Here is a 57,671-nt window from a genome sequence, read left to right as displayed (position 1 = left end):
AAGAGTCAAGATAAAAATTTAAAAAAATAGCGCGGCCAATTTTATGTATCTGGCAGCGCTATTTTTTTAAATTTTTTATTTTTTAGATATTAAATCAACTCTAAAATTTCTTCTAAATACTCGCGGGAGTTGCTTAAACGAGGTACTTTATTTTGTCCGCCCAATTTGCCTTTGGTGCGTAACCACTCCAGGAAAGTGCCCGGTGGCGCTATCTTAATGGCCGGGGCAACCAATGCTAAATCGTTTTGCCGTTTGGCATCGTAGTCGGAGTTTACTTCACGCAGGGTAGTATCCAGTACATAGGTAAAAGTGGCCAGATTATCCGGCTCTTGCGCAAATTCAATAATCCATTCGTGCCCACCGCGGCTTTTACCTTCAAAGTATACCGGGGCCGCCGTAAAATTAGAAATGATAGCCCCCGTTTTTTGACAAGCCGTGATAATAGCCGTTTCGGCATTTTCTATGATTAATTCTTCGCCAAAGGCGTTAATAAAGTGCTTGGTGCGGCCCGAAATTTTAATGCGGTACGGATCCAGGCTCGTAAATTTAATGGTGTCGCCAATTTTATAGCGCCACAAACCCGCGTTAGTAGAAATAACCAAGGCATAATTTTTATCCAGCTCCACTTGGTCCAGGGTAAGCGTTTGGGGGTGCTCCGCTTCAAATTCTTCGGCCGGAATAAACTCGTAATACACCCCATAATCCAGCATCAGAAGCATTTCGTCGTGGGTGCCGGCCTGGTCTTGAATGCCAAAAAATCCCTCCGAAGCATTATAAATTTCTAAATAATGCATTTGCTCCGAAGGAATTAGTTTTTTAAATAATTCGCGGTAAGGGCCAAATGCTACCGCGCCGTGCGCAAACAGTTCCAGGTTGGGCCATACTTCCAGAATGTTAGTTTTACCGGTAAGTTCCAGAATACGGTTTAAGAGTACATAAGTCCAGGTGGGTACTCCGCTAATGCTGGTCACATTTTCTTTAGCGGTAATTTCGGCCATGGCCTCAATTTTTTCTTCCCACTTGTCCATTAAAGCTACTTTTAGTGGGGGCGTGCGTATGGCTTCGGCCCATACCGGCAAGTTGCGCATAATTACCGCCGATACATCGCCACAATACGTTTTGGGGTTATGCTCGTTTTCGCGTAAGCTGCCCCCGATAGATAAACTTTTACCGCTAAAAACCCGGGTATCCGGATATAAATTGGCGTAAATAGAAAGCATATCTTTGCCGCCTTTGTAATGACAATCTTCTAAAGACTCCGGCGATACCGGGATGTATTTGCTGCGGGCATTGGTAGTGCCCGACGACTTAGCAAACCACGAAATGGTAGTAGGCCACAAAACATTTTGTTCGCCTTTAATTACACGCTCGATATAAGGGAATAAATTTTCGTAGGTAGATACAGGTACCCGTTGCTTAAACGCGTCAACGGTAGTTATATCGGCATACCCGTAGTTTTTTCCCCAGTCGGTGTTTTTGGCTTTATCGAGTAAATTAGAAAATAACTCATTCTGAACATCGTGCGGGTACTTACGAAAAAGGTCAATTTGGTGAATACGCTTTTTCATGACCCAGGTCATGATCGAATTTATTATTTCCATGTATTGGTTTTAAGTTAAAGGTTAGAGTTAACGGATGAGTAGTGGTACGTTATAGATTATGTAAAGCCACAACAACCAGCTAATAAAAATTTTAAATTTTTCTTTTCAGCTCAAAATGCTTGCCTAAGTAAACCCGGCGCACTTGCTCATCAGCGGCCAATTCTTCGGCGGTACCAGATTTTAAAATTTTACCTTCGAAAAGCAAATAAGCCCGGTCCACGATGGAAAGCGTTTCGTTTACGTTATGGTCGGTGATGAGGATGCCGATATTTTTGGTTTTAAGTTTGGCTACAATCGATTGAATTTCTTCTACGGCAATGGGGTCTACGCCAGCAAAAGGTTCGTCGAGCAACACAAATTTAGGATCTACGGCTAAGGCCCGGGCAATTTCGGTGCGCCGGCGCTCGCCCCCGGATAATACGATGCCTTTATTCTTGCGCACGTGGGTTAGCGAAAACTCATCCAATAAAGCTTCTACTTTATCGCGCTGTTCCTGCTTGGGCTTATTCGTCATTTCCAGCACCGCCATAATGTTTTCTTCCACGGTAAGGTCCCGGAAAACCGAAGCTTCCTGCGCTAAGTAACCAACGCCTTTTTTTGCCCGCCGGTACATGGGCAGCGTCGTAATTTCTTCGTTTTCTAAGTAAATTTTGCCTAAGTTCGGTTTCACCAAACCTACAATCATATAAAACGAAGTAGTTTTTCCGGCGCCATTGGGGCCCAACAAACCCACAATCTCTCCTTGGTTTACTTCCACCGACACGTCGTTTACCACCGTTCGGGATTTATATTTTTTTACCAGGTGCTCAGCTTTCAGTATCATTCCTTCAAAATTACAGAATTAAAGCAGAAGTAGGTAAGAGGCTATTACTTTACTTCCAATATAAATTTAGCCTATACGTATAGCCAGGCTTAACAGGGCATAAAAAATTTTGCCCGGTAAAGACCAGTTGTATAATAATAGTAAACCGCCGAAAATAAAATATATTTTAGATTAGCGTATATTTATTGCCGGCCTATGAAGCTAATTTATTTTGGTTTATTAGAGGTTAAAAATACAGCTATTACAGCGCTGTGGTTTTTTAAAAAATGAAATTTTAACTAATGTCGTGCAGGCAGTTTGCCAGGTACCTGGCGGCTTGGGTTTCGGTGAGGACCTGGTAGCTGGTTTCTAAAGAAATATCTTCCGGTTTAAAAGTGGTTTTTTCGAGCAAATACTTGTTAGACGTAGTATAGTAAACGGCAAAAGTATCCGGAGCTTCCACCTGATTTTTTAAAATATTTTCAGATTGAAAAATGCCAACCGCTAACTGTTCAAATTTATCAATCTGAAAAGTCTGTCCGCAAACCGTGGTAATAAAACTAGAAAACAACATAATTTAGAATAGAACAGCCAAGAAGTAATTTAAAATATGCGATAATTATACCAACTTCCTAAGGTTAATATATAAATATGCTGATAAGCGGATTATTTTTTTAAAATTTTTTAATTTTTACACCTAAGCTATTTTATACCCATTTTTTTTGATGGGTTATACCTATTTCGTAGCCAAAAAATTTAACATTAAACTATAAAATTCCGGTGTTTTTTCAACGTATTCATCATATAGCCCTAATTTGCTCGGATTATGAGCGCTCCAAAAATTTTTACGTGCATATTTTGGGTTTACCCATTATTCAGGAAACTTACCGGGCCGAGCGCAACTCGTATAAATTGGATTTAGCCGTAGGCGATACTTACCAGATCGAGTTATTTTCTTTTCCTAATCCGCCAAAACGCGTGAACAACCCCGAGGCACAAGGTTTGCGCCATTTGGCCTTTGCGGTGCCCGATTTAGAGGCTTGCATCCAGCACTTAACCCAGCACCAAGTAGTTTGCGAACCAATCCGGATAGATAGTTTAACAAACAAACGTTTTACCTTTTTCGCCGACCCGGATGGATTGCCCCTGGAGTTGTATGAAGAATAAAAGCTTGCAGAATTAGCCGTGGTTTAGTGCTTTAAGTGGGTTTATTTAAGTAATAGTTATGTTTATTGATTTGCTGGAATTGTAAAAATTTAAAAAGTCGGCTGCGTACTCGTCGCTTTCAATACTTATAAGCTTACATCTTAATCTATATTATGAAGAAATTAACATATTTATGCTTGTTACTTGTTTTTACTTGGGCTTGTAACCAAAAACAGCAGGAAAGCGGTGCTGGGACTACTACAGGTAATAACAACCTTGATCAAATTTTAAAAAATTACTACGAAGACCGGCTAAAACTCTTCCCCCTGGAAGCTACGGCTATCGCCGATCACCGGTACGACGACCAATTACCCAACGATATTTCGGTAGCGCACCGGACTAAACTTAAAAACTTTTATAATCAATATTTAAATGAGGTGCAAAGTCTGGATAGTGCGACCTTAAACGATCAGGAAAAATTAAGTTACCAGATTTTTAAGCGCGATATGCAGTTAAATCTGGAGCAGCTTACGTTTCCGGAGCACCTCATGCCGATTAATCAATTTTACAGTTTACCCATTACTTTGGGGCAATTAGGTTCCGGCGCGGGTATTCATCCGTTTAAAACCGTAAAAGACTACGAAAATTTTATAAAACGCATTGCTGGATTTGAAGTGTGGGCCGATACGGCCATTGCCAACATGCGCCGTGGAATGCAAACTGGCTGGGTTTTGCCCAAAGCCTTAACGCAAAAAGTGCTGCCGCAATTTGCCGCCATGGTAGTTACCGACCCTAAAAAAAGTTTGTTCTACGGCCCAATCAACAACTTACCAAAAGATTTCAGCGATGCGGATAAAAAGAAAATAACGGCTGCTTACGCCGAAGCTATTGAAACCAAAGTAACCCCTACCTACAAAAAGTTGCACGATTTTTTGCAAACCGAGTATCTGCCTAAATCCAGAAGCAGCAGCGGTATTCAAGCCGTACCTAATGGCGATAAATATTACAACTACCTGGTGCGGTATTATACCACTACCACCCAAACGCCGGAACAAATTTTTGAAATTGGGCAGCAAGAAGTAAAACGAATCCGGGCGGAGATGGAGCAGGTAAAAAATCAGGTGGGTTTTAAAGGCGATTTAAAAGCATTTTTTGAGTATGTAAAATCCGACAAGAGGTTTATGCCTTATAAAACCGATGCCGAGGTGCTGGCTGGTTACAATCAAATTCACGAACGCATGCAACCGCAGCTAAAGAAACTATTCGGCCAAGTACCAAATTCTAAGTTTGAAGTACGCCAAACCGAAGCTTTCCGGGAAGCCTCGGCTAGTGCCGAATACAATTCCCCGGCGCCGGATGGCTCCCGTCCGGGTATTTTCTACGTGCCTATTCTGGAGCCAACGCAGTACAACAGCACCCGCATGGAATCTTTATTTTTGCACGAAGCTATTCCGGGGCATCATTACCAAATATCGCTGCAACAAGAAAACGAGGATTTGCCGCAGTTCCGGCGTTTTGGCGGCTACGGCGCTTACGTAGAAGGTTGGGCTTTATACACCGAAAGCTTAGGCAAAGAGCTTGGCTTATACACCGACCCGTACCAGTATTTTGGTAGATTAGGCGCCGAAATGCACCGGGCCGTGCGCCTGGTGGTAGATGCCGGCATGCACAGCAAAGGCTGGACCCGAGAACAAGCGATTCAGTTTTCTAAAGACAACGAAGCTTTATCGGAAGAAGGTATTATTGCTGAAATTGAACGCTACATGGCCATTCCGGGCCAGGCGCTGTCGTATAAAACCGGAGAATTAAAAATTAAAGAACTCCGCCAGAAATACACCCAAGAACTAGGTAGTAAATTTAACCTGAGCAACTTTCACGATGCGGTTTTGCAGGATGGCAGTATGCCTTTGCAAGTGCTCGAAACCAAGATGAACGCCTGGGCAGCAAAGCAATAATTTGAGCTCTGTTTGCGGCTATAACTAGTAAGATGGAGCGAGCTAAAAATTTAAAGAACCGAAGAACTTAAAGTAGAATTTTTAAATTTTTAGCTCGCTTATCTTTTGTAAATCAGCCATTTTGCATAAAACAAGTTTTAATAATTGAACTAAAAGAATAAAATTTAAAATAGAAGAAATTTTCATTAGGTACTTTCATCTTTATACGCCCCAATTTACGTACCCGGCTTAGGATGCAGCTTCGCCAAAAACTAAAGGTTGTTCAGTTTCTGTTAAAAGATGCCTTTCGCGAGTTCCGGAAAAACGATCCACTCCGCTTAGGGGCATCAACGGCTTTTTTTACCACTTTTGCTTTACCGCCTATTTTGGTGTTACTCATCAATTTTCTGGGCTTATTATACAGCTCCGAAATTATCAGTAACCGTTTAATTGATCAGGTGCAAAGTTTGTTGGGTTACCGCGGCGGCTCCGGCCAGTTAAGCAAAGTTCTCGATAATATTCAGCACATCCCGCCGAACGGGTATTATGCCACTTTAGGCATGCTGTTTTTAATTTTTGTGGCTACTACGCTGTTTATTGTCGTAAAAAGCTCTCTTAACCAACTCTGGAATATACGCCCCCGCAAAAGCAGTACTTTAAGGCATATTTTTAAAACCCGCTTAATTGCTTTAGGATTAATAATTTTTACCGGAGTATTGTTTGTAGTTACCTTAATGGCGGAGTCGGCGTTTAGTTACTTAGGCGGAACTTTGTTTGAGGCTTTACCCGGCCGTGGCTTAGAAGTAATCCGGGTAGGAAATGCGCTGGTATCGTACGCTATTGTAACGGCCTGGTTTGCCATTACTTTTAAATATTTGCCCGATATCCGGATTCCTTGGCGGCCCGTTTGGGTAGGCGCCTTTTTTACCAGTATGTTATTTACGTTTGGTAAATTAGTACTAGGCCGGTTGTTGCTGCACAGTAATTTGGGTCCGATTTACGGCCCATCAGCTTTTGTTTTAATTTTAATGCTTTTTGTTTTTTATTCGGCCATGCTCATGTTCTATGGCGCGAGTTTTACCAAATCCTACGCCCACTATGCCGCTTTTAAAATCCGGCCCAAAGCGTTTGTTTTACGCTACCGCCCGCGCGGACAAAAAGTACCGATAACTCCCAAGTACGCTGCAAAACAAAACCAGGGGACAATTTTTTAAATATTTGCTTTTTAATAATTATTTACCGCTGCATTTTCCAGGGTAATTATTGCTTCGCAAAACGAATATCTTTAATCCGAAGCTGCAAGGAGGTAATACCCCGGTAGTTATTTTCTTCAATAGTATAACAAACATCAAAAGGAATGCCTTTCTGAATAAGATCGTAATGATCGGCCATACCAAAAGCAATTGCATCCAGGGGAGTATTGCCATCCTGGGCTAAGCGCAATTTTAAATGGGTTTCGCCTACAACCCGGCACGAACCGGTATCAAACACGCACTCCGACCAGAAAACCGGGGCATGGTTACCCGTCCCGAACGGTTTCATTTGTTTAATAATATTGTAGAAATTAGGCGTAATCTGGCTCAGGTTTAATTTGGTATCTATTTCTATTTGGGGTGTAAGTAGTTCTTCGGTAATGGTGCGCGATACAATCTCTTCGAAACGCTCCCGGAAAGCCGGTACATTTTCAACTTTCATGGTTAAGCCGGCGGCGTACATGTGCCCGCCGTATTGTTCCAGCAAATCGGCACATTCTACAATAGCGCTATGCACATCAAAACCAGGTACCGAGCGGGCAGATCCCATGGCTTTGCCATTCGATTGTGTTAAAATAATGGTAGGCCGGTAATATTTTTCGATGCACCGCGAAGCCACAATGCCTACCACGCCTTTGTGCCAGGTTTCTTTATACAAAACTGTGGAGCGTGATTTTCGCAGTAGCGCGTCTTGCTCAATCATGAGCAACGCTTCTTTGGTGATGCTAGTATCAAACCCGCGTCGTTGTTTATTCGACTCATTTACAATATCGGCCTTTTCAAAAGCTTCTTCTTTGGTTTCGGCCAGTAACATACGTACCGAACGCTTGGCATCGCCCATGCGGCCGGCCGCGTTAATGCGAGGCGCAAACCCAAAAACAATACTGTTTATGTCGAGTTCTTCTTTTAAACCGGCCAATTCCTTTAAGGCTTCTAAGCCGGGGCGGAGGGGAGCACCCGAATTTAAAATCTGTAAACCATAATAAGCCAGTACCCGGTTCTCGCCGGTAATAGGTACAATATCGGCCGCAATACTTACCACTACCAGGTCGAGTAAGCTAAATAAAGTTGCAGTATCTATATTGTTTTGAACAGTAAAGGCTTGCAGTAATTTAAATCCTACGCCACAACCCGATAATTCTTTGTAAGGGTAAGGGCAATCGGCGCGTTTGGGATCCAATACCGCCACAGCTGCCGGAATAATGGCATCGGGTAAATGGTGATCGCAGATAATAAAATCAATGCCTTTAGCGGTAGCTTCCCTAATTTTATCTACTGATTTAATGCCGCAATCCAGGCTGATGATTAAAGAAAATCCGTGGGTATAAGCCCATTCAATGCCTTGGCTGGAAACGCCGTAGCCTTCAGTTTCGCGGTCAGGGATGTAAAAATCAATATCTTTAACGTATTGCCGCAAATAACTATATACCAAAGCTACCGAGGTGGTGCCATCTACATCGTAATCGCCGTAAATAAGTACTTTTTCGTTTTGGTGAATGGCTTCGTTTAAACGCTCTACCGCTTTATCCATGTCGCGGATCAGGAAAGGATCGTGGAGGTCGTTGAGCGAAGGACGGAAATAAGTTTTTGCCGATTCAAAAGAGCAAAGGTTGCGTTGGCAAAGTATACTGGCCAGCGTTGGGCTTATTTTTAAACTTTCAGAAATTTGTTTTACGGCATCTCCGTCCGGAACCGGTTTATAAACCCATCTTTTCTCCATATCGCTACTGGCGGCTGTACTTAATATATCTGCAAAAGTACGGATATTAATAAAGATTTCAGGAGAGAAGTTCCAAATTTGCTTCGGCCCTCTTCTAATATTTTGTAATTTTAACGTGCGTTTATTTGCCTGTATTTTGAAAAAGCTGAAAGATATTTATAACAAATACAAAGATTACTTCCAAACGGATGGGTTAATGTATCTTTTTTTTATAATTTTTATAATATTCTTATTTGTTTTCTTCCGCGATTAAAATTTCTATCAGAGCTGGCTTCAATTTTTCTTCAGAATACAGATGTATTTTGGGGCGAACTAACCTGGTAAGAGGGGCTTTGTTTATGAAAATTTTAATTGTAGAAGATAACCGCGAGTTGGCGGAAACCTTAGTGCACTATTTTAAGCAAGAAGGTTACCTCTGCGAAACGGCATATAATTACCAGACAGCCGAAGAAAAAGTACACCTTTACGAGTACGATGTAATTGTGCTGGATATTACTTTGCCCGATGGCAGCGGGTTAGAGATATTAAAGCAGCTAAAACAAAAACGGCCCGATGCCGGGGTGCTCATTATTTCGGCCAAAGACGCTTTAGACGATAAGCTAAACGGTTTAAATTTAGGTGCCGATGATTACCTGACCAAGCCGTTTCATTTAGCGGAATTAAATGCCCGCATTCAATCGTTACTTAGGCGTAAGCGGTTTAATGGCAGTCACGAAATAACTGTAGGCGATTTGCGGTTAAATACCGTTACGGCCCAGGTGCTGGTTAAAGGCCAGGAAATTATTTTAACCCGCAAAGAATACGAATTGCTTTTATACTTTTTAAGCAACCGGAACCGAATTTTAAATAAAGAAGCCATTGCGGAGCACCTTTGGGGCGATAACATCGATATGGCCGATTCTTTTGATTTTATTTACACCCACATTAAAAACTTACGCAAAAAAATAGCGAGCCACGGCAGTACCAACAACATTAAGTCGGTGTACGGCATGGGGTATAAATTTGTAGCTGAATGAGACTTATTACCAAAACTACGCTGCTGTATTTACTAATTACGGCGCTGGTAATAGCAAGTAGTGGTATTGTATTATATACCATTACCAATAATTTTATTGAAAAAAGGATTCGCGATTATTTTTTACGGAAAGAAGAGCGTTTAACCGGTTACCTGTCTAATCCTAATGTTGATTTAAACGATATAAATTCTTACAAATCGCAGCGGGTAGATCTGCTCCCAGATTTAAAAACGCCCTTACTTAAAAACTACGATCGCGATACCATTCTTTTTAACGAGATGGAAGGCGAGCGACAACCTTTCCGGGCACGTAGCTTGGATAAGGTAGTTAACGGAAAATTGTACCGGATTTCGATGTATATGGCTTTAAAGGAATCGCGGTTGCTGTTAGGCGGTATTATTACGTCGCTCTTTTACGTGTTTCTGGCGTTGCTGGCTTTAATGTTGCTGCTTAATTATTTATCGTCGCGATATTTGTGGCAACCGTTTAACCATACCTTGGAACAAATCAAGCATTATTCTTTAAATCGGGGTACTACTTTGGCCGAAGTACCCACAACTACCAAAGAATTTAAAGAATTAAATAGTTTGTTTGCGCAGATGACCAGCCGGATTGAGCATGATTTCCGGAACATGAAAGAGTTTACTGAAAACATCTCGCACGAAATTCAAACGCCATTAGCTATTATTAAAGCCAAGGTGGAAATGCTGCAGAAGTCGGAGAAGTTAACCAGCGAACAAGCTAAAACAGCTGGCGCTATATACCGGGCAACATCGCATTTATCTAAGTTAAGCCGCACGTTGGGTTTAATTAGTAAAATAGAAAACCAGGAATTTACTAACCACGAACGCTTAGAGTTGCGTTCTTTTCTGGAACCTCTACTCTTTAATTTTAAAGAACTCGCCGAACTAAAGCAGGTAAAGATTGATTTTAGCGCCCCCGAAGAAGCATACATCACCATCGACCCGTATTTGTTAGAAGTGCTCTTGAGTAACCTGGTGAAAAACGCGCTTAGCCATAATCACGAAAAAGGGGAAATATCGGTGCGTTTGCAACCGCAGCAGTTAACAATTTGCAACACCGGGGCTCCCCTGGATTTTCCGGAATGCGAAATTTTTGATCGTTTCCGGCGTACGGGGCAAAATGCCTCTTCGCTTGGGTTAGGTTTAGCTATCGTAAAAAAAATCTGCTCTCTTAATAATTTAGATATTAGTTACCGCTACCAGGAACCACTGCACTGTTTTATTTTAAAATTTTAAAAATTTAGTTAGTTGGTAGTCGACGGATCACAGTCCACAGCTTATAAATTGAATTTATTGATAAAACGTTTCAGCCACTAGCATCAGCGTATAAGCTGGCGTTAGTGGCTGAAACGTTTTATTATACAAAGACCGCTAAAATCCGTGGACTATAGCCCGTCGACTATCGACTAATTCACCACGTCGCCGCGCAGCTTACGGAAGCGTTTACGGGCATCCACGGTATAAATACTACCCGGGTATTTTACAATTAAATCGTTGTAGAGCAGCTTAGCTTTTTCCGGGTCTTTTACTTGTTCTTCGTAAATAGTAGCCAGCAGGTACAACGCATCATCGCTTAAAATATCATACTGTGGATTGTCGGTAATCTTTGTCAGGTTCTGAATAGCCTCCTGGAAGTTACCGGTTTTTAAAAAAACTTTAGCTTTCAGATAAAAAATATCGTCTGTGAGGCTGTGCTGCGGATATTTTTGCAGGATGGTATTCAGTTGTTCCTGTGCTTCTGGTAATTTATTCTGAAATATAAGCAACTCGGTAGCGGCGTATTCTTTTAAAGCTGCCGTAGAGGAGTCCAAGCCAATATTATCGGTTATTAATAAACTTAAATCCATGGCATCGTTCGCAATTTCGCGGCTGGTCGCTAATTTTAAAATATCCAGATGTTCTTGCGCTAATTGAAAATCGCCTTTGTAGTAATTAAGCTTGGCATTCCGGAGTTTGGCTTCGTGGCCAATTGCTGTTTCTTTGTGCGACTTTTCTACTTGCGAGTAAAGCAAGGTGGCTTCCCAAGGTTCGCCCTGCAATAAATAAATATCGCCCAAACTTATTTTAGCTTCTGCTACCAGGTCCGGGTTTGCCCGAGGGGTATTTATTACTTCCTGCAACAGCGCAATAGCTTTGTCTTTTTCGTCGAGGTAAAAGGCATGGAGGGTAGCCATATTTTTCATTACTTCCACGGTTCGTCCGCTTTTACCAACTTCGTTAAGTAAATTCTGGTAATCGGCAATCAAGGTGCGGATCTTATCTAAGTCCACAGGAAAAGTATTCCGGACTTGTTCTTCGCGGGCTTTTATTAAACGCTCCCGGGCATATCCGTAATAAGGGCTACTTCGGTATTCTTTAATCACGTAATTATAAGCATCAATCGCGCTTTCGTAATCCTTATTTTTTAAACTGATGGCACCGAGTTCCATTACTTTTTCGCCGCCCCCTTTGGTGCGTTTATCCAGGGACTTTGCTTGGATTAACGCGCTAAAAAAATCTTTACGTTGCGTGTAAACCCATATCAGCAACTCGCTATACACATTTTTGTCGGGGCTTTGCTGTACATGGGTTAAGAGTATTTTCTCTAAAGCTTCAAACTCTTTTTCTTCGCGCAAACTGTTTTGGAGCATGTTTTGGGCTAACAACAGTTGCTCCGGATTTTCTTTTACAATATTTAAAATTTCGGTTATAAGTTTCTCCGACTGACGCTGGTACGCGTATAGTTGCATTAATTGGCTGGTAAAATCAGTTTCTTTCTTGTTTATTTTACGCCCTTGCAGGTAGGTTTTTTCGGCGTAATCATATAACCGGTTTTGCTCAAAAGCTTGGGCTACTGGTATTACCGTATTAGAATTAACTTGGGTAATTGCTTTATCAAAAACTTTTTCGCTGCCTTTTTTATCGCCGCCGGCTAATTGTACCACTCCCAGGTCAATCGTAAATGCAGGCACTTCCGGGTTTTTCTTGATAGCTTTTTTTACTAGTTTTTCTGCTTCTTTATAGTTCTTAAGCGCTAATAACGTTTTCAAGTAATCCGGATAAATCGTATTAAATTGCTGATTATTATTAGCGAGTTTACTGTAAATGGAGCTTGCCTTATCGTATTCTTGCTTTTGCAGGTAGGTTTTAGCGAGGGCTTCTTCTTCCGAAACACTCTGAGCCTGTACGAGGCTCCAACTTAGCAATAAGCTAAAAATTAAAAAACAACTAAAAGTCCGGGCCGAAAACATCATAAAGTTTATCAATATGGGAATATAAGATGGTGGTTTAAATCCGGACAAAAAGAGAGAAAGATAAAAATCTGTTTATACTTAATACCAGATAACTACCACCGCCTAATTAACTTATTTTATGCTATTACAATATATTAAAATCAACAGACAACTTAAATAGCTTATTTCTTGGATCTCTGAGAATTGTAACTACTATAACGTATTAGCACTTACTTTAGTAACAGTTAAGGCAATAAAAAAGCCGCTCGTTGAAGCGGCTTTTTTAATTTTTAAAAATTTTTAATTTTTGCTTAGAAGAACTTAACACGTTCGTCTTTAATATTAGCTTGCTCGCGAATATACTGGTAGGTGCCGCCTTCAATGCGGGCGCTGCGGTTAGCTTCCAGTTGTTTACGGGCCGCAGCAATATCCTGATCGCCCGGAGTTTTATTTACGCCGGTTACTTCCAGCAGAACTACCCCACTTTGACCCGCAATCGGAGCAGACCGTTTGCCGGGATTTAATCCAAAGGCGCTACCAACTACTTCGGGTTCTAATCCTAATCCGTTAATATTACCGGCAGCAAAAGTTACATCATTAGCAGTTTGAACCGTTGCTCCGGCACCATATTTAGCGGCAATTTGCTCTAAGCTACCAGACATGCTTTTTAATTTGTCAGTAATTTGCTTGCTTTTTAGCTCGTTACGGACGGCTACGGTTAACTCTTCTTTTATATCTTTAATGGAAGCATAGCCTTTTTCGTTTTTACCGGTTAAAAGAGCTACTACAAATTGATCATCTACTTCAAAAACTGGCGAAACAGTGCCCACGTCGGTTTTGTCGTTAAAAGCCCATCTAACAATTTCCCGGGCGTTAGCCAACGTATTAACTGCCCGGTCGCTAATTTTAATTGACTTGGCTTCGGCTTTAGTTAAGGTTTTATCTTGGGCAATGTTTTTGCGGAAATCCTCGGCATTTTTGCTTTCTCCCTGAATTTGGTCCGCTTTCTTGAAAGCTAAATCGCGGGTAGTTTCACTAGGTGTAACTGCCCGTTGAATCGTAGCAATTTGATAAGAGCGGTTAGTTTTAGGGGAAGTAACTTTAATTATATGGTAGCCAAACTGGGTTTCTACTAAGTTTGGTATAAGGCCAGGAGCTTTTGCATCAAATACCGCTTTTTCAAAAGGAGCAACCATAGCACCTTCCGAAAAATAGCCTAAATCGCCGCCTACCGAAGCCGTACCATCGGTACCATACTGCCGGGCCATGAGGGCAAAATCAGCGCCGCCTTTAATCTGGTTTAATACGTCTTGCGCTTTTGCTTTAGCCGCAGCTTTGGCTGCCGGAGTGTCGTTGTCCCAGCGTAATAAGATGTGGCTGGCGCGAGCCGAAGCCGGTCCATTATCTTTTACAGCCGTAACTTTATAAATGGTGTACATGCCATTTTCTAAATACGGGCCAAAAATAGCTCCTTCTTGCAGATCGGCTCCTTTTAACTTATCCGGAATAGAACCCGGATTAACAAACTGGCCGTTAAACGGAACATCAGAGTTGGCGCTTACAAAAAGCGAATCGTTCTCTACAGTAGCAAACTGCTTCACAATGTCATCAAACTCTTGCTTGGTAGCCGCGCTGTCTTCTTTAGACGGGCTTACCGGAATGGTAACGTATTCGATAGAGCGGCCTTCTTCTACTTTATATTTCTCTTTGTTTTTGTCGAAGTAAGCTTGCAACTGATCATCCGTAACTTTAATAGTAGAATCGCTGATAGATGAAAAAGGCACCAGTAAATACTTTAAACTGGCTTTGGCATTTTGTTCTTCTAAGTATTGCTTAGCTTCGGTAGTAGTTACGTAGTTAGATAACCGGATTAAGTTATTGTACTTCGTAAGTGCACGCTCCGGGCCCAGGTTGCTTTCAAAATTGGTCCAGGCAGCTTGCTGCTCCAAGGGAGCTTTGGGTAATTGATCTCTTAAATAGTTTTTTACCAAAGATCGGTCGAACTGTTGGGTTTGCGGATTAGTAAAAGCCTGCTTAATAGCCGGGTGAATATTATTACCCTGCACCATATCAATTAATTCTTCCTCAGAAACACTAATTCCTAACCGGTCTAATTCTTTCTGATAAGCAACTTTTACGATTAACTGATTCCAGGCTTGTTCCCGCAACGAAACCATTTCGTTTTCGTTTGGTTGTTTACCGGTCTGAGAAGCATAATTATTTTTAATGCCTTCCAATACTTGGTCGAATTCTTCAATGGTTATTTTTTCACCGGCAATCTCTCCAACTACGTTGTTACTGCCAAATAACCGGGAATTAGGTCCTAACAGGTCTCCTAATACCATGAACACTACCATAGCCAGGGCAATTAAACCAACAGCTACCCCTGATTTTTCTCTGATCTTATTAATTAAAGACATATAAAATATAAATGGTAAAAAAGAAGTGCAAAATAACCAGAATATCGGTTAACTTCAAAACTAACAGATTTAAATCTTGCAGTAAATAAAGCCTTTATCTTTTAATTTTATTAAATAGAATTGTGGCAATAACAACAATTGTGCACAATTAATTCGCCCAGTAAAAATATTAAATTATTTTTCTGATTTTAAAATTTTGGATAGTGCCTAGTGAATGAGGACTTTACAATGGAAATTTAAAAATTAAGATTCTGTCTGAGGAGTATCTGGTTGTAAGCTGGGGGCAGCAGGCAAAGTTAACTGAACGGTGTCAATCCGGTTTTCGGCCATTGTTAAAATAGTAATTACATAAGGCAGAACAGTAATAATTTCGTTTGGCTCCGGAATATCTTCGTGCACCGAAAGGATAAATCCGCCCAAAGTTTCGTAGTCTCCTTCGGGTAAGTTTAAGGCGTATTTTTCATTTAAGTAATCTATTTCGTGCCGGGCGCTAAAAAGATAACTGTTTTCAGCGGGTAAGAACTGTTCCAATAAAGCTTCTGCTTCATCATCGTACTCGTCATTTATTTCGCCGAATATTTCTTCTATTAAATCTTCAATGGTTACAATGCCCGAAGTTCCCCCAAACTCGTCTACCACTAAGGCCATGCTCCGGTGGTCGGCCACAAATTTTACAAACAACTCACTGGCCAGCATACTTTCGGGAACTACGGTAATAGGAGTAAGAATAGACATAATGGTTGCCGGTTTTTTAAAAAGCGCTAACTGGTGGCAATAACCAACTATATCGTCGATGGTTTGATTGTAGATAAGTATTTTGGAATGGCCCGTATCTGTAAAAGCCTGGCGCAGTTCGGCAATGCTACCGGTAATTTCAATTGCCTCAATTTCAGTGCGGGGCACCATACATTCTTTTACTTTAACCGTCCGGAATTCTAATGCATTATGAAATATTTTGCTATCAATTTCCGGGGTAATTGCAGGTTGCTCCGGCTGATATAATTGCTTTTTAACGTAGTGCTCTACATCCGTTAACCCGAAAACAGGTTGTTGTTCCGAAAACTCCAGCTTTAATAGTTTAACGGCTATAAACCGGGTAACGCTGATTATTACAAAAACAATGGGGTACAGTAAATAATATAACACCAACATGGGCAAGGCAAATACCTGCAGCATCTGGTTCGCGTTAATTAAAAAAATACTGCGGGGTAGAAACTCCGCCAGAATCAAAGCCAGGATTGCCGCAAATAAGATTTCAGCCAGAAGCAATAGAAAGCCTGGGAAAGGAAACTCGGGCCAGTATGGTTCTAACGCTTGGTGTAAAGTAATGGAAATTGTTAAGCCAAATAGAACCAATGCCAACGATTGACCGATGAGTAAGGTAGCGGTTAGTTTAGATGGCCTTTTTAAAAAATGCGCAATAATGCGGCCCGCCAAGGAGTTCTGTTTTTCTTGCAATTCCAGGTGTAAGCGGCTTGCGGTCAGATAAGCCATTTCGATACCTGAAAATAGACCGGATAACAGTAACGAAGTAATTATGAGGAAAAAAGCCTGTGGTTGGCTCATGCGGTAATTGCAAATTTTGTAATTACAATTTACGAATGAAAATAAGAATAGATTAAGTTAGACTTAAAGAAGTAGAATTTTTAAATATTTGTTTCGGCTCTAGCCCCAATTTACTTTTTAGAGTTATTAGGATTTTTCTGCATCCGGTACAGAAATAAACAAATCAACGCAATCATAAAAATCCAATAGTTGGCGATAAGATTGTTTTCTACAATGGTCCGGTGAATGCCAATTACCATCGCAACTACTGCAATAGAAAGATATATAGTGCCAGAAAGCTTCATTGGGGTTTTTCTACGATAAAAGTGCCCGTTGGATTTAAAATTTTCCAGTGTACAAAACCATCATCCGAAACTAAGCCATTGCCCTGCACTACATCGGTTTTTGTTTGGATGGTAACAAATTTATCGGTATAAATCTGACGTTTTATTTTATCCCAATGCAGCTCTTCGGTTTTCATGGTTTCGCCTTTTTTTATGTTGTTTACGATTACGTTACCCCGTGCAAAATAAGAATCACGTTGTTTATCGTATTTGGCATAATTAGCGCGTAAAGTGCTGCTCACTTGTTGGTTTGGGTCGTAAAAGGTAAGATTTATTCCTTTGGGGTACTCGGCATTGCCATTTTCGTAACGCGATTCGATTTTTGCTTGCAGTTTTATTTTAAGGCGCGCCGAATCGCTGTACAACGTAGTAACGTTCCCGGTCTGCATAATAGGGCCCGTGTATTTAACTTTGGGAACCGGATTATCTACCGAGGAATTACAGGCAAGCAGCATGTTTACCGCCACAATAATTCCGAGTAAATTTTTAAAACAGTTCATGCAGTTGTACGCTGTAAAATAGCAGGCTTATCTATCTGGTATTAATCAATTTTTGGTTTGATAAACCAGTTGCTGTTGATTGAAAAGCCTAACTGAATCCGGAAATAGTTTTCTTTTAAAGCGTTGCTTTCCCCGTTACCGCGTCTGCCTAGCGCAAAGCCTAAATTAAGCAGCGATTGTGTATACTCCGGAGGACGGGGCGAGCCCCCAATTGGTAAAGTAAAGCCCCAATGCAGGGATATATCATTTACTTGTTTTCCGTTAAGTTCCAGAGGCGTCTTTCCTACACCAAATCCGGCTCTATAACCTACCCGTTGAAAATACGAGTTTACCGAAACAGGGTTAGGGATAAATTCTGCGCCAACTGCTACCCGGTAGGTATCAGCTAAATTACTCGGGCTTACCCCACTTCTAAATTCCGACCATTTCTGGGCGCTAAAATCAGCCCCGATTACCAAAGACTGACCATTATCTACGCTTAGGCCAAATTGTATACCTTGCGGCAGGCGGGAAGTAGTTTTAATACTATCTCCTAAATAGTTTTGCCCCAGTACTAAGTCATTGGAAAGCCGACGCTCTTGTACGGTTCTTTGTTTGGTATTAAGGTCGTTGCCTACTGTATATACGGTTCCAAGGTTTAAGTTCCACTTGTTTTTTAATGGTTGCCGGTAAGCCAATGCGCCTTTAAACTGAAAGCCGTTATAATTAGTACGTTGGTTAATTACTAATTGCTCCGCCGACAAGCTGGCATCTGCTTCGTTTATCAGTTGCGAGCCAGCTTCCCTTTCTACTACGCCAAATAAATAAGAAGCAGAAACACCCAAGTTAAGCCGTTTAGCGATACGGAAACCGTGCCCGAAAAATACTTCTGAAAGATTGCCGTTGCCGGTGTAGGTATTTCGTGTTTTTGTGGTTTGGTCGCCAGTTACTGTGCCTTCAGAGATATACTCGTAATTGATAGTAGAGTAGGGGCGCAATCCTACGGCTGTACTCCAGCGTTTTGACAAAGGCACAGCTAAAGCTAAATAATTTAAACTGCCATCAGCATCCCGTTGTTTCCCAACTTCATCAGATAATACCTTTGCCTGTCCGCCTAAGCCTAACTCAAATGTTACCCGGTTATTGTAATATAACAAAGCGGGGTTAGAGCTGTTGATATACGCACTGGCGGGGGTTCCTACTCCTACATTTCCCATTCCAAAACTACGAACAGAACCTGTACTTTCATTAATATCGCCGAGGCCGGAAGCGGAAAAAGGAGAATTGCCTAAATTTTGCGCTTGGGCGCTGGTTACCATCGCCGCTAGAGCAAAGCCACTTAAAAGCCGGTAAATCTTATACATTGTAATTTAAAATATGAATTAACCCCATCAAAACCAGATTAGGCTCAGCAAAGATGCGTGCTTTTAAATTGTTTTCAAAAAATGGCGCATCGCCCCCGCACATTACTGTGGTAAGATCAGGATATTGTTTCTTGTATTCAGCTATTATACCATCTACTTCCGCCAAAGTACCATTAAAAACCCCGCTCTTTAAACATTCAATAGTGTTACGGCCAATTAAAGGGGCTACACTGGCTTCGGCTTGTTCCACTAACGGGAGTTTGCCGGTAAAAGTGTGCATTGCCTTAAACTTCATGGTTAATCCCGGAGAGATGCTCCCACCATAATAAACCTGTTTCCTATCAATAAAATCGAAAGTTATGCAGGTACCCGCATCTATTACCAGTACATCCTGACCGGCAAATAAGTAACTGGCTCCTACTACCGCCGCTAACCGGTCCATGCCTAAAGTTCGCGGCGTACCATATTTATTGGTAACAGGCACCGGGGTTGCCGCTGTAAGCCAAATAACTTTTTGTAAACCAGATAATGGGTTTATCTCCTGATCTGGTAAAAAACGAACCGATGAAATAATAGCCTCCTTAATAGAATAATTAGCGATTAGCTTAAGTAAGGAGGCTGCATCCTGCAACTCGTCCGTGACTATCAGCTTTGCTTCTTTAAAAATGGCATACTTGGTTCGGGTATTGCCTACATCAATCGCAATTTGATTCACGTTACAAGGGCTACTTTCTATTCCCAGATAAACCTTTAATATTATCTGTCACTTTTAATTAAGTCAGATGCGTGTTGCAGGAATTAAGTTGTCCGGCTTATAAAAAATATTTTAGCCGGATAACTTCTTTCTCGTTCAGGAATCGCCATTTACCCCGGGGCAAATCTTTTTTAGTTAAACCAGCATATTGCACCCTATCCAAAGAAACTACTTCGTACCCTAAATGCTCGAAAATGCGGCGTACGATCCGGTTTTTACCGATATGGATTTCAATTCCTACAAATTTACCGGTATCGCCAATTAAGGCTAAGTCATCTACTTCGGCTTTACCATCTTCTAATTCTAAGCCAGCCTGAATTTTTTCAAAATCCTCTTTTGTAAGCTGCTTATCTAACTCTACCTGGTAAATTTTAGAATTTTGGTGCGAAGGGTGAGTTAATTTTTGAGCTAGTTCCCCATCGTTGGTAAACAACAATAAGCCCGTCGTATTTCTATCTAATCGCCCAACCGGAAAAATCCGTTCTTTAGATGCATTCGCAACTAAATCCATCACAGTTTTGCGGCCTTCCGGGTCTTCGGTGGTAGTAATAAAATCTTTTGGTTTATTTAATAATACATAAACCATTTTTTCGCGGTTCAGCCTTTTTTTACCGTATTGCACGGTGTCTTCTGGCTTTACCAGATAACCCATTTCGGTAATTACTTCTCCGTTTACTTTAATTTCGCCGGCTGCAATAAGCGTATCCGCTTCGCGCCGGGAGCAAACCCCTGCATTGGCAATATACCGGTTTAAGCGAATACCGGCATCTGTGCGCTTTTCTTCGTCACTTTTCCCGCGTTCCCGGTTATTATATCGGCGCAAGTCGTAATCGGGAGCTTCTTTGGGGCCTTCTTCATTCCGGCTCCGAAAAGGTTGCCGATCTTTGTACGCGTTATCTCTTTTATTAAATTTATTAAAGGATTTTTTTTCAAAATCATCCCGCCGTGGCCGATCATCCTCCCGCGAACGCTGGAAAGCAGGACGCTCTGATCTATCGTTATCCCGGTTCCGGTTAAATGGCTTCCGATCGCCTCCCGCTTCGTTACGATCTCTGTTATAGGGTCTGCGGTTATCGCTTTGTTCCCGGTTGCCGGTATATGGTTTCCGATCATCGTGGTTCCGGTTCCGATCAAATGGCTTCCGTTCTCCCGCAGAAGAGTCGCGATTGAACCGGTTAAATGGTCTTTGTTCGGTATCGTTATCCGTGCGGTTCCAGTTATTAAACCGATCGTCCGGATTATTACCTTCTTCCCGAAGTTTTTGGCGGTAAGCTTCTTTTTCCGGTTTAAATGAACGGTTGCGCTCACCTGGTTTGCCTTTTGGTACATTGCCAAAAGGGGATTTGCGGTAGCGTTGTTCTACATTAAAATTACGGTTTGCATTATACGGCCGGGCCGGCCTGTAATCTTCATTATTATCGCCACTGTCATCAAAACGCATGCTGCGTTTAGGAGCTGCATCGTCGTCCTGAGAAAAATTGCTTTTACCCGAAAAAGGCCCGGATTTTTTAAATTTATCGTTTGATTTAAAGCCGCCAAACCGTTTGTTATCCCGGCTCTGCCAAGATTCCCGGTTGCCGTTTTGTTCGGGCTTTGTTCTATTGCCAGATCTATCGTTGACTGCCGGGCCACGGTCAAAACGTTCCGAACGGTTAAAAACTTTCTTGCCTTCCGGGTTAAATTTTTCTGATTTGCCTTTGAACCTTGGGGAATTATCAGAATTGCCAGAAGAACGGCCCGTAAACTTGCTACGGGATTTATATTTGTCAGAGTTTGCTTTATTAAAGTCGGTTGCCATATAATTTGTTGTGTTGCAGTATCGCTACTGTAAGTATTTTTATTAAATGAGGAGAAGGCCGGTACAGTCTACGAGTAAACTGTACCGGCCTTTATTAATTAACTTAACTAATTTTTTAAAGTTCTAATTATCTGAGATTTCGCCGATGATATTTTCTTCGGATATAAAATCTTTTAACTGAGGAAGGTCCTTTAAATGATTAATGCCAAAATATTCCATGAACTTTTGGGTAGTGCCGTAAATCAAAGGCCGGCCAATGGTGTCGGCTTTCCCTTTAATCTGAATCAATTCTTTCTCTAGTAGCTTTTGAATAGCATAGTCGCAACTTACTCCCCGTATTTGTTCAATACCAGATTTAGAGATAGGTTGTTTGTACGCGATAATAGCCAATGTTTCCAGCGCCGAAACCGAGAGTTTGCGTTTTGATTTTTGTTTCAGATATAACCCGATAGCTTCCTGATAATCCGGTTTAGTTAAAAACTGGTATCCGCCACCAATGGCGTAAATCTGAAAAGCAAAAGAATCTCCGGCAAATCGCTGGTTTATTGCTTCAATACTTTCTAAAACATCGCTGATCGAAATTTCTTGCTGCAACGTTTCTGAAAGACATTTCTGCAATTCCTCAATGGCAACGGGCGCCGAGGAACAGAAGATAATGGCCTGTATGTAGTTTTGTAAAATTTCCAAAGATTACTTAATCTCTGCGCTGTAACTTAGCTTCAATAGAATGCTGGGTGTGTGGCACCGCACGTAAACGCTCTTTTGGAATTAATTTACCAGTAGCGATACAAACGCCATAGCTACCGTTTTTAATCCGGATTAAAGCGTTTTCTAACTGCTGAATAAACTTTAATTGCCGGGAAGCCAACTGATTTAAGCTTTCTTTTTCAGCAGTATCGGCTCCGTCTTCAAGCACTTTAGCTGATGATGCTGTATTATCAGTACCGCTATCATTGCGCCGGCTTAAAGTTTCTTTAATAAAAGCTACTTCTCTTTTTGCGTTGGTTAATTTTTCCCGGATAATCTGTTCAAACTCATTCAGGTCTTCCCTAGAATAACGGAGTGGTTCCTCTGACATATACTTGTAAAATATTGAATTACTTCCTTTAATAAATTATTACAGATTAAGCTACTGTACTTCTATTTTGTTGTAACAGAATGCAAAGCAGATTAGTTTAAATTCTCTTTTCAACTAAAAACAGTTACCTGACAACTGAACCAGAAATACATCTAATTTGCCGCAAAAGTAAGAGTAAATATCTAATTTAACAGCATTTACCTAAATTAAACTTAAGCTTTTGTTTTCAATAAACATGCCATAAAGAAATTATTAAGGAGCCATGCCGCAAGTTGTGTAACAACTTGGCTTGGTTTTAGATTAACTTTGCCGGTAAAGTTTTAGTAAATTCGCAACTAATTAGGTTAGTTATTTAATTAATTCGTAATGCAACGATTTCCCTCAGCAATTTTCTCATTTTTTATGCTTTTTGCGGTAAGTTGTACCGCACCCCGGGCAATTATTAATTCCGGGAAAGTTACGGCTCCCGGACAATTTAAAGCCGGTTTAAACTTTGGGGGAAATATTGCCACCGAACCCATTGGCCAATTAGATGATATCACTAAATCAGCGGTAGATGCCATCCGGAATAAAGATTCTATTTACTATGATGAGCAAATAGATGTGTTTGCGAAAGGATTAACCGCCTATGCCTTAGACCCGGTTGGGCTTACGTTTGACTTTTATGTGCGTTACGGGGTTGCGCCGCGTGTAGATGTAGGATATAAATTTGCTTCCGGCGCTCATGTACTCGATGCCATGTACCAGTTTTTAGGGCCGACGGGTACGCCTGACAATCCGGGCGAAGGTACTTTATATGGGAGTGTGGGTTTGCAATATACCGGTCAGAAAGCAAATTTACCGGCTCGGGCTTTGTTAAATAAACTAGAACCGGTGCTGGACTTTTATGCTACCCGCCGCGATGTAGTAATTCCGGTTATTTTTAGTAAGTCGTTTGGGCCAGAAGAAGAAATTGGTAATATCTCGTGGGGGGTAGTTTACAACCGTACGTTTATTAAATATGGCTTTGACCCAGGTAATATATTTACCAAATACACCGACCAAGTAGTGAGGGTAGAAGCGGTAAAAGAAAAAAACAGTTTTTCTTCATACGGCGCTTTTGTAAACGGGAAGATTGGTTTCCGGTACGTTTACCTATTACCCGCTCTAACCATGTATTATCAAAACTACGGTACTTATAAAGTATTGGGCGGCAAAAAACACGAATTCTCTGGTATGACCTTTATCCCATCGATTGGGTTACAAGTAAATTTGGGTAAAAGCGCCCAGCCCCGTCGTCGTTATTAAAAGAGAAAATTTTAAATTTTATTGTTTTAGGCAGAAAAGAAAGTTGGCCATTCTTTAGTAAGTTGTTGGTTTAATATAAGTGGCAGATGGTAGTAGTATTGTTAAAATTTTTATAATAAATTAAATTTTAATAATAGTGGCTTACCGAAGTAATTTGTTGAAATATTTTATTTAATTTATATGCTTCGGCTTTAACCACTTAAAACTACATTTATGAGAAAACTAAGACAATCTTTATTTATTTTAATAGCTTGTGTGTCTCTTTCTTCGTGCGCCACTCTTTTTGGTGGTAAGGTAACAGAATACCAGAAAACCAGACCTGCGCCGGGTGAACCGCAAAGAGAATTAAGAATTGGGGCACTAGTTGCCGACGTGCTTTTATTCTGGCCGAGTTTAGCCGTGGACTTTGCTACTGGGGCCATCTACAAACCCAAAGCCGCCACTACAAAATAGTTGGAAGTATTTTGTTTTACCAGAAGGAGACACCTACAAGGTTTTCTCCTTCTGGTATTTTTATGTGATTAGCTTTTATTCACAAATGCCAAGCATATGAATAGCGGTTGCGGCCGCTTCTATACCTTTATTACCGTGTTTGCCACCTGCCCGATCCCAGGCTTGTTGCTCGTCGTTGGTAGTTACTAAACCAAAAATTACTGGTTTATTATATTTTAAACTTACTTGCGTTATGCCTTGCGCTACTGCGTGGCAAATGTAATCGTCGTGTTTGGTTTCGCCTTTAATTACTACTCCCAGGCATATAACGGCATCAATAGCAGGGTTTTGTGCCAGTAATTGGGCTCCGAAGCTTAGCTCAAAACTGCCGGGCACAGTGTTCCGAACAATATTTTCCGGGTTAGCCCCGTGCTTTATTAATGTTTCGTAAGCGCCCTGGCACAAGGTATCCGTTATTGCTTTATTCCACTCGGCTACTACCAAACCAAACTTTTTTCCAGAAATATCAATTAAATTATTAGAGTTATAATCGCTTAGATTTTTAAGTGCGCTTGCCATGAATAGAGGTTTAAGTTTTAGGTTGCAAGTTACAGGTTTAACAATCAGCATTAATTTACCAGCCTGATTGCTTTGCTAAAAGTAAAGTAAAATTAGCTTTTGAACAGGGTATTAAAAGTAAAAGCACCATTACCGAAGTTTTATTTCGATAATGGTGCTTTTTAAAATTTTATAACAACTTATTACTTACCCGCTGCTAAAAGCTCTGCCCGAGCCTTGTATTTCTTAGCATCAGCTACTTCAGCCGCATTGGCGTAATTATTAATAATTCTGTTATATACTTCGGTAGCCTTGGCGAAGTCGTTATTAGCTTCGTAGGCCGCACCAGCTTTCATTAAATATTGCGGGGTAAAAAACTCATTCGAATTGTAATCGGCCGCTTTTAAGTAATAATCAATGGCTTCTTTTTTATTACCCAGTTCCAGATTGGCATCGCCTAATAAACTATACGCTTTACCCTGTAAAATCAAATCGTTCGATTTATAATCTCCCAGGTAGTTGATAGCTTCTTTAAATTTGCCTTGCTTCAAATAAATTACCCCGGTATAAAACTTAGCCAGATTGCCCGCTTTAGTACTGCCGTACTCATCGGCAATGGTGGTTAAGCCCCGGTATTGACCATCCCCTTTTAAAGCTTTATTTAACGAATCTGCTTCAAAGTAATAGATCGCCTGGAACATATCAGCCTGAGCTTCTTTCTCCTGGGTATTACGATAATTGTAGAACAAGTAACCTCCAATAATAGCAGCAGCTACTACTCCTAACAGACCCAGAAGTACATTCTTGTATTTACTAACAAAGTCTTCCGAACCATGCGTTAAGCGATCGGCTAATACATCCGGATTTTCGAGGACGTCTAAGGTGTGGTCTTTCTTGGTGATATTTTGTGCCATTACTTTTGGTTATTCTTGTTCACTAATCGTTGTTTGTTGTGCTACAACACGTAAAATTAAAATTTCATTCGCCTCATTTTCAATAATTTTAAAAATATTACCAAAAATTAAGACCAACAACGATTAATTAAACTTATTAATCTTGGATATAAGGATAATCTTCTTGAACGTAAACGTCTTTGTATAATTCATCGGCCGTTGGGTAAGGCGATTTTTCAGCAAACTCCACGCATTCTGCTACCTGGGCTTTAATGCGATTGTCAATTTCTTCCAATTCCTGTTCGGTCGCATATTTGTTTTCCAGGATGGTGTGGCGCACCATTTCAATTGGGTCCTGGTTGCGGTATTCTTCCAGTTCTTCTTTGGTGCGGTATTTGGCCGGATCCGACATAGAGTGGCCTTTGTACCGGTAGGTTTTAAATTCCAGGAAAGTAGGACCTTCGCCAGCCCGGGCGCGTTCGGCGGCACGAGCTACGGCTTCGTGTACGTCTTCGCAACGCATGGCATTTACCGTTTCGGCGGGCATTTGGTAAGCTAAGGCCAAAGTAGCCAACTCGGTAACGTTAGAGGTACGTGACACCGAAGTACCCATAGCGTAACCATTGTTTTCTACCACAAAAATTACCGGTAGTTTCCAGGTCATGGCCATGTTAAAGGTTTCGTGGAAGGAACCCTGGCGTACGGCACCATCACCCATGTAAGTCATACACAAGTTGCCGGTTTTATTATACTTTTCGGCAAAGGCTAAGCCAGCGCCTAAAGGAATTTGACCACCCACAATTCCGTGGCCACCCACAAAATTTACGGATTTATCGAAGATGTGCATAGAGCCACCTTTGCCTTTAGAACAACCAGTAGATTTGGCGAATAACTCGGCCATAACGGCGTTGGGAGAGGTGCCAAGCGCTAACGGATGCGCATGATCGCGGTAAGCAGTAATCCATTTGTCATCTTTGGTAAGCGCGGTAACGGCTCCGGCTACGCAGGCTTCCTGACCAATATATAAGTGGCAAAAGCCCTTAATTTTTTGCTGACCGTATAACTGACCTGCTTTCTCTTCGAACTTACGCATTAACTGCATCATGTCGTACCAACGTACATAGGTTTCTTTTGAGAAATTTGTCGCAGGTTTTACCTTTGTTTTGGGCATTTGCTTTGTAACTGCCATAACTTGTAACGAGCTAAACTGTTTAGAGTGCGAAATTAAGTAAAAAATTCAACAAAGAAATGAATGGTTCTGGAAAATCTCCATTTACTGTATTTTAAAAATTACGAAGAGGCAGACCTTTCATTCTCGCCCCATATTAATTGCTTTATCGGCGACAATGGCAGCGGCAAAACTAATGTGCTCGACGCTATCTATTATCTTTCGATGGGCAAGAGTGCCTTTACCGCTACCGATTTGCAAAACGTAAAACAAGGCGAAGACTATTTTATGGTAAAAGGCCGCTTTCAGGCCTTTACCCACCAAGATACGATTCAGTGTACATTTCGGTCGGGCCAGAAAAAAATAATTACGCATAATAAATTAGCCTACGAAAAAATTAGTGAGCACATTGGCAAATATCCGGTGGTTTTAATTTCGCCGTACGATACGGATTTAATCCGGGAAGGGAGCGAAGAGCGGCGGCGCTATTTTGATAGTTTAATTTCACAACTCGACGCAACTTACCTGAACGAACTCATTACCTATAATTATATCTTAAAACAGCGCAATTCGCTACTCAAGCAATTTGCCGACCGTAATTACTTTGATAAGGAGTACCTGCAAATTCTGGATGAACAGTTGGTGCCCGCGGGTAATTATATCACCAAAGTGCGGCAATCGTTTTTAGCGAATTTTGTCCCTGTTTTTCAAAAACATTACCAACACTTATCGGGGAGCAGCGAAACCGTAACGCTCGATTATAAAAGTCAACTCACCAATCATAGTTTTATTTACTTACTTAATCAGGCGCAGCACAAAGATTTAATGCTGCAACGCACCACCGTGGGCCCGCATAAAGACGATTTTGTTTTTTTTATGGATAACTGGCCCGTAAAGAACTATGGTTCGCAGGGGCAGCAAAAATCGTACGTAATTGCTTTAAAACTAGCGCAATTTGAGGTAGTAGCTCAACAAAAAAAACAAAAACCACTGCTCTTGCTGGATGATATATTTGACCGGTTGGATGAAAAACGCATTACCAAATTGCTGCAATTAGTAGCTGAAAATACCTTTGGGCAATTATTTATTACAGACTCTCACCTGGAGCGCACCCAAAAACTGGTGGGCAGTATTTCGGAGCAGGTAAGTAATTTTAAAGTGGTGAGTGGCACGGTGCAGTTGATAACCTAGTGGATAAAGCCGGGATAAATAAACTTGGGTTTGGTTCAGTTATCCGCGGTTTCAGCCCGTATATTTACCCGGTGCTGGGTACTGCAAATTGTAAAAATTTAAAAAATTATTGCAACCAGGCGCACCCAAACATTCACTTTATAACCAACTTTACCGTGGCTTTTATTAATCGAGATAAACAAATAAATATTCGGAAGTCTGACATTCAACCTGTAAAAGACAGCATCCAGGCTTTACTAAAAGCTTACCGGATTCAGGGTAAGGTAAACCAGGTGCAGGTAGTAGCCAGTTGGGAAAAGATTGTGGGCAAAGCCATCGCGCTTAAAACAAAGGAACTTTATTTTAAAGATAATAAGCTGTTTGTATTGCTTACTTCGGCCCCGCTCAAGCACCAGTTAGTAATGTCCAAAACCCGCGTAATAGAACTGATAAACCTGGAAGTAGGCGCCGGCGTGGTAGAAGAAGTGGTGTTTTTGTAGATGAGTTGAAAGGTTGGAAAGTTAAAAAGTTAAAAGGTTTTTAGAATCCTAGGCGGCAGGGATGCTGGAATTTTTAAAAATTTACTTATCAACTCTTTCTCATTATATAAAACATTTTCTTTTTTTGATTCGGCAACTTTTTAACCTTTCAACCTTCTAACCTTTTTAACCTTTCAACTAAATTAAGAATGCTGCCTGAATTCCGGTCTGTAGCTTATTCGCGTACAACTTTAACTGAATTAATGATTCCGAGTTATGCCAATTTCGGCGGAAAAATTCACGGGGGTATTTTATTGTCTTTGATGGATAAGGTAGCTTATACCTGTGCGGCCAAGCATGCCGGTAATTACTGTGTTACTGTAACCGTAGATGGGGTAAATTTTCTGCAACCCGTAGAAGTAGGCGAGCTAGTGTCTTTAATGGCTTCTATTAATTACGTAGGCCGTACCTCGTTGTTAGTGGGCATTAAAGTAACTGCCGAAAACGTAAGAACCGGCGTAATGAAACATACCAATACCTCGTACTTTACCATGGTAGCTAAAGGAGAAGATGATAAACCCACCGAAGTACCGGGCTTGATCCTGGAAACCCGCAACCAGGTGCGTCGTTATCTGGAAGCTATCAAGCGCAAAGAAATGAAAATTCAGTACGCCGACCAGTTTAACAACGTAAAATCTAACTTAACTATTGAGCAGGAATTGTATAAGTTACAAGGCGAGCGCTGCCAGATTGGGTTTGAGTTGTAATGTTATAATTTAAACCGGATAGGTAAGGTATACCGAACATTTGCAGGGATTCCTTCGATTGTGCCAGGTTTCCAGATAGGCATGCTTGCCGTTACCCTAACAGACTCATTATCTAAGTCTGGATGCAAAGGTTTAACAACTTCAATGTTTTTTATTTGCCCCGTTTTGGTCACTATAAATTGCAAAATAACGTTGCCTTGAGCTTTTTGTTTGTACGCTGCTTTGGGATATTTAATATTCTTACTTAAATACTTATATAAATTTTCTAACCCGCCAGGAAAGATGGGAACTTGTTCGTGCGGATAAAAAGTAGTATCTTGCCCAGTTTGCGTGAAACAACGGCCCTGAACTGGTTTTCCTACTTCAAAATTTTCTACCCTTTTGCGGGCACCATTTGGGTAAAAAGTAAGCGCCTCTGCTTGACTACCATGATCTTTATAAATGTAGTATAGTTGCCCGTTATCATACCATTCCTTAAGATCTCCAACTTGGAGGTTGTTTTCTATTTGCTGTTCACATTTTAATTGACCATTCTTATGCCATTGGCGATTGTACCCCGTAGCTTTCAACGTTTTGTTCTGAATAGGGTATTCAGAATACTTTTCGCCAGTGATATAGAAAGTTTTGACTATGCCTTCTTCTTCAGCAGGCGTGTTAAACACAGTATATCGCAAATATTCGGCTCTTGACTTACTGGGTGTTTTAACAAAATTTTCGTCCAAGTAAAGAGAGTCAGTTAAAACCTGAGCTTGAACCAAAGAGCTTAACCCAATGCATATAAATAAAATATGAATAAGACGAATCATATAAGACATTAAATTTATTAAGCGTTTATTAAGGATCTTTCTTCTTCCGAAGTTTGCTCGGGCGCTACCACTTCTATTTCGGGTTGAGGTAGTCTTTTCGTGAATGTAGATTGTACGCGGTTAGATTTGATAAAATAAGGAATCCAAATCGCGGCAGCAATCATGGCTTGGAAGATTTGCTTAAAATCCGCTTCCGCTAGCTTTAACATCACCGCAAAGGCATTGTCAAAAAAGATAAACAGGAAGTTAAATGTATAAAAAACAATGAGCAGACGAGGTACACTGGTGCGCCGCTGATGAAATAACCAAAGAATTAAAATGGTATACACTATTAAAGCAACATTGCCAGCTAATTCAAAAAGTACAAGCAAGGCCTGGATCGGACTATAACTTTCGGAAGAAGCATCTGTAAGCATGGTCCATATAGCTATATTAAAAAAGTTACTGAATAAGGAAATGGCTATGAGTAATGGACTCAGGCATAAACCTACCCGAACCAAATTTAACCAGCCCCCAATAGTAGTTTCGTAATAGTCCGGCTCGGGTAATTCAGGATCGTAAGCGTATAATTTATAAGCTCCGTATGCCGAAGCAGCTAAAAATATAATAGCCAAACCTACCATTATTGGGCTAATTGGCGCACTAGTAGAAATCGGAGCTGCATGTAACGGTTTAGAAATCTCGAAACCTAACTGATCTAGAATTTGCTTTTGTTTTTTCAGATAAGAGCCGGCTTCGGCTACCGGTACGTGGTCGCGCAGGGTTTTATAAGAATAATTTAAGATAATCGAGTTGCTTTTTGCTTTGTAGGCTATATCGTATTGAAACCGAAAAGATTTATCCTCGATAACTTTGGTTTCAGTATCTATGGACCAAGGCTCGGGCAGGAGCAGGGTAATCGTTTGTTCAAAATCCGTGGGATAAGATAAGCTGATAGGCATTTTACGAATAACGGTACCTGGCTTGCTTAACCGATCGCGGAGCATTTGTGGGTAAAAGTAAGCCGTTATTAAGCTATCCTGTTTTTGCTGGGTTTTGGTCCAGAAATCCGCGATGGTATATTCTTCGAGCGTGGTTAATATGTTCTTGTCCGGGTTATCCAGGTAATCCAGGTCGCGGGAAACAATGATGTTGGGGTAAGTATTCGCGTAAAAATTTAAATAACTTTTTTCTGTTTCTTTTAAATTGCTCGTAGCCAACCGTTGCCGCATATTGTCGGCCTCTGGGCCATAATAATAGGTTTTTACCTCTAATTTTACCGGGCCGCCCACATTATCAAAAATAAAATTTTCGGCTACGCTTACTTTAGCTGTTTGGGGTGTTTGCATTTTTACAAAGGCTCCGCCGCCATCTTTTAAAACAAAAGCCATTTTGTAATTAGGCGTGGCAATGTTGTTGTACTGGCCGCGTTGCATGCTTATCGTCGGGTCAATCCAGATTTGTTTGCCCAGCAACTCTACCAGTACAATGCAGTGGTTAAAAGCATACGCCGATGGCAACCAATTCGGAATTTGATCCTGGTAATCGGTGTGCACTAAAGCCGGATAAGCTTTAATGTTCATGGCCTGCAGCATTTGGCTTAATAGCAACGACTTATCTTTGCAATCGCCGAAGCGTTGTTTGTAAGTTTGCGCCGGTGCGTGGGGCTGATACCCGCTTATTCCGTTTTCGAGGCCTAAGTACCGTACTTTATCTTGCACAAAGCGCACGGTAGCCGTTAATCGCTGGCCGGCATCGCCCGAAATATTTTTAATCGAATCAATTTCTTGTTCCAGTTCTTTGCCTAAGCCTGTTACTTCGTAAAGTGCTGCGGCCCAGTTCCCAAATTGTTGCCAGTTACTAAACTCCGAAAGGCTTACCCACGGATAAGGATCGTACCAGGACGGAATATCTGAATCGACGGGAAAGCCGGGCAGGTTTTTTAAATGCCAGGTATAGGATTGTTGCTGGTTATTTAAAGTTACCGTTGGCTGCTCTTTGGTATTAAATAGTTTGAAATTGATTTTTCGGTTGGGCGTGGTATTTACCCGCACGTAAATTTCATCCAGCGGGTCGTAGTTTTGAAGACCAAAGCTGTTAAAAAATTTATTTTTAAAAATTGGGTTCCAGCCGGTAATAGAATAAGAAAATTCTACAATATCGTTTAATCGTACGTCGTCCAGGATAGCAATGGCCGAAAGCTGTTCGTTATAAATGTGTTTGTCCAGTTCTTTTTCTACCTGGCTTTGCTTAAATTTTACGGTGGCAAGTTTATCAATTAGTTTGCCGTTGCGCCAAAGCCGGATGGCGTGAAAATTTACTTTTTCATAATTGGGGTCATAAGTAACCTGCAACTCCGAAACCGCCTGTAATCCTTCTTCAGAAAAAACAACGTAACCGTTGTGGTGGTAAACGGTTTTACTTTCTACATCAAATTGGGTATCGCGAAGTAAAATGTGGTATCCGCCCGACACATCTTTGGCCTTAACGGCAGTGGCAAGTTTTACGGGTATCGGCACTACCCAGCCGGGTGCTACGCTTACGGGTAATTTGGGAGCGGCGCTACCTGGGGTTGGCAGAAAAGTTAATGTAAAGAGCAAAAATGCCGCAATTAATTTGAGGCTGGAACCGCGGAAGAACATGCAATAAGTAAATGCTAAGTGGTTGATTCGTAATGTTATAAATGAGTGACTAGGAAACTGAAGAGGAGCGAAGCTGAATTTTTAATTTTTGTAAATCCTGGCTTTAATCCGGGCAACGTAAAACACCAGCACGTACGACCCAAAAAGATAAATCAAAAACAAGAAGAGTAATTTGCTCCAGAAAGCATCGGTTAAAATATAGCTCCAGCCCGGGGTAGGTGCCTGCGTTAGATCGAGTAGCGCGAGTACCAAGGAAGCCATTAAAACGGCAAAAGCATATCGAAACACCCGGGTTAATTTTTGGTTCAGCATAAAATTTAAGTGCGCTGCTAAATTATATTTATAATATATATTAATCAAAATATATTGTAAATAAGTTCAGGGCAATTAAAAAATATCAGAATTTTTAAATATTAGTTCAGAACGAACGGGTTTGTATTTGCTGGTTTGGGTGTAACTTATTGATTAATAATTGAAAGTATTAATCGAGTGGTTTGAAAGCTGAGGAGGAAAGAAGGGGCTGTATGTTGTTCGTAGCAGTAAGAGACCGTAACGCAATGAGGCGCGTTAAATATTACGTAGCAAAGAAAACGCTGGCAAAAAAATGATGGCTATAGTATGGGTGCCAAAATTACGTACCCCAGTTTTTAAATTTTTTAAAAATTTAAATTATTTGCAGGCATTTACTAATGCTTCGGGTAACGATTGCCCTAAGTTTACGATTCTTTGCCAATCGGCGCAGGCACCAGCTACATCTTTCAGTTTGTATTTAACAATGCCGCGGTTCTGTAGGGCCGGTATGTGGTCGGGTTTTATGTTCAGGGCTTTGTCGAAAGCAGCGATTGCTTCTTCTAATTTATCCTGTTCATACTTGTCGAGGCCTTGGTTGTAGTGAACGTTCGCTTGTTCGGCTTGCTCTATCAATTTTCGGGTGGCTTTATCTACTCGGGGCTGGGCGGGCGGACTAAGACTGGGCGTACTAATCTGGTTATTATTTTGGGAAGCAAAACGTACCGGAAAATAAACCCGGCAGGCTACGGCCTCGTTTTTAATTAACGCCGGTTTCCAGTTATTGGCACTCATTTTTATTACCCGCAAGGCTTCCTGATCTAAACCGTAGCCCGGATTACTGGCAACGCCTAAACTATCCATTTTGCCGTCTTTCCGGATAATAAAAGACAAGATAACAGTACCGGAAACGCCATTAAGAGAAGCGGTAACCGGATATCTGATATTGGAACCTAAAAATTGGTAAATACTCTCTGGCAACTTCCCGTACCGGGGTTGTACTTCTACTTCGGTGGCATTAAAAACCCGCTCCGGGTTTATTTGCTGGGCAGTTAACGAAAGCCAATTACTAAAGAAAAAAACCAGAAATGCTACTTGTTTCACGCTGCCAGAGAGCTAAAAATTTAAAAATTTTATACCATTGGGTATTTCCATTCGCCGCGGTACTCGCGGCTGAGCAGTTTGTTGGCCTCCGGGTCGTTCAAAATAACTTCTTTCTCGCCGTCCCAGATTACACTGCGACCTAGTTTCATAGATAGCATGCCCAACAAAGCCATAGTGGTAGAACGGTGCCCAATTTCGATGTCGCAGACCGAACGCTTTTTGGCTTTAATGGAAGCCAGGAAGTCAGCCCATAGTTCTTTAATGTTCTGGTCGTCGGGTTTATGCAGTTGCGGGTCCTGGTGAATGGGGGCTTTTTTGGAATCGGTGGGGTAAAAAGTCCAGCCTTTTTGCCAACCCATGTGAAACGTGCCTTCGGTTCCGTAAAAATAACAGCCCACGTTTTCGCCTTTTTCGGCGTTGTTGGCGGCAAATAAACGGTGTTCCCAGTTTACAGTAAAATCTTCGAACTCGTAAGTGGCAATCTGATGATCGGGCGCGTCGGTGTTATCTTTCCGGATGGCCCGGCCACCGGTAGAAAATACTTTCTTCGGATATTTTTCTTCGGTCCACCATAAAACCTGGTCGAGCCAGTGAATGCCCCAGTCGCCAAGCTGACCGTTGGCGTAGTCCAGAAACGACCGGAAGCCCCGCGGGTGAATGGCCGGATTATAGGGCCGCAACGGTGCCGGACCGCACCACATATCCCAATCCAGGGTTTTGGGCGCTTCGGCATCGGGTTTTACTTCGCCAGGGCCGCCGCCGTAATGCACAAAAGCCCGCACCATCCCAATCTTCCCGGCTTTGCCCGATTTTAAAAATTCCATGCCCGATACGTTGTGCGGCGACACGCGCCGGTGCGTACCCACCTGCACTACCCGGTCGGCATCGCGGGCGGCTTTTACCATGGCGCGGCCTTCGTAAATGGTATGGCTAATGGGCTTTTCGACGTACACGTGCGCGCCCTGCTGCACGGCCGCAATGGTAATAAGCGGGTGCCAATGGTCGGGCGTAGCAACAATTACAATTTCGGGTTTTTCTTTGCTCAGCAGCTCCCGGAAATCGCTGTATCTTTTAGGTTTATCCTGGGTAAGTTTTTGTACTTCGGCGTACGATTTATTTAATTGTTCCTGGTCTACGTCGCACATAGCCACCAACTTGCTTTCGCCGGCCGCTAAAGCTTCGCGCAGAATATTGGTGCCCCACCAGCCGGCCCCAATCAGAGCGGTGCGGTATGGCCGCGTTTTACCAGCCACCGAAATAGCCGGCAACGTATAAGCCGAAAAAGCCAGACTGGCCGCAGCTGATGTTTTTATAAAATGACGACGATCCATAGTTTTTTTAAATTTTGTGCTGATTTTAAATCTGAGTAAAAACCGGTTGCGCCAGACAAACCAAAACAGGCAAAATTCTTACTTCATTGCATTGATGGCTAGCGCGGGCTTCTTCAAATCTAGGTTGTCCGGGTTAGAAATCAAAATCTAAGTTGACTTCCTGCTGCTTATTATTTTGGATTTATTTCTTAGCTTCAACTATTATTTCGTTTTGCCTTACTCATGACTAAAGTTGCGCTGTTTATTTTCCTGCTTTTTACCAGCCTAAACACTTTCGCCCAAAATACCTTACCCGCTTTTACCACCGAAGCCAATGCTTTTTTTAAAAAATTTGTAACGGATGGCAAAGTGGCATACGCCGCCGTAAAGAAAGACGCTAAAAGTATTCAGGCATTAACCAGCAAAATCGGCAGCATGAACCTGGCCGAGGCGCCGGACAACAGTAAAAAAGCTTTTTATATAAACGCGTATAATTTGCTCGTAATCAAGGCAGTTACGGATTTGTATCCCTTGCAAACCGTAATGGCGAAACCTGGCTTTTTCGATAAAACGCTGCACCAGGTAGCCGGCGAACAACTAACCTTAAATGATTTAGAAAAGAAAAAACTGCTGGAGCCTTACCGCGATGCCCGCCTGCATTTTGTTTTGGTGTGTGCTGCTGTGAGTTGCCCGAACTTAGCAAGTTTTGCTTATACGCCCGAGCAAATAAACACGCAATTGGATAACCGCACCAAACTGGCCTTAAACAATCCGGCCTTTATCCGGGTTAATACCTCTAAGCAGCAAGTGTTAATTTCTAAAATTTTTGATTGGTATAAATCTGATTTTTTAAAAAATACCCCAACAGCCTTAGCCTATATCAATACTTACCGGCAGAACAAAATACCCGAAACTTACCAGTTGGGCTATTACGAGTACGACTGGAATTTAAACAAAAAGTAACTCTCAGAATAAAGCTTAATGGCCCCAATACTTATTTGTTGTTCACCCAGAATCTTGATTATAAAAATGCAATTCAGTCAAATAAACCAGATCCAGCAAACATTTTCTTACCCAGAATACGAAGCCTTAATAGACCAATTGCTGGCTGAAGATAAAACCACTGGACCCGACCAGAATCCGAAAATGGTGCAGTATACCCAAATGAACCAGGTCCGGATGACCCGGATTGCCCGCACCACGGCGCTGCTGCCCGAAGTGCAGGAAGCCTTAGCCCAACTTACCCGGTCGTTGCAATGGGTGGTTTTAACCGAAGCCTGGTGCGGCGATGCGGCGCAAAACGTACCGGTATTGCATAAAATTGCGGAGGCATCTAATGGCAAGATTTCGTTAAAACTACTCCTACGCGACGAAAACCTGGATTTAATGGACCAGTACTTAACCAATGGCACACGTTCCATTCCCAAGTTAATTTGCTTTGATGCTACTACCGGGCAGGAACTAGGAACCTGGGGACCACGGCCGGCGGCGGCGCAAGAGCTGTACCATGCGTATAAAGCCAACCCGGTGGGTACCAAAAAAGAATTTATCCAGAATGTGCAGTTGTGGTACGGCCGCGACCGAACCTACTCCATGCAGCAGGAAATGGTGCAACTGCTGAAAAGCTGGCAATAAAACGTATTTTTTAAAAAATCATTTTCCAGACAGCATAGCCGGAACAATCTACTTGTGCTGATCTAATAAAAAGTAAAAAGAGCTATTTGTAACCTGGTTTTGCCGCGCATGAAAAAAATTGTAATAATTGGAAATGGCATTGCCGGCGTTACCCTGGCCCAGCACGTGCGGCGCCTGAGCAATCATCAATTATTAATAATTTCCGCAGAAACCGATTATTTTATTTCGCGCACTGCCTTAATGTACGTGTACATGGGCCATTTGCGCGCTGACCAATTAAAGCCCTTGGAAGATTGGTACTGGCCCGAAAACCAGATTGAACTTAAGCGCGACTATGTAACCCAGGTAAATCCCTCTCAGAAACTACTGCAACTGCAATCCGGCGAAACCGTGGTGTACGATATTCTGGTAATTGCCTCGGGCTCTAAATCCAACACTTTCAACTGGCCGGGTCAGGAACTAGCGGGTGTGCAGGGTTTATACTCGTGGCAGGATTTAGAAACCATGGAGGCCGCTACGCCGCGAATAAAACGGGCCGTTATTGTGGGTGGGGGCTTAATCGGGATAGAACTAGCCGAAATGTTTTTGTCGAGGTGCATACCGGTTACGTTTTTAGTGCGCGAAAAAAGTTTCTGGAACAGCGTTTTACCCGCCGAAGAATCCAAAATGGTTACCCGCCACATCCAGAGCCACCACGTTGATTTACGCCTGGAAACCGAACTTGCCGCGATTTTACCTAACGAAACCGGCCAGGTACGCGCCGTAGTTACCAAAAACAACGAAGAAATTGCTACGGAGTTTGTGGGCTTAGCCGTTGGCGTGCACCCTAATGTTGATTTTTTAAAAAATAGTGGCATTGCCCTGGATAGAGGCGTTTTGGTAAACGAGTATTTTGAAACCAACGTGCCCGATGTATACGCCATTGGCGATTGTGCGCAATACCAAAACCCACCCGTAGGCCGGAAGCCCGTGGAGCCGCTTTGGTACGCCGGTCGGCAGCACGGCGAAGCTTTAGCGCATAATCTTTGCGGCCAGAAAACCGCTTACAAACCGGGCGTATGGTTTAACTCGGCTAAGTTTTTCGATATCGAGTACCAGGTTTACGGCGAGGTAAATAAACAGCCCCAACCCGACGAAGAGCATCTTTACTGGGAACATCCCAATGGTAAAAAGTCCATCCGGATATGTTTTGATAAGGCCAGTAACCGGGTAAAAGGATTTAATTTAATGGGCATTCGGTACCGCCACGATGTTTGTGCCCATTGGATCGAAAATAACACGCCTATTCAGGAAGTATTAAAAAATCTCCGCGAAGCAAACTTCGATCCGGAGTTTTTTAAACGCTACGAGCCCGAGTTGCTGCGGCAATACAATCAGTTACATCCTTCAGCGCCGGTAACAGCCAGCAAGGCTAAAAAGCTGTTTGGTTTCTGGTGAAATTTTAAAATTTTGCTGTTAAGATAAGTTCTTCACAAAGCTTTCGGGGAGATAGAAACTGGGCGGGTAATTTTATTTCTGCCCGGAGTTCTTGTATATTACCCCCGCAAAAAAACAAACTACATGAAAAACTTTCTCTTAACTACGTTGGCCGTTTGTTGTTTAACGGTATCGTGTAACACCAAAAACAACAGCGATTCCACCGCAACTTCTACTACTACCGCCGACTCAACCACTATTGCTTTGGGTACTGCAGATTCTACGGGCGCTACTCAGGGTCAGAATCCGGAAGAAGCCTTGGGCTGGAAATTAGGCGCTCAGGCCTATACCTTTAACCGCTTTACCTTTGCCGAAGCCGTTGATAAAATTAAAAGCTGCGGTTTAAGCTACGTCGAAGCATTTCCGGGCCAAACCATTGGCGGCGGCATTGAAGGTAAAATGGAGCCCAAAATGCCCGCTGAAAAACGGCAGCAAATTTTAAAAATGTTGCAGGACAAAGGCGTAAAAATGGTATCGTTTGGCGTTACTGGCGCTAAAGACGAAGCTGGCTGGCGGGAACTGTTTCAGTTCGCCAAAGACATGGGCCTGGAAAATATTACCATGGAACCCGAGCCGGAGTTTATTCCGGTAGTTTCTAAATTATGCGACGAATTCGGCATTAACGCCGCTTTACATAATCACCCAAAACCTTCCCGCTACTGGGACCCCAACGTGGTTATTGCGGCCATGAAAGGCCAGAGCAAACGCCTTGGCTCTTGCGCTGATATTGGGCATTGGGTGCGTTCGGGCTTAGACCCAGTAGAATGCTTGAAAAAACTGGAAGGCCACGTAGTGCAACTGCACTTTAAAGACTTAAACGAAAAAAGCAAAGACGCCCACGACGTGCATTGGGGTACCGGTGTATCGAACGTAGATGGCGTATTAGCCGAATTAAAACGCCAGAACTTTAAAGGCTTGTTCTCCGCGGAATACGAATATAACTGGGAAAACAACGTTCCGGACGTAACTGCCAGCGCGCAGTATTTTAGAGAAGCGGTTAACAAAATAAAATAAGTCTGTAATAGATTTATAGTCAAAAGGGCTCTTACTGAAGTAAGAGCCTTTTTTATTCAGGTTATTTTAATTTCTAATGCTAACAGTTTGCCACACACTAATTGGTAACAGAAATTTTATTAAAACCCACAAGTAAATAAGCTGCTCATAATGCCAGTGGTAAGTCGTAGATTGTTGCTATTGGTGATAAAAATAATACAAAAATAATGCAAAAATAATGCAAAAATAATGCAAAAATAATGCAAAAATAAAATGTGTTATTCTTAAATAGTATGCAAGCAAACTATTTATTTAATAGGTACTTAGCTGTAAATTCATTTTTTTAAAAAATTAGAAATACATCGAAAAATACACAACCTTTCTGTTGTGATGGAGTAAAGAAGTTTTCCCTCTAAATTTTAACCTTAATTATGTTTATGAAAAGCTTCTATGATTACGACGTAGACAATCCGGCGGAACGCCAGGAACGCTACAACACTTATCCCGAGTTATCCCGTTTTCACATGGCCTTACAAGACGAATTAACCGATGAAGAATACCAGGGGTATTTTGAATCTGAGAAACAATTAGTTAAACCAACCCCCTCCGTAAACACCACCCAAACCCGATGGATTTAGATTTTAGTAGCACTACCAATTTGTAAAAGGGTAAACGGCATTGGCAGTTTACCTTTTTTTATGCCTTTTTACTCCACTGTCCACAGACGACAGGCTATAGTAGTAACAATTAAATTACCGATAAGTATTGGTACTACCGTTGATGAATGATAAGCTTACAGTTGGGCGTTTTTCTTTACTCTTCCCGGAAGTAAGGGTGCGCATAACCCAAAGCAGTAGCTTCTTCTATTATCTCGTAGGTGTCCAACATATGGGTTTCGTTGCCGGAATTGGTGCCTTTTACATACACATTGTCGGGGGTGCGGTAAATGGCGTAGTTGTGCCGGCCAAACGGAAATAAATTATTGCTGCGCATTTCTTTGGCTTTGGTTAAATCTACGGTTTCGTTATTCGCCGTAGTTATTAAAAATAAATGCTTGTTCTCCATAATTTAAGCAGCTCTGTTAAATACTACAACTGCTATACGGCAAAATAAAGAAAGGCCGGTATACAAACCAGCCTTTCCGGGTAAATAAAATCTTCTCGTTTTGCCAAAAATTTAAAAAATAAGGTTTAAAGCTGCTTACATAACCCGTAATATTACCTGTTCCTCACAGCGCTTTCTTCTTGGTTTCGGCCTGAAACTTCTTGATTTGCGGGGTAATAACTTTTTTATCTCCTACTACCACAATGGTCATATCTTCGGGGCGGATGTATTTTTTTGCCAGGTCTTTTACTTCCTGGGGCGTTACCCCATGAATGGCTTGTACCTGGTTGGTTAAATAGGTATCGGGGAGGCCGTGTAAATCTAAAAAGTTAAGTTGGTTGATAATGCCTTCGGGTGTGGAGTTACGCAGCACAAACAAACCGGCTTCGTAGTTCTGAATACCTTTTAATTCTTCGGGGCTGGGCGCTTCTTTCTGCAAGCGTTCTATTTCGTTTACAATTTCTTTTAAGGAATTACCGGTGTGCTCGGTGGTTACGTCGGCTACTTCGCTCCAATCAGATACGCGGTAGCGGGGTGCTATTGTGCTGTGGGGAGAGTAGGTATAGCCTTTGTTTTCGCGAATGTTACTGGTGATCCGCGACCCGAACGAGCCGCCTAGCAAGGAGTTCATAACGCGCAGCTTGGTAAAATCCGGATGAGAGGCATCTATTACGGGCAAGCCAATAATTAAAGTAGATTGGGGCGCTCCTGGCCGGTCAAGTAACAACAAATCAGGCTTAGTTACGGGTTGAGCAATTTCGATGCGGGGTGGCGGGCCTTGCTGCCATTCGCTGAGTGCTGACGTAATGGCCTGGCGCATGGCGTTGGCCTCGAACTTACCGGCCACGTACACGCCGGTGCGTTGGGCGCCAAACTGCCGCTGGTAAAAATCCCGGACTTGTTCCGCGGTAAAAGCGTTTATCTGAGCATCGGTGGGTAAATCGCGGCCGTACGGGTGGCCTTTGTACAAAGCCATCCGGAACTTGGTATCGGCTTGGGTGCCGGGCTGCGAGCGGGCCAGGTTCATGTTGCGTTTAAAGTCGTTTTTAATCCGTTCCATCTCCGAATCCGGAAAAGCCGGGTGCTGCACCAGATCAGCGAGCAGTTTTACCAGTTCCGGACCGTATTCCGAGAGCACCGAGCCCGAAATGCTGGTTTGGTTAGACCCAACGCTCACGTTTACCGAACCGCCCATACGGGCCGCTTTTTCGGCAATTTGTTTGGCGTTTAAACTAGCGGTTCCTTCGCGCATGAGTTGGCCGGTAAGGTCGGCTAGCCCATTTTCATTTTCTTTTTCGTGCGCGTTGCCTACCTGCACAATAATACTCACGGTAACTTTGGGCAATGCGCCGTAAGGTACCAGGGTAGCTTGTAAGCCGTTGGGTAAAGTAAATTCCTGCTTGGCGGGTAAAGTAAAATTACGCGGTTCGCTGCCGGCTGGTGGGGTTTGTTTCTGCGCCAGAGCGGCGGTACTGCTTAAAGATAAAGCCGCCCCTAATGCGTATATATAAAGTAGTTTCATGATCAAAGATTTTTAACTTTTAGCTAAAGGATTAATCGTTAAAATGGTGCGGTTGGTGGGCCGCAGGTACTCGCGCAAAGTTTTCTGCATTAGTTCCGGGGTTACTTTCCGGAATTCCGCTTCCAGGGTATTAATGCGGGCCGGGTTGTTATCGAACAAAGCAAAACTGGCCAGCATATCGGCTTTCCCGAAACCGTACAGTTGGTTTATCTGGTCGTAGAAGCTGGAGCGCATTTTTACAATGGCTAAGTCCAGGAGAGCCTGATCGATGCCGTTAGTTTCTAATTTTTTAATTTCCCGGTCGAGTACCGCAATAATAGAATCGGCGGTAACGGTATTGTCGTGCACCAGGCTGCCATCCCAGAGCATGGGACCGTTGTAGTTAAACATATTGCCTAAACCGGAGTTAATGCCGCCGCTTACTTCGCCGGCGTAGCCGCGTTCCTGCACCAAAGCCTGGTACAAGCGGCTGTCGTTTCCCTGCAGCAAAATCTGGTCGAGTAGGCCCATGGCGTAGTACTCGGGGGTGTTGCGGTCGGGCATGTGGTAGGCAAAAGCCAGGGCGGGTTTGGTGGCCAGTTTATCATCTTTAGCGAAACGCTGTTCTTTTTCCTGGCGGGGTTCGGTTAAATCTACTTTGGGTGGTAACTCCGCCGATGGAATATTGCCGAAGTATTGCTTAATCCAGGCTTTGGCTTGTTCTGTATCAAAATCGCCGGTAACTACCAGGGCCGCGTTGTTGGGCGAGTAAAAAGTTTTAAAAAAGCTTTTTACATCGTCCAGATTAGCCGCATCCAGATCTTTTAAATCGCCGTAAAAGTTGTGTGCATTAAACCAGTTTTTGTTTGCGTATTGGGGCATGTCCAGCCAAGGAAAACCGCCGTACGGTTGGTTAAGCACGTTTACTTTTACTTCGTTTTTTACAACTTCCTGCTGATTCTTTAAATTTTCCTGGGTGATGTTTAAGCCCCGCATGCGGTCAGCTTCAGCCCACAGAATAGTTTCCAGTTTATTGGCCGGTACAATCTCGAAGTAATTGGTAAAATCGAAGCGGGTGGAGCCGTTGAGCACCCCGCCATTTTTCTGAATTAACTGAATAAACTCCATTTTACCCAGGTTCTGCGACCCCTGAAACATCATGTGTTCAAACAAGTGGGCAAAACCGGTGCGGTTCTTAGGTTCGTTCCGAAAACCAATGTTATAGTAAGCCGCAGTGGTAACAATAGGCGTGGTTTTATCTGGCGACAAAATAACGCGTAAGCCATTATCGAGGGTATAATATTCTACCGGCACCTGGTACGTTGCAATTTGGGGGCTGTTGGCGGCAGATTCAGCAGCAGGCAGAGTTGGGGTAGTGGCCGTGCTTACGGATTTAGGACTACAAGCGCCCAACGAAAAGGTAAGCCCCAAACCAAGAGCAGAATAAGCTAACCATAGCCTCTGCCGGGGTAGTAATTTAGCGAACATAGCTTAAGAAATTGTTTAAATTGTAAGAGTATAAAATACAGGTTGCGATAAAAAATTATTTTCGATGCTAATCGTTTATGAATAGCAGCCGATTTTAGTAAATAATCTTTTGTTTGTTTTGTGGGGTAAGTGGGGCAGCGTAGTTACCAGTAGTAACTGCTTAAAAGTAAATAACTCTCCGGAAAATAAATAGCTAAATTTAAAAATACATGAAAAATATTTTTACCCTGCTATTTTTGCTCTTGCTCCTAAGCCAATGCCAATCTGCCCCGGGCTCTAAGGATGAAACCCGGGCGGCTAAAACGCAGGCGTTGGTAGTTGTATCTACTATTCAGGAAAAAGTATACGACCAGCCCTCGGTAAAAGGCTTGGGCATTGCCTTGGTGCAACCCCAGGAAACGTTATAAGTTTTAGATACTACAGATTACTTTTTTATAAAATAAAACTGCGCCGTACCGCAGAAACAAAAGAAGGGTATATTTTAAAAGCGGCATTCACGGATAAACCGCACCTGATTGCTGCCGAAAGATTGCAGGTAAAGTAAGCCTTTGTTAAGGAAAGGTTTGCTAAAAGAGAAAAATTTAAAAAATTACTTGGTGGGCCACTGAAAATGACCGCGTAATACGATATACGATAAACCCAACACGTTTAAAGTAGTAGTAGCCAGCAATGAAGTAAGCACCGTATCACCGAGGCGGATGTACCGTTCGTTAAAAACTAAAATCAGCAGTACGGCTACCAGCCAACAGGTTACTACTACGGCAGTCCAAATGCCCAGCCACTTGCGGTGCGAGGTGTCTTCTCTGTAACGCTGGTTTTCGAAACGCCGGCGTTGGGCAGTTAAATCATCGGCATCAATATCCGGATCTGTTTCGGCTTTCGCCAAAAGGGTTCGGCGCGACTGGATAATATCTTCTAGATTTCGCAAGTTAAGGTGTAGCTCTTTTAAATTTCGATATTAGAAAAATACTCTTGAATGTACTCGTCCGGAATAGGATAATTCCAGGTAAAAGTAGCTTCTTTGGTGGCTTTATCCCAGGGGCTACCGGGCATGTGCGACCACTCCGATAATTGCGTGGCGCTAAATTTAGAATATTTATCTATAATGCGGTTCAGGGCTTCGGTAACTTCTTGGTCGGCGGCAATTTCTTTTAACGAAGGATCATCTACGTCGATTATTTTGCTGTAATTTACTTGTTTGCGGGTTTTCGGGAACACCGGCCCGTAAGGCCAGGCTTTGGGCGGTTCGTTAAATAATGGTTGGTTGTACCGGGCCAGAAAGTAGCCGTACGCTATAAATAAGAGCTTTTGTACCTTGGTTACATTCAGTACAATGCCTTTTTTATAAGCCAAAGCCAGCAAATAATTGGCCACCGTTACGCTATCGTAATTACGCATATCCATCTTGTTCTACTACAAATTTACACGAAATAAAAGCCGGAAGCAAACCGGTAAATACTTGTACCAGAACCGGGTAAATCTGTTATTCAGGTATTTGTTTTATCACCGAAATACACTGTTATAATTTACGAAAAATTTAAAAATTTGGGTTTTATCAAAGTTTAAGCCGATGGCCTTTTACCTAAAGCTGTGTTTTGCGGCGTATTTTTTAAATTACTAGGTTTTGGTAAGTTTAACAAACCGTAAAAATGTAGTACCCCAAATGAACCGTAGCGAACAAATCCGGCAAGTATTTGAGCAGTTGGTAGCGCTAAGTCCGAAGCAGTGGGCTCCGTTTGAACAGCACCTGGAAGAAGTAAAATTTAAAAAAAATGCGTTTTTGTGCCAGGCCGGGCAAGTAGAACAATACTTATACTTTCTGCATGCGGGCGCGGTGCGGGTGTACCACCAAACCGAACAACAAGAATTTACGCTTAACTTTCATTTTGCCCCCGAGTTTGTCAGCGCTTTTTCGTCGTTCCTGACGCAGTTGCCGTCGCGGGTGTATGTGCAGGGCCTGGAAAACGTGGAAGCTTCGCGCATTCACCGGTCGCATTTGTACCAGTCGTACGAGCAGCACCACACGGCCGAACGGCTGGGCCGTTTATTTACCGAAACCCTGTACGTGCACAAAACCAACCGCGAAATAGATTTGCTTTCGCTATCGGCCGAAGAGCAGTACCGGAACTTACTCCGCAAAAATCCGAAATTAGTCAGTACCATTTCGGTGAAACATTTAGCTTCTTACCTGGGCATTCAGCCCGAAAGTTTAAGCCGCATCCGGCAAAAGGTAAGCAGTATTTCCTAACATACATCATTTATTCCGGGTAGTACGGCCTTTACCTTTGCTAACATCTGGTTTCACTTAAAACTTTAAAGCTATGATTCCATTGGTAATATTGCTCGCGGTATTTTCTTTAACGCTCCTCTTAAGCAAAATTTTAAAAAAAACGTACTCTTCCGTTGCGCAAGCCGGCCGGATAGCTCTATGCGCCATGCTACTGTTTACCGGCACCTCGCATTTTTACTTAACCCAAGGCATGGTTCTTACTCTTCCCGATTTTTTACCGGCCAAAGCAGCCTGGGTGTATGTAACCGGTATGTTAGAAATAGTTTTGGGGCTGGGCTTGTTGTTCCCAAAATTTAGAAAAAGCAGCAGTTTGCTTTTAATTTTATTCCTGATAGCGGTTTTACCGGCCAACGTGTTAGCAGCCCTAAAGCACGTTGATATTCCAAATGCTGATTTTACTGGTCCGGGTTTAAGCTATTTGTGGTTCCGGGTTCCGTTGCAGTTGTTTTTTATAGGGTGCGTATATGTGTTTGGTTACCGGACGAACTTACAAGTACGCGGGCGTTCTGTGGAAAGTAAATTAATCTTTAGTTAAGAGTAACTGAAAATTAGTTGAAGTAAAGTAAAGTGTTTGGTTTAGCTGCAAAAGTTAATCACCCCTGCCCCGCCTTATCTAAGGAGGGGAGCTTACTGGCATATACCATTCAGTAAATGTTCGTCTTTCAAATTTTAAAAAATTTAAAATTCTGCTAATCAACTATGCAACAGATAGCTCTAGCCAGGTGCAGTAAATAGTTGCCAACTAAATATGCAACAAACAGAGGTAACCAGGTGCAAGAAATGACGCTAAACTGTTCTGTTGTTCCGCGAGTTTTTAACGTCTTGATTTTTTTGGTTCTGGGGGTTCGGGCCTTCTTACTTTGTATCAAGACAAAAAGAACAAGACCTGAGCAATGAAACAACTTCACTTAGCAATCAAAGCTCATACAGCCACTATGCGAACGAGAATTTTCTACATGCTCTGATTCAAAAGTCACGGAAGTAACTTCCGCGCCATAGTTGTACTTGATTCGAAAGGCACGGAAATAAATCCGGCCATAGGGCCTAATTAGATAAAATAATTTTTTAAAAATTAAACGCCAAACTACCATAATAATACCCGCCATTAAAGCCAAACTGCGTAGCCGTACGGCTATACACAAACCGGCCGAACGAAGAATTATCCAGCGAGGTAGGGTTATTAGCCGTTGGATACTGCGTCACTTCTAATTTATCCGGATACACGTCGAAAATGTTGTTGCCGCCCAGGGTAACTTGCAGCCATTTGTTTAAGCGGTAACTTACATTTAAATCCGTGGCGGTTTTGGGCGAGAAATCCTCGTCGAGTTGGGCGGAGTTGGGGTCAAAAGTTTTTACTTCGCCGAAACGGGTAATGCGCAGGGTAGAGCTAAATTTGCTGAGGCGGTACGTACCGCCCAAAGTAAACTTGCTGCGCGGCTGCGACCACTCTAAACGGCCGCGTTCCTGCCGGTTAAACAAAACATTCCCGAACACATCCGATGGTAAAGTTTCTGAAACTTTGGGGTCGCCGCGCACTTCAGTTTGGTTTAAGTTACCCGCCAAAGTGGCGGTGAGGGTACCGGCGCCGACGGCATAATCAGCGGATAGCACCACATCTACGCCTTGGGTGCGGGTGTTCACGGCGTTGGTGAAAAAGATGGCGGCTTGCACATCGGTTTGCCCGGCGGCATCCAGCAGCGCCGAAACCTGTTGCCCTACGGCCGAAGTACCCCGCTGAAACTGCCCGGTTAATACAATGCGGTCCCGTATATCAATCTGGTAAGCATCTACGGTTAAAGTCATGTTGGGTAAAAGCTGTGAGGTAATGCCCAAGCTGTAGTTCGTGGATTTTTCGGCTTTCAGCGACGGAATGCCAAACGCGGCCGCTACCGGACTGTCGTTGCGGAACGTGCCTTGCTGCCGCGGCTGCAAGCCCTGGCCGGGTACCGAAACAAACACCGTAGAAATAGCGCTGTAATACCGCTGGTGAATAGAAGGTGCCCGGAAACCGTTGGAAATAGTACCACGCAACGAGAAGAATTCGGCAAACTTATAGCGGGCACTTAACTTACCGGCTACATTACCCCCAAAGTCGCTGTAGTTCTCGTAGCGACCGGCAGCGTTTAAAAGTAACTTGTCGGTGAGGTCGGTTTCCAGATCTAAATAGCCGGCAAAAACGTTGCGGGTTTCGTTTACTTCGTTGGCGGGCTGGTAACCCGGAAATACCTGCGCCCCACCACCTCTACCGGATTCCGGCGCATAGTTGCGGTAAGAAGCTTCTTCGCCGGCCAAAATCTGGTAATTATCCAGGCGGTACGATACCCCACCGGCCACGTTAAAAGATTGCACGCCTATTTGCTGCCCAAAATCTTTGGAAACGCCAAAGTCGGAGGTATTTTGGTTGAACTTAACCGTACCGGCGTAAAATTCGGTAGGAGCAGCTTCTTTCAAGGCAAACTGCGACGCGTTCAGCGAATTTTCGATATCGAACCTGAAAGAATTACCCCCGATTACGTTCGATAAATCCCAGCGCCAGCCTTTACCCCATTCGCCACCAATACCCACCAGGCCGGAGCGGTCCCAGAGCGTAGAATGAATTTCGGGCAAATAACCATTCGGGTAGATTTCCGGAATATTCTGGGTGGTTTGGTACGGGTAGCGGTAAAAACCAGCGGCCTGGCCTTGGCGGTAGTTGAGCACACCGGTAAAGTAAACTTCGGTTTTCGGCGAAATTTTTAAATTTCCGTTGAGCATCCCGCCAAAATTGTTCACGTCGGAGTTACCCACCAGAATGTTATTTTCGAGGTTAAAATTGTTTTGCGTAATTAAAGCCTGGTCCTGGCTATAGAGGTTCTGTCGACGAGCCAGCCAATCGGCGGTACTTTCGTTGGCTCCCTGACTCACGTTCCAGTTCTGGTATACCGGGCCGGTATAGCGGCCGGCGCGGTTGGTACCTTCCCGGAAGCGCACATCGGCGGCTAAACCAATGCTGCCTTTGCTACCTACTTTAATGCCGTGGTACACGCCCAGTTGCGCATTCGCGCCATCGCCTTCGTAAAACTGACCTACGTGCAAATTAGCCGTGGTGCCGGTGTCTTTTTTCATTACTACGTTTACCACGCCCGCAATGGCATCGGAACCGTACTGCGACGAAGCTCCTTCGCGTAAAACTTCAATGCGTTCAATACCGGCTACCGGAATGGTATTTAAATCGGTGCCCACCGAGCCGCGACCTACAGTACCGTTTACGTTAATCAAAGCCTGGTTATGCCGGCGTTTCCCGTTTAATAATACTAATACCTGGTCGGGTCCTAAGCCGCGTAGAGTAGCCGGGTCAATGTGGTCGGTACCATCGGCCAGCGACTGTCGCGCCGAATTAAACGAGGGTGCCACCATGTTCATCATTTGGGTAGGCTCAATCTGGCCGGAGGCTTGCAGTTCCCGCACCGAAATCACATCAATGGGCGCTACAGTTTCTACGTTCGAGCGGATTTGGGTAGAGCGGGAACCCACAATTACCACGTCGGTAAGGGTTTGCGTGCCGGAGGCCAGAGCAATATTTAAAGTTACCTCGTTGTTGTTAATGGTTATTTCCCGGATTTGCGTGTTGTAGCCAATAAAAGAAAACTGCACCTGGTGCGGGCCGTTGGTTAAAGGCAAGGTATAATCGCCCCGGGTGTCGGTGGTGGTGCCGGTGGTAGTATTGGCTACCGCAATGGTAACGCCGGGCAAAGCTTCGCCGGTTTGCGCATCGGTTACGCGGCCGCGCAGGCTTTGAGCCATAGCTGCCCCAGAAAAAAAGAATAACAAGCCCAATAAGAGAAAGTAGTAGTGTTTCCGCATAAAATTTAAATTTTTAAAATTCCTAATCCTGCCGAAGTTTTAAATCAAAAGAATTACTAAAAAATCAGGCAATACCTATGCATACGGGGCTTTTTACGAATTAGATAGTTTAAACAGCCTCTTTTATAAGATTATTGGCAGCTTGTTAATTTCTTTGTTTCTTTAGGAATCTAATCCACCATCATTCATCTTATTCTAACACATTTATGAAAAACTGGTTTGTCCTGGTTCTTTTATTTATTCTCCCTTTTATCGGGTTTGCCCAAACTAAAACCAAAGTAGCTTGCGTGGGAAACAGTATTACCGAAGGTATCGGCATCGAAACCGGTAAAACGTATCCGGAGCAGTTGCAAACTTTGCTTGGCGATACCTACGACGTAAAAAATTATGGTATTAGCGGTCGTACGCTATTAAAAAAAGGTGATTACCCTTATTGGAAAGAAGCAAGATACCAGGAAGTGCTGCAATGGCAGCCCGATGTAGTGGTCATTAAACTGGGTACCAACGACTCCAAGCCCCAAAACTGGCAATACAAAGCTGAGTTTGAAAAAGACTACGTGGAGCTTATTCAATCTTTTAAAAAATTACCGAATAAGCCGAAGGTTTATATCTGCAAACCCATGCCAGCTTACCGCGAAAATTTCAACATCCGCCCTGCCGTAATTAAAGACGAAATGCTGCCGATGATCGAAAAAATCGCTAAAAAAGCCAAAGTGTCCATCATTGATTTGTATACGCCCATGCTGAACCAGGAAGCAACGGCTCCGGATGGCATTCACCCGAACGCCGAAGGTGATGCCGTTTTGGCGCAGGAGGTTTTTAAAGCGATTAAGAAGTAAGTTGTCGTGCAATTGCCTGAAGCATCATCAAACATGCTTCAGGCAATTAATACGAAAGTGCCCAATATAATAAAGCCGGCTCCCAGCGCTGTTTTTAAAGTCAGCGGTTCGCCTAAAAATACTACCGACAGCACAATGGCAATGGCTACGCTTAATTTATCTACGGGCGCCACCTGCGATACTTTGCCTACTTGTAAGGCTTTAAAATAGAATATCCAGGAAAGACCTGTTGCGCAACCCGATAAAATCAGGAAAGCCCAATTGGTTTTGGTGAGTTCGAACAAGCCAAAAGAACTTTTCTTAAAAAATACAATGGCCCAGGCCAGTATCAGGATGACTACGGTGCGGATAGCCGTAGCCAGATCCGAGTCCACGCCTTTTATCCCGACTTTAGCAAAAAGAGCTGTAAGAGCGGCAAATACCGCCGACAAAAGTGCATAGATCCACCACATGAGATTTCATGATTAAAACTAATTTTTACGAAATACGCCGATAGAATTAGTTTAAAGTACATACTATGTTAGTTGAATAGCAAACAACTACTGGTACCTACAGAAGTAATTCTTAATAGTAAATGTATTTTTAAATAGCAGGCAGGTTACTGGTCGGGATAGGTTCTTAGGAGCCTTTTCAAGTCTCCAGTCGCAGATTCCATCTTATTAAATACGGCTGAGTTTGCCTCGTGGCCGGCGGGCCTCGTTTAACCCCTCCGCCTGCGGCACCTCCCCTAAGAACAGGGGAGGAGATGCGGCTGTTACTTTTCGCTCCTTCCCTCGCTCCGCTGCGGAATGTGGCTGCGCAAAACCGGAACCCTGGCAGGTACTCCTGAGCCAAACTGACGTCAGTTACTTATAGTTATTGTTTTATCCAGATGAGAGGAATAGAGATAATATGATTAATTCTAATATTGTAGTTGGTAAAAATTATCAAATATGACTTCTCCATTTCCTATTCTAATTAATATGCACCAGAAAAGCCTTCGCTACAAGTAAACGACATCAGTTTGGCTGTGAAGGGCCTTCTAAGGTTGTGGTGCGCAGCATTGTGAGGCACGAATAAAACAAGCTTAGACCAGCCCGAAAGAGCCAAACGGGGTCTGCCGGCCACGAGGCAAACTGGTTACTTGTCGAGCAAGACAGCGCCACAGCCTGGAGACGGGAACCGGCTCCAAAGAACAACTAAAAACTGCTAACTACTGGTAGTTGCGCAAGAAATGCTTGGCGCTTCGGCCTTTCTCAAAAAGAATTTCTACCTTTCAAAAATCTAAAAATTTAAAAAAATCAAGAAAAACTTACTGCCGAGATGTTAAAAATAGGAGTAATTGGTTTAGGCGACATTGCCCAAAAAGCGTATCTGCCCGTTATCAGCAGCCGGGCCGACGTAGAAGTCCATCTTTTTTCAAAAAATACCAGCAAACTCGCCGAATTAGGGCAGCAATACCGCTTTACCAACCTGTACTCCGATTTTGAAACTTTCTTGAGCAGTGGCCTGGATGGTGCCATGGTGCACGTGGCTACGGAGGCGCATGGTGAAATAGTAGAAAAGCTATTGCAACACCGCATTCCGGTTTTTGTCGATAAGCCCATTACTTTAAATTATGCGGCCTCTAAACAGTTGCTGGAGTTAGCAGAGCAAAATAAAGTATGGCTGCACGTAGGTTTTAACCGGCGATATGCCCCGGTTTACCAGAAATTAAAAGAACTGCTCAACCCCACGATGATTATTATGCAGAAAAACCGACGGGCTCTGCCCGACACGGTGAGGCGGTTTGTGGTGGAAGATTTTATTCACGTGGTAGATACTTTGCGGTATTTATTTCCTTATAGCATTGAGGATGTAATTGTACACGGTAAAAAGCAAGACAATATGCTTTACCACCTGGTGGTGCAATTAGTAAACAGCCAAGGCATTGCCATCGGCATTATGAACCGCGATACCGGCACCACCGAAGAAAAAGTAGAAATAATGAGTGCTGCCGAAAAAAGAATAGCGTACAATGTAGCCGATCTGGAAATTATAACCGGGAAAAACACGACCCGTGTAGGTGGCAACGATTGGGAACCAACTCTTCAAAAACGCGGCTTTTACGCCATGATCGATGATTTTTTACAAGCGGTTCGTACGACTGCTTCGCCTCAAATTACTGCCCAGGATGCTTTGCGCACTCACGAAATTTGCGAACTGATCGTGGAAAAGTTAAGTAACTAGCTTCCATTTTCTTGATACCTGATAGAGATATACCATCATTTAACCAGTAAATAGGCCTTGTTTTAGTAGTGCTGTACCTCCGGCAAGCTTACTTTATTTATATAAGACTACGCCTAAAACTAATTCCTCATTCAAACTTTATATTAACTTATAACTTGTTACTTACTAGTCGTTTATGTACATTTAATACTAATCCTTCTCTACAACTCTAACCCGCCTGTTATGAAAAATTTATGGAAGTTTTTTAGTGGCCAAGTTCTAATTCTAGTTCTGCTTTCGGGCTGTAATAATTCAGGAACCAGTAAATCAGAAAAGCTAACCGCTCAAGCCCCGGCTAAACCTTATACCATAGAGGAATTTATGGCTACTACTTCCATTGGTGGTAGCGATTTTTCGCCGGATAACAGCAAGATTCTTTACACCAGCAATCAGTCGGGTATTTACAATGCTTTTGAGATTCCGGTAAATGGGGGCGAGCCAAAACAACTTACCCGCTCTACAACTAACTCCGTTTTTACTATTTCTTATTTTCCGGATGATGAGCGTATTTTATACAGCAGCGATAAGGGAGGAAATGAAATAAGCCACTTGTATGTGCAAAATCTGGATGGCACAACCAAAGATTTAACCCCCGGCGACAAAGCCAAATCTCAATTCTTTACCTGGGCGCACGATAGAAAAAGTTTCTTTTTTATCAGCAATAAGCGTGATAATCGCTATTTCGACGTTTACGAAATGGACGTAAAAACGCTTACTCCGAAGGTAATATTAGAAAATACCACAGGGTTAGATGCTACTACTATTTCGCGGGATAAACGCTATATCGGTTTAGTTAAAAATATCACTACCAATAATACCGACATTTATTTATATGATGTAGTCACCAAACAATTAAAGCATCTAAGTCCGCACAAAGGCAATGTAATTTATAGTCCGGCTATTTTTACCCCGGATAATAAGCAATTATATTTTTTAACCGACGAGAACAGCGAGTTTAAGTATGTTAAAAGTTACGACATAACTTCCGGTAAAACCGCCGATGTAGAAAAAGCCGATTGGGATATTATGTACACTTACTTTTCTTACGATGGCAAACACCGGATTACGGGTATTAACAATGATGCCCAAACGCAAATTAAAATATACGAAACCGCATCGAACAAACTTTTAGAGTTACCCACCATGCCCGCCGGCAATATCAACGATATCAATATTTCGGAAGACGGTAAATTAATGGCCTTTTATGTAAATAGTTCTAAAGCCCCTAATAATCTGTACGTTTATAATTTCGGCACGAAAGAAGTTAAGGCTCTCACCAATTCCATGAATAAAGCCATTAACCCCGATGATTTAGTTGCCGGTAAAGTAATCCGGTACAAATCTTTCGATGGTTTAGAAATTCCTTCTTTGCTGTATACTCCCAAAGGAACAAAAGCCGGCGATAAACTTCCGGCATTATTATGGATTCATGGTGGTCCGGGCGGACAAACGACTCTGGGTTATGACCCTTTGTTACAATATGTGGTGAACCATGGCTACGTAGTGTTAGCGGTAAACAACCGGGGCAGTTCGGGTTATGGTAAAACATTTAATGCCGCCGATAACAAAAAACATGGCGATGTGGATTTAAAAGATTGTGTGGCTTCTAAAAAATTCTTGGTTCAAACCGGCTATGTTGACCAAGATAAAATCGGCATTTTGGGCGGTAGTTACGGTGGTTATATGACTTTAGCCGCTTTAACATTTACTCCAGATGAATTTGCGGTAGGGGTAGATATTTTTGGCGTAGCCAACTGGCTTCGTACCTTAAATAGCATTCCGCCCTATTGGGAATCTTTCCGGGAGGCACTTTATACAGAATTAGGAAATCCTAAAACCGATTCGGTGGCCCTTTATAATAAATCGCCGTTATTCTTTGCGCATAAAATTAAAAAACCGCTTATCGTTCTGCAGGGCGCCAACGACCCACGGGTATTAAAAGTAGAATCCGACGAAATTGTGGCAGCCGTAAAGAAAAATAAAGTACCCGTAGAATACATTGTTTTCCCCGATGAAGGGCACGGTTTTGTAAAAAAAGAAAACGAAATAAAAGGCTACGGTGCTATTCTAAAGTTTCTGGATACTTACCTGAAAAAGGGGAGCAACAATTCAAAAGTCGTAGCATCAGTTAACTAATAATAGGTTCTCCCGAAGCAAACATACTGTCGGTTTTAATAGTATTTTCAGTGTATATAGCCAGCTACTGGAAAGCTTTAACTAAACCGCCAGAAAAATACATGTCCCGGCAGAACAGGCACCTGTTCTGCCGGGATCATTTTATTAGTATTTATTACCTGCTGCATAATAAATCGGTTTTGTAGAGGCACCCGCCATAAATTATACTTTAAATCCTGATCGGGCACCTATAACCGAAGCGCATTTGTCAGGGAATACAAAGTTAATTTCAAGGCTTCTATAATCTTTTATCGTGCAGAATACCGTAAACTACCAAAAAAACATTGTGCTGTTTTAGGCAAACAACCTTTTTAATCAAAAACTTTCTAGACCCAAATCCCATCATGATAGTAAAGGCAAAGAGTAGTTTGCTTGAAAAAAATTTAATGGAAAATTCTCCCTCTCTGTCTCTATTGGTATTCAGAGTTAGCTATACTTTTTAAAAATTAATTCAGAATTATGTAAATCTGAAGGAAGAAACAGGATATCCATATAATATTTGCTGGATTATTTTTAAATTGTACCTGATTTTAAGCCAGCAGATTAAAAATAAAATCTGGCCTGTAGCTACAACTTGATTACCTTTTAATTAGGTATAGACTACGGGTTTAATAGTTCTAATCGGGATTTTTTTAATTTCTGGCGCGCCGATACTTTATAATTTTAATCGATCCAAACATGAACGCCAAAAATGCCCGGGTATTAGTAGTAGATGATGAAACCGACGTGCTGTTTGCCGTAAAAATGCTACTGAAAACCGAAGTAAAAGAAGTAGTAACGGAAAAGAACCCCGAAAACTTGCTTTCGCTTTTATCGAAGCAGCCTTTCGATGTTATTTTTCTGGACATGAATTATAAAAGTGCCTTGAATACGGGCAACGAAGGTTTTTTCTGGTTAAACAAAATTCTGGAAAAAGATAAAAACGCCACCGTAGTAATGATTACGGCTTACGGCGACGTGGAATTAGCTGTACGAGCCTTAAAAGAAGGCGCCACCGATTTTATTGTAAAACCCTGGCGCAACGAAAAGTTACTGGAGGCTTTAGAAAAAGCTTGCGCCGGTCGGGCCAAAGGCGATAGTACCAGCAAAACAACTGCGCGACCCAAAGCAACCACCGAAGGTTTTGATATGCTGGGCCAGTCGGAGGTAATGCAGGATGTTTTTTACAAAATTGAAAAAATTGCGCCTACCGAAGCCAATGTTTTAATCTTGGGCGAAAACGGAACGGGTAAAGAACTGGTAGCTAAAGCCCTGCACCAAAAATCTTTCCGGGCAGGTAAGCCATTTATCTGTGCCGACCTGGCTGCGCTTAGCGAAGGATTGTTCGAAAGCGAGTTGTTCGGGCACAAAAAAGGCTCTTTCACCGACGCCAAAGAAGACCGCACCGGCCGGTTTGAGGCCGCGAATGGGGGTACTTTATTCCTGGATGAAATTGGCAATATCTCATTGCCGCAGCAAGCTAAGATACTTACCGCGCTGCAAAACCGATTAGTTATTCCGCTGGGCAGCAACCAGCAAATTCCCGTGGATATCCGTTTGGTGTCGGCGACTAATGTGCCTATTTATGAGTTGGCCGCCAAAAACCAGTTCCGGAAAGATTTAATTTACCGCATTAATACCGTAGAAATTACCTTGCCGCCCCTGCGCGAACGCGGCGACGATGTGGTTTTGCTGGCCCGTCATTTTGCCACGCATTATGCCGAAAAAAATCACAAACCGGTACCTTACATTTCGGAAGGAGCCATTAAAAAATTAAAGCAACACAGTTGGCCGGGCAACATCCGGGAATTACAACACGCCGTGGAGCGCGCCATTATTCTGGCCGACGGGCAAGAACTCCGGCCCCAGGATTTTGCTTTCTCGGCGATGGAGCAACCCGTGCATGCGGCCGCAGCACCTACCCTCGACGAAGGCCCGCTGCAACTTAGTGAGGTAGAACGCACCACCATTATGCGCGTAATTGAGCGTAACAAAGGTAATATTTCGAAAGCCGCCAAAGAATTAGGCATTACCCGCACGGCCTTGTACCGCCGCCTCGAGAAACATGACATTTAAGCGCCTCGAAGTCGGTATTTTCTTTCGACTAATTTTTATTCTGATTCTGGTTTACGGTGCGGTTTATTATTTCTCGGAGCGCGCGTATCCGCAGGTAATTTTTGCGGGTAGTATTTTAGTGGGTTTGGTTTGGGAACTGGCCCGTTACGTAACGCGCAGCAACAACGAGCTGGCTAAATTTATTATGGCCGTAAAGTACCGCGACTTTTCACAGCAGTTTAACGAAAAACACACTAACCCGTCGCTTAGGCAATTGCACCACGCTTTTAACCAGATTAACAATACGTTTAAGCAACTGCAGTTCGAGAAAGAGGCGCAGTACCATTATCTGCAAACCATTCTGCAATTAATTGATACCGGTATTATTTCGTATGATGCTGCCAACGGCGAAGTAGAATGGATAAACGAAGCTTTTAAACGCACGCTGGGCCTGCCTTATTTAAAAAATATTCATTCGCTCCAGAAACGAAACGAGGTTTTATACGACGGCATCATTAAGCTAAAGCCCAACGACAATCAACTTATAAAATTAAAAATTAACCAGCAACCCATGCAGTTGCTGTTGTCGGCTACGGCTTTTAAAATGCAGCACCGCGATTTATTGTTGGTAGCTTTTAAAAACGTTAGCACCGCCATCGACGAAACCGAAAACG

General features: G+C 42.7%; 53 protein-coding genes (2 of these 53 cut by a window edge). 24 read left to right on the top strand and 29 right to left on the bottom strand.

The features are described from left to right. A protein-coding gene (locus HUW51_RS07470; RefSeq protein WP_185273351.1) for a TIGR00266 family protein crosses the window boundary here: on the top strand, window positions 1–2 show a 2-nt sliver of it. Its footprint begins 763 nt before the window's first position; only 2 of the gene's 765 nt are visible here; the start codon falls outside the window, past its left edge; its stop codon straddles the left edge of the window (only 2 of its three bases are visible, at window positions 1–2). 87 nt (window positions 3–89) lie between these two features. Here the strand turns inward: HUW51_RS07470 and HUW51_RS07465 are convergent, their stop codons facing one another. The 3 genes from HUW51_RS07465 to HUW51_RS07455 all read right to left on the bottom strand — a co-directional run bounded on the left by HUW51_RS07465 (window position 90) and on the right by HUW51_RS07455 (window position 2,977). Beyond that, on the bottom strand, window positions 90–1,601 hold the full coding sequence (locus HUW51_RS07465; RefSeq protein ID WP_185273350.1) for a GH3 auxin-responsive promoter family protein: 1,512 nt from the start codon (window positions 1,599–1,601) through the stop codon (window positions 90–92). A gap of 91 nt (window positions 1,602–1,692) precedes the next feature. Further along, window positions 1,693–2,424: an LPS export ABC transporter ATP-binding protein gene (gene lptB / locus HUW51_RS07460; protein WP_185273349.1), complete on the bottom strand. Its 732-nt coding sequence runs from the start codon at window positions 2,422–2,424 to the stop codon at window positions 1,693–1,695. Between the two features lie 274 nt (window positions 2,425–2,698). Continuing rightward, window positions 2,699–2,977 carry a hypothetical protein gene (locus tag HUW51_RS07455; protein ID WP_185273348.1) on the bottom strand — a complete coding sequence of 93 codons (279 nt, stop codon included), beginning with the start codon at window positions 2,975–2,977 and terminating at the stop codon, window positions 2,699–2,701. Between the two features lie 206 nt (window positions 2,978–3,183). On the opposite strand from HUW51_RS07455, the gene gloA2 reads away from it, so the two are divergent. From gloA2 to HUW51_RS07440, 3 genes are all read left to right on the top strand, one after another. Then, a complete protein-coding gene (gene gloA2, locus HUW51_RS07450) occupies window positions 3,184–3,570 on the top strand; it encodes an SMU1112c/YaeR family gloxylase I-like metalloprotein (protein ID WP_185273347.1) in 387 nt (128 codons plus the stop codon). A 152-nt stretch (window positions 3,571–3,722) separates the two neighbouring features. Further along, a complete protein-coding gene (locus tag HUW51_RS07445; RefSeq protein WP_185273346.1) occupies window positions 3,723–5,504 on the top strand; it encodes a DUF885 domain-containing protein in 1,782 nt (593 codons plus the stop codon). A 233-nt stretch (window positions 5,505–5,737) separates the two neighbouring features. Then, a complete protein-coding gene (locus tag HUW51_RS07440) occupies window positions 5,738–6,697 on the top strand; it encodes a YihY/virulence factor BrkB family protein (protein ID WP_185273345.1) in 960 nt (319 codons plus the stop codon). A gap of 46 nt (window positions 6,698–6,743) precedes the next feature. Here HUW51_RS07440 and recJ read toward each other — a convergent pair whose 3' ends face one another. Further along, window positions 6,744–8,456, bottom strand: coding sequence for a single-stranded-DNA-specific exonuclease RecJ (gene recJ, locus HUW51_RS07435; protein WP_185273344.1), 1,713 nt, complete (start codon window positions 8,454–8,456; stop codon window positions 6,744–6,746). Window positions 8,457–8,794: 338 nt separating this feature from the next. Here recJ and HUW51_RS07430 point away from each other — a divergent pair, with 338 nt between their 5' ends. Together HUW51_RS07430 and HUW51_RS07425 are read left to right on the top strand one after the other, a co-directional pair. Further along, window positions 8,795–9,472 (top strand): response regulator transcription factor, encoded by a 678-nt coding sequence (locus tag HUW51_RS07430; RefSeq protein WP_185273343.1) that lies wholly within the window; start codon window positions 8,795–8,797, stop codon window positions 9,470–9,472. Next, window positions 9,469–10,731 (top strand): sensor histidine kinase, encoded by a 1,263-nt coding sequence (locus HUW51_RS07425; RefSeq protein WP_185273342.1) that lies wholly within the window; start codon window positions 9,469–9,471, stop codon window positions 10,729–10,731. Before HUW51_RS07430 ends, HUW51_RS07425 begins: the two co-directional genes overlap by 4 nt. A gap of 170 nt (window positions 10,732–10,901) precedes the next feature. Here the strand turns inward: HUW51_RS07425 and HUW51_RS07420 are convergent, their stop codons facing one another. The 10 genes from HUW51_RS07420 to HUW51_RS07375 form a co-directional block, all read right to left on the bottom strand. Beyond that, the gene (locus HUW51_RS07420; RefSeq protein ID WP_185273341.1) at window positions 10,902–12,728 is read right to left on the bottom strand and encodes a tetratricopeptide repeat protein; all 1,827 of its coding nucleotides are present in this window, start codon (window positions 12,726–12,728) and stop codon (window positions 10,902–10,904) included. Window positions 12,729–13,018: 290 nt separating this feature from the next. Next, window positions 13,019–15,127 carry a peptidylprolyl isomerase gene (locus tag HUW51_RS07415; protein WP_185273340.1) on the bottom strand — a complete coding sequence of 703 codons (2,109 nt, stop codon included), beginning with the start codon at window positions 15,125–15,127 and terminating at the stop codon, window positions 13,019–13,021. 243 nt (window positions 15,128–15,370) lie between these two features. Then, on the bottom strand, window positions 15,371–16,693 hold the full coding sequence (locus tag HUW51_RS07410) for a hemolysin family protein (RefSeq protein WP_185273339.1): 1,323 nt from the start codon (window positions 16,691–16,693) through the stop codon (window positions 15,371–15,373). Window positions 16,694–16,803: 110 nt separating this feature from the next. Further along, window positions 16,804–16,977, bottom strand: coding sequence for a hypothetical protein (locus HUW51_RS07405; RefSeq protein ID WP_185273338.1), 174 nt, complete (start codon window positions 16,975–16,977; stop codon window positions 16,804–16,806). Beyond that, window positions 16,974–17,516, bottom strand: coding sequence for an LPS export ABC transporter periplasmic protein LptC (gene lptC, locus HUW51_RS07400; protein ID WP_185273337.1), 543 nt, complete (start codon window positions 17,514–17,516; stop codon window positions 16,974–16,976). Before lptC ends, HUW51_RS07405 begins: the two co-directional genes overlap by 4 nt. A 41-nt stretch (window positions 17,517–17,557) precedes the next feature. Beyond that, a complete protein-coding gene (locus HUW51_RS07395) occupies window positions 17,558–18,859 on the bottom strand; it encodes a PorV/PorQ family protein (RefSeq protein ID WP_185273336.1) in 1,302 nt (433 codons plus the stop codon). Then, entirely contained in the window at window positions 18,852–19,574 is a 723-nt protein-coding gene (locus HUW51_RS07390; RefSeq protein WP_185273335.1) for a type III pantothenate kinase, read from the bottom strand. Before HUW51_RS07390 ends, HUW51_RS07395 begins: the two co-directional genes overlap by 8 nt. Window positions 19,575–19,671: 97 nt before the next feature. Beyond that, a complete protein-coding gene (locus HUW51_RS07385; protein WP_185273334.1) occupies window positions 19,672–21,411 on the bottom strand; it encodes a pseudouridine synthase in 1,740 nt (579 codons plus the stop codon). A gap of 123 nt (window positions 21,412–21,534) precedes the next feature. Next, window positions 21,535–22,098 carry an SMC-Scp complex subunit ScpB gene (gene scpB / locus HUW51_RS07380; protein ID WP_185273333.1) on the bottom strand — a complete coding sequence of 188 codons (564 nt, stop codon included), beginning with the start codon at window positions 22,096–22,098 and terminating at the stop codon, window positions 21,535–21,537. Window positions 22,099–22,105: 7 nt separating this feature from the next. Continuing rightward, window positions 22,106–22,489, bottom strand: coding sequence for a TraR/DksA family transcriptional regulator (locus HUW51_RS07375; protein WP_185273332.1), 384 nt, complete (start codon window positions 22,487–22,489; stop codon window positions 22,106–22,108). Window positions 22,490–22,891: 402 nt separating this feature from the next. On the opposite strand from HUW51_RS07375, the gene HUW51_RS07370 reads away from it, so the two are divergent. Together HUW51_RS07370 and HUW51_RS07365 are read left to right on the top strand one after the other, a co-directional pair. Continuing rightward, on the top strand, window positions 22,892–23,776 hold the full coding sequence (locus tag HUW51_RS07370) for a hypothetical protein (RefSeq protein WP_185273331.1): 885 nt from the start codon (window positions 22,892–22,894) through the stop codon (window positions 23,774–23,776). 213 nt (window positions 23,777–23,989) lie between these two features. Further along, entirely contained in the window at window positions 23,990–24,229 is a 240-nt protein-coding gene (locus HUW51_RS07365; RefSeq protein ID WP_185273330.1) for a hypothetical protein, read from the top strand. Between the two features lie 75 nt (window positions 24,230–24,304). Here HUW51_RS07365 and ribH read toward each other — a convergent pair whose 3' ends face one another. The 3 genes from ribH to pdhA all read right to left on the bottom strand — a co-directional run bounded on the left by ribH (window position 24,305) and on the right by pdhA (window position 26,848). Further along, window positions 24,305–24,787, bottom strand: a complete 483-nt coding sequence (gene ribH / locus HUW51_RS07360) for a 6,7-dimethyl-8-ribityllumazine synthase (RefSeq protein WP_185273329.1) — start codon at window positions 24,785–24,787, stop codon at window positions 24,305–24,307. Window positions 24,788–24,969: 182 nt separating this feature from the next. Beyond that, entirely contained in the window at window positions 24,970–25,680 is a 711-nt protein-coding gene (locus HUW51_RS07355; RefSeq protein WP_185273328.1) for a tetratricopeptide repeat protein, read from the bottom strand. A gap of 136 nt (window positions 25,681–25,816) precedes the next feature. Continuing rightward, window positions 25,817–26,848, bottom strand: a complete 1,032-nt coding sequence (pdhA, locus tag HUW51_RS07350; RefSeq protein ID WP_185273327.1) for a pyruvate dehydrogenase (acetyl-transferring) E1 component subunit alpha — start codon at window positions 26,846–26,848, stop codon at window positions 25,817–25,819. A 63-nt stretch (window positions 26,849–26,911) separates the two neighbouring features. Between pdhA and recF the strand changes: the two genes are divergently transcribed. The 3 genes from recF to HUW51_RS07335 all read left to right on the top strand — a co-directional run bounded on the left by recF (window position 26,912) and on the right by HUW51_RS07335 (window position 29,243). Continuing rightward, on the top strand, window positions 26,912–28,018 hold the full coding sequence (recF, locus tag HUW51_RS07345) for a DNA replication/repair protein RecF (RefSeq protein ID WP_185273326.1): 1,107 nt from the start codon (window positions 26,912–26,914) through the stop codon (window positions 28,016–28,018). Between the two features lie 155 nt (window positions 28,019–28,173). Beyond that, complete coding sequence (locus tag HUW51_RS07340; RefSeq protein ID WP_185273325.1) at window positions 28,174–28,497, top strand: DUF721 domain-containing protein; 324 nt, start codon at window positions 28,174–28,176, stop codon at window positions 28,495–28,497. A gap of 188 nt (window positions 28,498–28,685) precedes the next feature. Next, entirely contained in the window at window positions 28,686–29,243 is a 558-nt protein-coding gene (locus HUW51_RS07335) for an acyl-CoA thioesterase (RefSeq protein ID WP_185273324.1), read from the top strand. Window positions 29,244–29,245: 2 nt separating this feature from the next. Here HUW51_RS07335 and HUW51_RS07330 read toward each other — a convergent pair whose 3' ends face one another. The 5 genes from HUW51_RS07330 to HUW51_RS07310 form a co-directional block, all read right to left on the bottom strand. Beyond that, window positions 29,246–30,049: an energy transducer TonB gene (locus HUW51_RS07330; protein WP_185273323.1), complete on the bottom strand. Its 804-nt coding sequence runs from the start codon at window positions 30,047–30,049 to the stop codon at window positions 29,246–29,248. Window positions 30,050–30,066: 17 nt separating this feature from the next. Beyond that, window positions 30,067–32,628: a DUF3857 domain-containing protein gene (locus HUW51_RS07325; RefSeq protein ID WP_185273322.1), complete on the bottom strand. Its 2,562-nt coding sequence runs from the start codon at window positions 32,626–32,628 to the stop codon at window positions 30,067–30,069. Window positions 32,629–32,751: 123 nt separating this feature from the next. Then, window positions 32,752–32,982, bottom strand: a complete 231-nt coding sequence (locus HUW51_RS07320; protein ID WP_185273321.1) for a hypothetical protein — start codon at window positions 32,980–32,982, stop codon at window positions 32,752–32,754. A 357-nt stretch (window positions 32,983–33,339) separates the two neighbouring features. After that, window positions 33,340–34,062: a TonB family protein gene (locus tag HUW51_RS07315; protein WP_185273320.1), complete on the bottom strand. Its 723-nt coding sequence runs from the start codon at window positions 34,060–34,062 to the stop codon at window positions 33,340–33,342. Between the two features lie 29 nt (window positions 34,063–34,091). Then, the gene (locus tag HUW51_RS07310) at window positions 34,092–35,393 is read right to left on the bottom strand and encodes a Gfo/Idh/MocA family protein (RefSeq protein WP_185273319.1); all 1,302 of its coding nucleotides are present in this window, start codon (window positions 35,391–35,393) and stop codon (window positions 34,092–34,094) included. A 222-nt stretch (window positions 35,394–35,615) separates the two neighbouring features. Between HUW51_RS07310 and HUW51_RS07305 the strand changes: the two genes are divergently transcribed. From HUW51_RS07305 to HUW51_RS07285, 5 genes are all read left to right on the top strand, one after another. After that, window positions 35,616–36,335 carry a DUF547 domain-containing protein gene (locus HUW51_RS07305; protein WP_185273318.1) on the top strand — a complete coding sequence of 240 codons (720 nt, stop codon included), beginning with the start codon at window positions 35,616–35,618 and terminating at the stop codon, window positions 36,333–36,335. 66 nt (window positions 36,336–36,401) lie between these two features. Next, window positions 36,402–37,007, top strand: coding sequence for a thioredoxin family protein (locus HUW51_RS07300; RefSeq protein WP_185273317.1), 606 nt, complete (start codon window positions 36,402–36,404; stop codon window positions 37,005–37,007). Between the two features lie 108 nt (window positions 37,008–37,115). Then, the gene (locus tag HUW51_RS07295) at window positions 37,116–38,444 is read left to right on the top strand and encodes an NAD(P)/FAD-dependent oxidoreductase (RefSeq protein WP_185273316.1); all 1,329 of its coding nucleotides are present in this window, start codon (window positions 37,116–37,118) and stop codon (window positions 38,442–38,444) included. A 123-nt stretch (window positions 38,445–38,567) separates the two neighbouring features. Then, complete coding sequence (locus tag HUW51_RS07290; RefSeq protein WP_185273315.1) at window positions 38,568–39,497, top strand: sugar phosphate isomerase/epimerase family protein; 930 nt, start codon at window positions 38,568–38,570, stop codon at window positions 39,495–39,497. Between the two features lie 416 nt (window positions 39,498–39,913). Next, a complete protein-coding gene (locus HUW51_RS07285; RefSeq protein WP_228466962.1) occupies window positions 39,914–40,114 on the top strand; it encodes a hypothetical protein in 201 nt (66 codons plus the stop codon). Window positions 40,115–40,289: 175 nt separating this feature from the next. On the opposite strand, the gene HUW51_RS07280 is transcribed toward HUW51_RS07285, so the two are convergent. The 3 genes from HUW51_RS07280 to HUW51_RS07270 form a co-directional block, all read right to left on the bottom strand. Beyond that, entirely contained in the window at window positions 40,290–40,541 is a 252-nt protein-coding gene (locus HUW51_RS07280) for a hypothetical protein (protein WP_228466961.1), read from the bottom strand. A gap of 163 nt (window positions 40,542–40,704) precedes the next feature. Continuing rightward, window positions 40,705–42,102: a M16 family metallopeptidase gene (locus HUW51_RS07275; protein WP_185273313.1), complete on the bottom strand. Its 1,398-nt coding sequence runs from the start codon at window positions 42,100–42,102 to the stop codon at window positions 40,705–40,707. A 12-nt stretch (window positions 42,103–42,114) separates the two neighbouring features. Continuing rightward, window positions 42,115–43,569: a M16 family metallopeptidase gene (locus HUW51_RS07270; RefSeq protein WP_185273312.1), complete on the bottom strand. Its 1,455-nt coding sequence runs from the start codon at window positions 43,567–43,569 to the stop codon at window positions 42,115–42,117. Window positions 43,570–43,778: 209 nt separating this feature from the next. On the opposite strand from HUW51_RS07270, the gene HUW51_RS07265 reads away from it, so the two are divergent. Continuing rightward, window positions 43,779–43,976, top strand: coding sequence for a hypothetical protein (locus HUW51_RS07265; protein WP_185273311.1), 198 nt, complete (start codon window positions 43,779–43,781; stop codon window positions 43,974–43,976). 182 nt (window positions 43,977–44,158) lie between these two features. On the opposite strand, the gene HUW51_RS07260 is transcribed toward HUW51_RS07265, so the two are convergent. Both HUW51_RS07260 and HUW51_RS07255 read right to left on the bottom strand, forming a co-directional pair. After that, entirely contained in the window at window positions 44,159–44,497 is a 339-nt protein-coding gene (locus tag HUW51_RS07260; RefSeq protein WP_185273310.1) for a hypothetical protein, read from the bottom strand. A 17-nt stretch (window positions 44,498–44,514) separates the two neighbouring features. Continuing rightward, window positions 44,515–44,967, bottom strand: coding sequence for a Panacea domain-containing protein (locus HUW51_RS07255; protein ID WP_228466960.1), 453 nt, complete (start codon window positions 44,965–44,967; stop codon window positions 44,515–44,517). A gap of 265 nt (window positions 44,968–45,232) precedes the next feature. Here HUW51_RS07255 and HUW51_RS07250 point away from each other — a divergent pair, with 265 nt between their 5' ends. After that, window positions 45,233–45,817, top strand: a complete 585-nt coding sequence (locus HUW51_RS07250) for a Crp/Fnr family transcriptional regulator (RefSeq protein ID WP_185273308.1) — start codon at window positions 45,233–45,235, stop codon at window positions 45,815–45,817. A 73-nt stretch (window positions 45,818–45,890) separates the two neighbouring features. Further along, on the top strand, window positions 45,891–46,394 hold the full coding sequence (locus HUW51_RS07245) for a DoxX family protein (RefSeq protein ID WP_185273307.1): 504 nt from the start codon (window positions 45,891–45,893) through the stop codon (window positions 46,392–46,394). A 530-nt stretch (window positions 46,395–46,924) separates the two neighbouring features. Here HUW51_RS07245 and HUW51_RS07240 read toward each other — a convergent pair. Beyond that, complete coding sequence (locus tag HUW51_RS07240) at window positions 46,925–49,702, bottom strand: TonB-dependent receptor (protein WP_185273306.1); 2,778 nt, start codon at window positions 49,700–49,702, stop codon at window positions 46,925–46,927. Window positions 49,703–49,908: 206 nt separating this feature from the next. Between HUW51_RS07240 and HUW51_RS07235 the strand changes: the two genes are divergently transcribed. After that, window positions 49,909–50,541: a GDSL-type esterase/lipase family protein gene (locus tag HUW51_RS07235; RefSeq protein WP_185273305.1), complete on the top strand. Its 633-nt coding sequence runs from the start codon at window positions 49,909–49,911 to the stop codon at window positions 50,539–50,541. Window positions 50,542–50,579: 38 nt separating this feature from the next. Here HUW51_RS07235 and HUW51_RS07230 read toward each other — a convergent pair whose 3' ends face one another. Then, window positions 50,580–50,993, bottom strand: coding sequence for an EamA family transporter (locus tag HUW51_RS07230; protein WP_185273304.1), 414 nt, complete (start codon window positions 50,991–50,993; stop codon window positions 50,580–50,582). Between the two features lie 850 nt (window positions 50,994–51,843). Between HUW51_RS07230 and HUW51_RS07225 the strand changes: the two genes are divergently transcribed. The 4 genes from HUW51_RS07225 to HUW51_RS07210 form a co-directional block, all read left to right on the top strand. Next, a complete protein-coding gene (locus tag HUW51_RS07225) occupies window positions 51,844–52,749 on the top strand; it encodes a Gfo/Idh/MocA family protein (RefSeq protein WP_185273303.1) in 906 nt (301 codons plus the stop codon). A gap of 222 nt (window positions 52,750–52,971) precedes the next feature. After that, the gene (locus tag HUW51_RS07220; protein WP_185273302.1) at window positions 52,972–54,924 is read left to right on the top strand and encodes a S9 family peptidase; all 1,953 of its coding nucleotides are present in this window, start codon (window positions 52,972–52,974) and stop codon (window positions 54,922–54,924) included. 717 nt (window positions 54,925–55,641) lie between these two features. Beyond that, complete coding sequence (locus tag HUW51_RS07215) at window positions 55,642–57,018, top strand: sigma-54-dependent transcriptional regulator (RefSeq protein WP_185273301.1); 1,377 nt, start codon at window positions 55,642–55,644, stop codon at window positions 57,016–57,018. Beyond that, a protein-coding gene (locus tag HUW51_RS07210; protein ID WP_185273300.1) for a sensor histidine kinase crosses the window boundary here: on the top strand, window positions 57,008–57,671 show its 5' end (the start). 698 nt of this gene lie beyond the right edge of the window; the window shows 664 of its 1,362 coding nt (coding positions 1–664); it begins with the start codon at window positions 57,008–57,010; its stop codon lies beyond the right edge, outside the window. The genes HUW51_RS07215 and HUW51_RS07210 overlap by 11 nt, the downstream gene beginning before the upstream one ends.

The sequence above is a fragment of the Adhaeribacter swui genome (assembly GCF_014217805.1).
GTDB lineage: Bacteria > Bacteroidota > Bacteroidia > Cytophagales > Hymenobacteraceae > Adhaeribacter > Adhaeribacter swui.
This window is presented reverse-complemented; position numbering and strand designations above follow the sequence as displayed.

Excerpts from the sequence above, each read along its gene's own strand:
- HUW51_RS07465 (WP_185273350.1), bottom strand. The coding sequence starts at position 1,601 with ATGGAAATAATAAATTCGATCATGACCTGGGTCATGAAAAAGCGTATT.
- lptB (WP_185273349.1), bottom strand. The coding sequence starts at position 2,424 with ATGATACTGAAAGCTGAGCACCTGGTAAAAAAATATAAATCCCGAACG.
- HUW51_RS07455 (WP_185273348.1), bottom strand. The coding sequence starts at position 2,977 with ATGTTGTTTTCTAGTTTTATTACCACGGTTTGCGGACAGACTTTTCAG.
- HUW51_RS07445 (WP_185273346.1), top strand. The coding sequence starts at position 3,723 with ATGAAGAAATTAACATATTTATGCTTGTTACTTGTTTTTACTTGGGCT.
- HUW51_RS07440 (WP_185273345.1), top strand. The coding sequence starts at position 5,738 with ATGCAGCTTCGCCAAAAACTAAAGGTTGTTCAGTTTCTGTTAAAAGAT.
- recJ (WP_185273344.1), bottom strand. The coding sequence starts at position 8,456 with ATGGAGAAAAGATGGGTTTATAAACCGGTTCCGGACGGAGATGCCGTA.
- HUW51_RS07430 (WP_185273343.1), top strand. The coding sequence starts at position 8,795 with ATGAAAATTTTAATTGTAGAAGATAACCGCGAGTTGGCGGAAACCTTA.
- HUW51_RS07425 (WP_185273342.1), top strand. The coding sequence starts at position 9,469 with ATGAGACTTATTACCAAAACTACGCTGCTGTATTTACTAATTACGGCG.
- HUW51_RS07420 (WP_185273341.1), bottom strand. The coding sequence starts at position 12,728 with ATGATGTTTTCGGCCCGGACTTTTAGTTGTTTTTTAATTTTTAGCTTA.
- HUW51_RS07415 (WP_185273340.1), bottom strand. The coding sequence starts at position 15,127 with ATGTCTTTAATTAATAAGATCAGAGAAAAATCAGGGGTAGCTGTTGGT.
- HUW51_RS07410 (WP_185273339.1), bottom strand. The coding sequence starts at position 16,693 with ATGAGCCAACCACAGGCTTTTTTCCTCATAATTACTTCGTTACTGTTA.
- HUW51_RS07405 (WP_185273338.1), bottom strand. The coding sequence starts at position 16,977 with ATGAAGCTTTCTGGCACTATATATCTTTCTATTGCAGTAGTTGCGATG.
- lptC (WP_185273337.1), bottom strand. The coding sequence starts at position 17,516 with ATGAACTGTTTTAAAAATTTACTCGGAATTATTGTGGCGGTAAACATG.
- HUW51_RS07395 (WP_185273336.1), bottom strand. The coding sequence starts at position 18,859 with ATGTATAAGATTTACCGGCTTTTAAGTGGCTTTGCTCTAGCGGCGATG.
- HUW51_RS07385 (WP_185273334.1), bottom strand. The coding sequence starts at position 21,411 with ATGGCAACCGACTTTAATAAAGCAAACTCTGACAAATATAAATCCCGT.
- HUW51_RS07375 (WP_185273332.1), bottom strand. The coding sequence starts at position 22,489 with ATGTCAGAGGAACCACTCCGTTATTCTAGGGAAGACCTGAATGAGTTT.
- HUW51_RS07370 (WP_185273331.1), top strand. The coding sequence starts at position 22,892 with ATGCTTTTTGCGGTAAGTTGTACCGCACCCCGGGCAATTATTAATTCC.
- HUW51_RS07365 (WP_185273330.1), top strand. The coding sequence starts at position 23,990 with ATGAGAAAACTAAGACAATCTTTATTTATTTTAATAGCTTGTGTGTCT.
- ribH (WP_185273329.1), bottom strand. The coding sequence starts at position 24,787 with ATGGCAAGCGCACTTAAAAATCTAAGCGATTATAACTCTAATAATTTA.
- HUW51_RS07355 (WP_185273328.1), bottom strand. The coding sequence starts at position 25,680 with ATGGCACAAAATATCACCAAGAAAGACCACACCTTAGACGTCCTCGAA.
- pdhA (WP_185273327.1), bottom strand. The coding sequence starts at position 26,848 with ATGGCAGTTACAAAGCAAATGCCCAAAACAAAGGTAAAACCTGCGACA.
- recF (WP_185273326.1), top strand. The coding sequence starts at position 26,912 with ATGGTTCTGGAAAATCTCCATTTACTGTATTTTAAAAATTACGAAGAG.
- HUW51_RS07335 (WP_185273324.1), top strand. The coding sequence starts at position 28,686 with ATGCTGCCTGAATTCCGGTCTGTAGCTTATTCGCGTACAACTTTAACT.
- HUW51_RS07330 (WP_185273323.1), bottom strand. The coding sequence starts at position 30,049 with ATGATTCGTCTTATTCATATTTTATTTATATGCATTGGGTTAAGCTCT.
- HUW51_RS07320 (WP_185273321.1), bottom strand. The coding sequence starts at position 32,982 with ATGCTGAACCAAAAATTAACCCGGGTGTTTCGATATGCTTTTGCCGTT.
- HUW51_RS07310 (WP_185273319.1), bottom strand. The coding sequence starts at position 35,393 with ATGGATCGTCGTCATTTTATAAAAACATCAGCTGCGGCCAGTCTGGCT.
- HUW51_RS07305 (WP_185273318.1), top strand. The coding sequence starts at position 35,616 with ATGACTAAAGTTGCGCTGTTTATTTTCCTGCTTTTTACCAGCCTAAAC.
- HUW51_RS07300 (WP_185273317.1), top strand. The coding sequence starts at position 36,402 with ATGCAATTCAGTCAAATAAACCAGATCCAGCAAACATTTTCTTACCCA.
- HUW51_RS07295 (WP_185273316.1), top strand. The coding sequence starts at position 37,116 with ATGAAAAAAATTGTAATAATTGGAAATGGCATTGCCGGCGTTACCCTG.
- HUW51_RS07290 (WP_185273315.1), top strand. The coding sequence starts at position 38,568 with ATGAAAAACTTTCTCTTAACTACGTTGGCCGTTTGTTGTTTAACGGTA.
- HUW51_RS07285 (WP_228466962.1), top strand. The coding sequence starts at position 39,914 with ATGAAAAGCTTCTATGATTACGACGTAGACAATCCGGCGGAACGCCAG.
- HUW51_RS07280 (WP_228466961.1), bottom strand. The coding sequence starts at position 40,541 with ATGGAGAACAAGCATTTATTTTTAATAACTACGGCGAATAACGAAACC.
- HUW51_RS07275 (WP_185273313.1), bottom strand. The coding sequence starts at position 42,102 with ATGAAACTACTTTATATATACGCATTAGGGGCGGCTTTATCTTTAAGC.
- HUW51_RS07270 (WP_185273312.1), bottom strand. The coding sequence starts at position 43,569 with ATGTTCGCTAAATTACTACCCCGGCAGAGGCTATGGTTAGCTTATTCT.
- HUW51_RS07265 (WP_185273311.1), top strand. The coding sequence starts at position 43,779 with ATGAAAAATATTTTTACCCTGCTATTTTTGCTCTTGCTCCTAAGCCAA.
- HUW51_RS07255 (WP_228466960.1), bottom strand. The coding sequence starts at position 44,967 with ATGCGTAATTACGATAGCGTAACGGTGGCCAATTATTTGCTGGCTTTG.
- HUW51_RS07250 (WP_185273308.1), top strand. The coding sequence starts at position 45,233 with ATGAACCGTAGCGAACAAATCCGGCAAGTATTTGAGCAGTTGGTAGCG.
- HUW51_RS07245 (WP_185273307.1), top strand. The coding sequence starts at position 45,891 with ATGATTCCATTGGTAATATTGCTCGCGGTATTTTCTTTAACGCTCCTC.
- HUW51_RS07240 (WP_185273306.1), bottom strand. The coding sequence starts at position 49,702 with ATGCGGAAACACTACTACTTTCTCTTATTGGGCTTGTTATTCTTTTTT.
- HUW51_RS07235 (WP_185273305.1), top strand. The coding sequence starts at position 49,909 with ATGAAAAACTGGTTTGTCCTGGTTCTTTTATTTATTCTCCCTTTTATC.
- HUW51_RS07230 (WP_185273304.1), bottom strand. The coding sequence starts at position 50,993 with ATGTGGTGGATCTATGCACTTTTGTCGGCGGTATTTGCCGCTCTTACA.
- HUW51_RS07225 (WP_185273303.1), top strand. The coding sequence starts at position 51,844 with ATGTTAAAAATAGGAGTAATTGGTTTAGGCGACATTGCCCAAAAAGCG.
- HUW51_RS07220 (WP_185273302.1), top strand. The coding sequence starts at position 52,972 with ATGAAAAATTTATGGAAGTTTTTTAGTGGCCAAGTTCTAATTCTAGTT.
- HUW51_RS07215 (WP_185273301.1), top strand. The coding sequence starts at position 55,642 with ATGAACGCCAAAAATGCCCGGGTATTAGTAGTAGATGATGAAACCGAC.